Raw genomic sequence first — 57,671 nt, 5'->3', positions numbered from 1 at the left:
TTGGGCCAGCAAAGAAAAAGTGACTCGGGCGCCGGCAGGCGCACGAAATGCCCGCTGCATAAGCGGCCCATTCGCGTCACCGCGAAAACCAAGCGAGACAGTCACTGGATCCCGGCCTACGCCGGGATGACGAGCGCCCCCAGCATCGCGCCAACCCAAAAAAAAAGAGGCCCGCTCGCGCGGGCCTCAAAACCAAAACCATCAAAATAAACGTTACACCCCGTGCGCCTTCAGCCACGCATCAATCGCGGGCAACCGCTCACTCTTCACCTTGACGCGATACTCAATATTCGCCACCGCCGTATCCGCATCCCGACGCGACCCCGCCGCCACATACTTCTCGGCGTAAGCCTTCACCTTACCCACCATCGAAGGATCCAGCGACCGCGAGGCGAGCTGCGGGTAATACCGGCTGCTCGCACTCGAATCCACCTTCTTATCCACCTCAGCCTTGTGCGCCACAGCGAAATCAAAGGCCAGCTCCGGATGCTGCCCGGAAACCACGCTGATCATGCTCGCGCTGTTGGTGGCACCCGGCTCGTCGGTCAGCGCCAGATCCAGCGCCTTCTGCGCCAACGCCTTGTCGCGGCTGATCGACAGCAGCGTGTACAGCTGGTCCTTCACCAGCGGGGTCTTCTCGGCCTTGGCCATGGCGTGCAGGCGGTCCCAGGTGGCGGCGTCCGCGTTGCGGGCGACCACGGCGAGGATGGTGCGGCGCAGGGCCGCCGGCATCGCCTTGGGATCCTTGTCCTGCGCGTCGAAGCGGCGCTGCGCTTCCTTCAGCACGGCCGGATCGCCGAGGTTGCCGAGCGTGCCGATCAGCTCGGTGCGCTGGATCTTCACCGGATCGGCCTCGCCTTCCTTCGGCTCCCAGCCCACGCGCGCGAACACCGGCGCCAGCTTGGCGATGGCGAACTTGCGGAAGGCGGCCTGGCGCGCGGCGTCGCCCTGGTAGTAGCTATCGACGGCGTTGAGGTCGCCGGCGATGTCGCCCCAGATCTGCGGATCGGCGTCGGCCGGCGTGGCCTGCACTAGGTCCAGGAAATCGGACGAGGCGCGCTTGCCGGCCATGCCCAGCGCCCAGGTGTCACCCAGCGTGCCGAGCTGGTCGATCGGCTGCAGCTTGGCGAAGTTGTCCTTCAGCGCGGCGAACTGCTCGGGGCCGTACAGCGTGCGGTAGTAGCCGCTCTGGCCGGCGTTGACCACCACCGGGCCGCAACCGGGCACTTCCAGCGTGGCCTTGCCGCCGGTGACGAGCGTGCGCGCGGGTGCGCCGCCGAGAGTCTGCGCGATCACCGGCACGCGCCAGGACAGCGGCTTCTTGTCGGGGCGGTCGCGGGTGAATTCGCCCTGGCTCAGCTTCAGCGTGGTCTTGCCGCCGGCGCAGGTGGCCGAGTCGACGGTGATCATCGGGATGCCCGGCTGCAGGGTGAAGTCGTGCGCCACGTCCATGATCGGCTTCTTCGAAGCCTGCTCCACCGCGCGCCACAGGTCGTCGGACACCGTGTTGCCGTAGGCGTGCTGCTTCATGTACAGGCGCACGCCGTCGCGCCAGGCGTCGGAACCGACATAACCCTCCAGCATGCCGATCACCGCCTGGCCCTTGGAATAGGTGATGGCGTCGAAGGCCTGGCTGGCCTGCTCCACCGTCTCCACGTGCTGGATGATCGGATGCGTGGTGGCGATGGCGTCGCGGCCCATGGCGCCCTCGCGCACGTTCACCTGTTCCAGCTTGGTGTTCCATTCCGGATGCAGCTTCTCGGTGGTGCGCGCTTCCATCCACGAGGCGAAGCCTTCGTTGAGCCACAGGTCGTCCCACCAGCGCATGGTGACCAGGTCGCCGAACCACTGGTGCGCCATCTCGTGCGCCTGCACCGAGAACACGTTCTGCTTGTCGGCCTGGGTGGAGATGGTGGGATCGAGCAGCAGCACGTACTCGAAGGTGTAGATCGCGCCCCAGTTTTCCATCGCGCCGAAGAACTGGCTGCGGCCCGGCGAGGCGATGTTGTCCAGCTTGGGCAGCGGATACGGCGTGCCGAAGTAGTCGTTGTACTCGGCCAGGATGGTCTTGGCCGAATCCAGCGCGAAGTTGGCCTGCGACAGCATGCCCTTCTGCGTGACCACGCCGACCTCGGTCTTGCCGGCCATCGCGGTGGCGCGCTCGAACTCGCCCACGCCGAAGAACAGCAGGTAGGTGGACATCTTCGGCGAGGGCTGGAACTGGATCGTCACCAGGCCGTTGCCGGCGTCGCTCTTCTTCGCCACCGGCATGTTGCTCACCGCCATGTCATCCGCCGGAACCGTGGCGGTGAGATTGAAGGTGGCCTTGTAGTTCGGCTCGTCCCAGGACGGGATGAAGCGGCGGGCGTCGGAGTTCTCGAACTGCGTGTACAGCGCGCGCTTCTTGCCGGCCTTGGTGTCGTAGTCGATGGCGAACAGGCCGTTGGCCTGGGTGCCGATCTTGCCGGTGTAGGTCATCGCCAGCGTGTAGCTGCCCTTGGGCAGCGGCTTGTCGAAGCTGAAGGTGGCGGTCTGCTTGTCTTCGTCCACGGCCACCTTGGCCGCTTGCGCCTTGCCGCCGGCCGCGGCCAGGGTGACTTCGGAGAAGCTCATGCCCATCGCGTTGAGGGTGATGCTGCTGGTCGGCTCCAGCACGTCGACCTTGATGGCGACCTTGCCGTCGAAGCTCAGCTTGTCCGCATGCGGCGTCACCGCCACGTCGTAATGCGTGGGGCGCACGTTGCGCGGCAGCTGGGTGGTGGTCTGCTCGGCAGTGTGCTTGGCCGCGGGGACGGCGGCGACGGCGCTCATGGAAGCGCTCGCGAGCGCGAGGACGATCGCGGAAACCAGGGTGGAACGGCGCATGTCAGCTCCTTGGATGAAAGCGTGGTGTTGAAAGCACGGGGACCGGCGGGGGCCGGAAAATGCTTGGCAGATGGGCCGGACGAAGCTCCCCTAGGTCCGGCCAGTCCCCGCGATGGTCGCCGCCCGTGGCGGGCGGTAGCACGGCCCGGAAGTCATGGCAGGCCGCTCCTGACCAGGCTTTGGCCCCGGCTGCGGTTGCTGCGGCGCAGTATCCGCGGCCGATCGAGCCGGCCGCCCTCGGGCTACGACGCCCGCACCACCGCCAGCCCCAGCGCGGCGAACGGCGCTATCGCCGCCTCTGCGGTATCGCCCTCCACCACCAGGGTCTGCGCCGCCTGCACCGGGGCGATCACGTACGGCGAGGCCGCATGCAGTTTCTCCGCCGACGCGAGCACCACCACTTCGGCCGCGCGTTCGATCAGCGCGCGCTTCACGCTGGCCTCCTCGAAATCGCCGGTGCTCAGGCCCGCGCTCGGATGCACGCCGGTGACGCCCATGAAGTAAAGGTCGACGCGCACGCGCGCGATCGCTTCCATGGCGGCGGCACCCACCGCCACCACCGAATGCTTGAACAGGCGCCCGCCGATCAGCACCACCTCGATGCCGGCGTGATCCACCAGCTCCACCGCGATGCTGGGGCTATGCGTGACCACCGTGGCGCGCAGGCCGGGCGGCAGGCTGCGCGCAAGCTGCACGCAGGTGGTGCCACCATCGATGAAGACCACCTGGCCGGGCAGCACCATCTGCGCCGCGCGGTGCGCGATGGCGGATTTCGCCTCCGGGCCGATGTGCTGGCGATGGGCGAAGTCCGCCATCGCCGGCGAGGCCGGCAAGGCGCCGCCGTGCACCCGCTGCAGCAGGCCTTCGGCAGCCAGCTCGCGCAGGTCGCGGCGCACGGTGTCTTCCGAAACCCCGAAGGTCTCGCTCATGGTCTTGGCCACGACCTGCCCGTCCCGTTGCAGGGCGGCGAGGATGGCTTGCTTGCGCTGGCTGGTCAGCATGGCATTTGCACGAATTTAATTGACTTTGCACGAAACTGCACGATACGGTAGCCAGCGTCCCCTGTCCAGCTGGATTCCCCCATGTCCACTACCGCCGACCGGGTCCGCGTGATCGACAGCCAGGTGCTGTCGAACGACTGGTACCTGCTCAAGAAGACCATCTACGACTTCCGCCGCGCCGACGGCAGCTGGCAGCGCCAGCAGCGCGAGACCTACGACCGCGGCAACGGCGCCGCCCTGCTGCTGTACCAGCGCGAGACACGGCGCGTGGTGCTGGTGCGGCAGTTCCGCTTCCCCTGCTTCGTCAACGGCCACGACGGCATGCTGATCGAAGCGCCCGCCGGCCTGCTCGACCAGGCCACGCCCGAGCAGCGCATCCGCGCCGAAGCGGAGGAAGAGACCGGCTACCGTGTCGGCGACGTGCGCAAGGTGTTCGAGGCTTTCATGAGTCCCGGCTCGGTCACCGAGAAGCTGCATTTCTTCGTCGCCGAATACGACGCCTCGCAGAAGGTGAGCGACGGCGGCGGCCTGCCCGGCGAAGGCGAGGACATCGAAGTGCTGGAGCTGCCGTTCGACGAAGCGATGGCCATGCTCCGCCGCGGCGAGATCGTCGACGGCAAGACCATCATGCTGCTGCAGTACGCGGCGATGCATGTGTTCGCGACTTGAGCGAACGCGGGGCGAAAAAAAAGCAGGGTCGCCGTAGCGGCCCTGCTTCTGTCGGAATAGGTCCGTCGCGCGTGGGTGGCATCGCTCGGGTAACGATGCCCGCGTGACGGAGGGGAGAAACCATGCGCGAGCCAAGAGCACAGACGCACTCCGGCCCGCTGACCATCTCCGGCCGCCTGGAGCCGACCATGGCTGCGCGCAACCTTAGGTTGCGATCGATGCCTCGACTTATATCCAGCTCACAAAGCGGCCAAGAACCGGCGCACAGGCGCTTGCAATGGCTGCGTTTGTGCAGGGGCGCACATGCGCTTCACGAGCTGGATCGCATCGGTCTTCACGGCGCCTTATCGCCCGCTGCGCAGAACACGCGGGCGATAGGGATACGCGCTCATCATTTGTCGCGCCACGCCTTGGCCCGCACGCCGGACTGATAGCTGTCGCCCACGCCCGGCTCCGGCAGCTCGCCATCCGGATCGACCGCGCGGCCCAGCATTTGCCTGCCGGCGTTCTCGTCGAACGAGCGATGCGCCCTCGCCTGCCCCGTGCCGCTGCGCCGGCCGACACCGCCTTCCGGTGCGATCGCACGCTCCGGCGTCATCGTTGCGCTCGCCGTGGATCGCTCGCCGTCATCGCCGGTCGATCCCGACTCGTCTTCGTCCTCGTCTTCGCGCGGCAACGGCTTGATAGGCAATTCGCCACCCTGTATCGGCTCGTCCTCGGGTGCGGTGTCGCGGCGGGGATGCTTGTTGTCTGCGTTAGCCATGGCATGCGCTCCTGCTGCGGAGGGCTCATGGTCAGACCTGGATGATCAGCACGGCGTGGAAGCGGCGTGGTGATCGCGCAATGACGCAGTGAACGCATTGCTTGAGTCCATAAAAAAAGCCCCGCGCTGGCGGGGCTTTCTTCGTATCGGGCAACCAGGCCCGATCAGGCGAACGGATCGTCCAGTACGATCGTGTCGTCACGATCCGCGCCGGTCGCCACGATCGCCAGGCGGCAGCCCGACAGTTCTTCCACCGCGCGCAGGTAGGCACGGGCGGCAGCCGGCAGCTTGTTCCAGTCGCGGATGCCGGCGGTGGATTCTTCCCAGCCCGGGAATTCCAGGTAGACCGGCTTGCACTCCGCCCAGCCGTCGGCGTCCAGCGGGGCCAGTTCGCGGCGCTTGCCGCGGTATTCGTAGGCGATGCAGACCTTGATGCTGGGCAGGCCGTCGAGCACGTCGAGCTTGGTGATGGCCAGGCCGTTGATGCCGTTGATCTGCACGGCGCGCTTGAGCGCGACTAGGTCGATCCAGCCGCAGCGGCGCGGACGGCCGGTGCTGGCGCCGAACTCGTTGCCGACCTTGCGCAGGCGCTCGCCCATCTCGTCGTGCAGCTCGGTGGGGAACGGACCGCCGCCGACGCGCGTCGCATAGGCCTTGCAGATGCCCAGCACGTAGTCGATGTCGCCCGCGCCCACGCCCGTGCCGGCGAGTGCGCCGCCGACGGTGGTGTTGGACGAGGTGACGTAGGGATAGGTGCCGTGGTCGATATCCAGCAGCGCGCCCTGGGCGCCTTCATACAGGATGTGGCCGCCTTCCTTGCGCACGTCGTGCAGGATGGTGGCGACGTCGTCGACCATCGGGCGGATGAACTCGCCATAGGCCAGCGCATCGTCCAGCACCTGCTGGTAGTCGACCGCCTCGGCCTTCAGCCACTGGGTGAGGATGAAGTTGTGGTACTCGACCGCGGTCTTCACCTTCTCCGGCAGCTCGTGCGGATACATCAGGTCGGCCACGCGGATGGAGCGGCGGGCGACCTTGTCCTCGTAGGCCGGGCCGATGCCGCGGCCGGTGGTGCCGATCGCGCTCTTGCCGGCGGCGGCTTCGCGCGCCTTATCCACGGCGATGTGGTACGGCATGATCAGCGGGGTGGCCGGGCTGATCTTCAGGCGCGAGCGCACTTCCACGCCCTGCGCTTCCAGTTCCTCGATCTCGGTCTTCAGCGCCTGCGGCGACAGCACCACGCCGTTGCCGATCAGGCAGAGCGCGTCGTCGCGCAGGATGCCGGACGGAATCAGGTGCAGCACGGTCTTCTTGCCGCCGATGACCAGCGTATGGCCGGCGTTGTGGCCGCCCTGGAAGCGTGCGACCGCGCTCACCCGCTCGGTCAGCAGGTCGACGATCTTGCCCTTGCCTTCGTCGCCCCATTGCGCGCCGAGGATTACGACTGACTTGCCCATGATCTTTCTCGCTCGTAGGTCGTGGCCCCATCGGGGGGCCGGAGGATGTTGAATCGAAAACGTTGCAGGCAACCGCGCGTCAATGCACCAGCTGCAGGAACAGCAGCCCGGCCGCCATGACCACCGCGCCGCAGATGCGCAGGCTCCGCGGCTCCATCTTCAGCGCCTCGCGCACCATGCTCTGCCAGCCACGCGGCGAGGCGAACAGCACCAGCCCCTCGATCACCAGGACGAGGCACAGCGCGGCGGCGAGGTCGTGCGACATGCCCGGCTGCCTCAGCGCTTGCTCGCGCCGTCGTTGAAATACTTCAGGAACTCCGAATCCGGCTTCAGCACCAGCACGCCCTTGCCGTCGTCGAACGACTTACGGTACGCGCCCAGGCTGCGGTAGAACGCGAAGAATTCCGGATCCTGCCCGTAGGCCTGCGCGTAGATCGCCGCGGCCTGCGCGTCGCCTTCGCCGCGGATCTTGGCCGCGTCGCGTTCGGCTTCGGCACGGATCACCTGGCCCTGGCGGTCGGCGTCGGCCTGGATGGTTTCGGCGGCCTGGCGGCCGGTGGAGCGCAATTCGTTGGCCAGCTGCAGGCGCTCGGCGCGCATGCGCTTGTATACCGACTCGCTCACTTCGTCCGGCAGGTCGATGCGCTTGATGCGCACGTCGACCACGGCGATACCGAGGCTCTTGCGCGCGGTGGCGTCGGTCTGCTTGCGCACGCGCTCGGTGATGTCCTTGCGGCCGCCGGCGATCAGTTCCTGCAGGGTGCGGCCGTTGAACTCGAAGCGCAGGGCGTCTTTCACGATCGGCGACAGGCGGTTGGCGGCCTGCAGCTCGGCGCCGGCGGTGGCGCGGTAATAGGCGGCGTTGTCGGCGATGCGCCACTTCACGTAGAAGTCGACGTTCACGCTCTTCTTCTCGGAGGTGAAGTAGCGCTCCGGCTGCGCCTCCAGGGTGAGGATGCGGTTGTCGAACAGGATGGCCTGCTGGATCAGCGGCAGCTTGAAGTGCAGGCCGGGCGTGTCGCCCGTGCGCACGATGCGGCCGAACTGCAGCACCAGGGCGCTCTGCCCTTCGTGCACCACGTAGGCGCTGTTGAAACCGAGCAGGACGGCGATGACGACGATGATGCCGGCGAGGAATTTCATCACTGCTTCTCCTTGCCCGAGTCGGCGGCCGGCGCCACCGTGCCCACGCCCGGCAGGTCGCGCACGGCGGTGCGGTCCAGCGGCAGGTAGATCATGTTGCGGCCGCCGGTGCCGTCCAGCACCTTGGGATTGTTGGACATCACGTCCTCGACGGTTTCCAGCCACAGGCGGCGGCGGGTCACTTCGGGCGCGCCGCGGTATTCCTTGAGGATGAGGTTGAAGCGGTCGGCGTCGCCGGTGGCGCGGGCCACGCGCTCGGCGGAGTAGCCCTGCGCCTGGGCGGCGATGCGCGAGGCTTCGCCGCGCGCTTCGGGCACCACCTTGCTGGCGTAGGCGCGGGCGTTGTTCTCGGTGCCCTGCTTGTCTTCGCGCGCGGCGTTGACGTCGTCGAAGGCGTCCTTCACTTCCTGCGGCGGCGACACGTTCTGGAAGCTCACGTCGGTGACGGCGAGGCCGGCGTCGTAGCTGTCCAGGGTGGCCTGGAGAATCTCGCGGGTCTGCTGCTGCAGCGTGTCGCGCGTCTGCGCGGCGGCGGCGGCCTGGGTCACCGCGGCCTGCGCGGCAGCGACCGGCGCGGCCGCGGTGGACGACGCGGCGGGCACGGCGGCCTGCTCGGGCGCGGAGCTGGTGAGGATGTTGTCCATCACATTGGCGCCGACCACGGAGCGCACCGCGGCCTCGGCGGCCTGGCGCAGCGTGTCTTCCGGCTGGCCGCTCAGCGAGAACAGGAATTTGCGCGCGTCCGACACCTGGTACTGCACGTTGAAGTCGACCGAGATGATGTTCTCGTCGCTGGTCAGCATGCGCACCTTGTCGGACACCGAGCGCACCTCGGTCGTGCTGACCTTGGTGACGGTCTCCAGCGGACGCGGCAGCTTGAAGTGGAAGCCCGGCTGCAGGGTGCGGGCGTACTGGCCGAAGCGCAGGACTACGCCAGCTTGGCGAGCATCGATCACCGTGCCGCTGCTAAACAGCAGCGAGGCCAGCAGCAGTGCCGTAACGATAGTGAGCAGGCCGCCAGGTCCGCCGCCGAGGCGGAAGAGCCGGTTCTTCAGCTGCTTAAAAGCATCGTCCAGACCGGATTTACCGGGGTTCTGGCGAGGCTTGCCCCAGGGGTCACGTTGCCCGTTACCGGGTTCGTTCCAGGCCATTGTCAGTCTCCTTGAGGCCGCAGGGAGGCCGGCAGCAATAGCCGGAAGCACCTTGGTCGGAAATCATCATGGTGGCGAGTCGCGTCCGGGCAAGGGTCCTGCCCGGCAGGGAAGCGGCACAAACGGCGGGCATTCTAGCAGAGGCGGACGGGCGAAGGCCCGTCCCGCCTCGCTCACAGCTCGTCGCGCGGCTCGCCCAGCAGGCCGCGCAGCAGCTCGGCCTCGGCCGGGCTGCCGCCGCTGAGCGGAGCGATCACGCTGCGCGGCGCGTCGATGCGCAGGCGCCAGCCATCCTCGTCCACGTCCTCGCCGGCAATCGCGCCGGCGGCCTTGAGCCGCGCGTGCAGGCGGCCGGCGGTGAGCGGCAGGCGCAGCTCGGACTGCACGCGCTCGCCGCCGAGCAGTTCGCCCAGGGCCTGGCGCAGCAGGTCCAGGCCCTGCCCCGTGGCGGCCGACAGCCACACGGTGGCCGGGCGGCCTTCGTCGTCGCGGTCGATGCGCGGCTCGGTGCCGGCCAGGTCGATCTTGTTCATCACGCGCAGCTGCGGCACGTCGCCGGCGTCGATTTCCTCCAGCACGCCGTCGACCACCTTGTGCAGGTATTCGCGCTCCTCGTCGGCGGCGTCGCTCACGTGCAGCAGCAGGTCGGCGTCGCGCGCCTCGGCCAGGGTGGCGCGGAAAGCGGCCACCAGGTCGTGCGGAAGATCGCGGATAAAGCCCACGGTGTCGGCCAGCACGGCCGGGCCGCAGCTGAGGTCGTCGAGCTTGCGCACGGTGGGGTCGAGCGTGGCGAACAGCAGGTCGGCGGCGAACACCTCGCCGGAAGTCAGCGCATTGAACAGCGTGGACTTGCCGGCATTGGTGTAACCCACCAGGGCCACCCGCGGCACGGTGTTGCGCAGGCGCGCGCGGCGCTGCTGGGTGCGCTGCACCTGCACCTTCTCCAGGCGCTTGCTCAGCATCTTCACGCGCTCGGCGAGCAGGCGGCGGTCGGTTTCCAGCTGGGTTTCGCCCGGACCGCGGTTGCCGATGGCACCGCCGCGCTGGGCGTCCAGATGGGTCCAGCCGCGCACCAGGCGGGTGGCGACATGCTTGAGCTGGGCCAGCTCCACTTCCAGCTTGCCTTCGTGCGAGCGGGCGCGCTGGGCGAAGATGTCCAGGATCAGGCCGGCGCGGTCGACCACGCGGGTCTTCAGGTGCTTCTCAAGGTTGCGCTCCTGCACCGGGCTGAGGGTGTGGTCCACCAGCACCAGGTCGGCTTCGAGCGCGCGCACCATCTCGGCGACCTCGTCGGCCTTGCCGGAACCGATGTAGTAGCGCGGGTTGGGGTCCTCGACGCGGGCGGCGATGCTGCCCAGCACTTCGGCGCCGGCGGATTTCACCAGCTCGGTGAATTCTTCGGCGCGGCGCACGGTGTCGCCCTCGCCACGGGAATGCGGCAGCACCAGTACGGCGCGCTCGCCTTTCTTTTGTCTATCGAACACGGATGCGGAATGACCTGTGCGGAATGGACCCGGCATCGGGCCGGACGGCCGCGACGGGGCGAATGCGAAGTGTAGCGGCGCCAGCGGCCGTGGGGTCGGAAACGACCAAGCGGCGGGACCTTAAGGCCCGCCGCCTCTTACACATGGGTCATTCCAGGCCCGTTTCAACCTTCCGTTTCGGGCGCCGTCGTAGCCTCGACGTGGCCCTCGTGGCCGGTCCCCATCCGCACGTTGCGGCTGGGCACCACGGTGGAAATGGCGTGCTTGTAGACCATCTGGCTGACCTGGTTGCGCAGCAGCACCACGAACTGGTCGAACGACTCGATCGTGCCCTGCAGCTTGATGCCGTTGACCAGGTAGATGGCAACCGGGACGCGCTCGCGGCGCAGTGCGTTCAAAAACGGATCTTGCAATGACTGCCCTTTGGACATTGTTGTTCTCCCCTCGCATCGGACGGGCCGGATAAAAGACGCTCGCGCGCCCCGGCCCAAGGCTTCGGAATATTAACCACTTTTAAATCGTTGATGAAAGGTTCTGTGCCTGCGCTGGAGAGGCTTTCCGGCGGACCGCCCGGGAAGCGCGAACCCGTTCGCCAAAACCGTGCGCAAACCCTAGCCGGAGGCGCCCAGGAACAGCTCCAGCGCGTCGACGGCCCGGGCCTCCAGGCCGGCCCGGTCGGGGTCGAAAGTCCGTGCATCCAGCTCGCCGCGCAGCCAGGTGATCTGGCGCTTCGCCAACTGGCGGGTGGCGAACACGCCGCGGTCGCGGAATTCCACGGCGTCGGTCGCGCCGTCCAGATGCTCCCAGGCCTGCCGGTAGCCGACCGCGCGCATCGAAGGCAGGTCCGGATGCAGGTCGCCGCGTGCGCGCAGGCCGCGCATCTCGTCGAGGAAACCGTCGCGCAGCATGGCGTCGAAGCGCTCGGCGATACGCGCGTGCAGCGGCGCCCGGTCCGCCGGCAGCAGGGCCAGCTTGAGTACGCGCCAGGGAAAGCGTTCGCCGCTGCCGCCGCGCTGCTGTTCGGACAGCGGACGGCCGGTGAGTTCGATCACTTCCAGCGCGCGCTGGATGCGCTGCGCATCGTTCGGCCCGATCCGCGCGGCGGCGGCGGCATCGGCCTGACGCAGCCGCTCGTGCATGGCGGGCCAGCCGATCAGTCCGGCCTCTTCGGTGAGACGCTCGCGGATCGCCGCATCCGCCTCCGGCAAATGTGACAGCCCATGTTGCAGCGCGCGGAAGTACAGACCCGTGCCGCCGACCAGCAGCGGAACCTTGCCGCGCGCCGTGATGTCTTTCATCGCCTGCAGGGCGTCGGCGCGGAAATCCGCCGCCGAATACGGCTCGGCCGGATCGCGGATATCGATCAGCGCGTGCGGATAGCGCGCCAGCGTCGCCGCATCCGGCTTGGCCGCGCCGATGTCCAGGCCGCGGTACACCAGCGCGGAATCCACGCTGACCAGCTCAACCGGAAAATTCCGACTCAACGCACAAGCCAGCGCGGTCTTGCCCGACGCCGTAGGGCCCATCAAGAAAATGCTGGGGTGACGCAAGTCGGCAGGCATGTACGCTTCCGGAGGGCTCAAGGTGACGTGCTGGGTCAGGCTGGCATGCAGCGTTTTCCCGCCCAACGGCAACGCAACGCCATTTGGACGGTATGGGCACGTGCCTTGCTTCACATTTTGGACGAGAATCACGGCGTCTTGCACGATCGCAACCGTGGTCAGCCACAGCGAACCGCCGAGATAAGTTGAACGGGGGGAAGTACGGAATGAACAAACGCAAGTACATGGTGGCCGAACCCGGCAACCGCGCCTCGGCACCCGGTGCCGCCGCCAAGCCCGCACGCGCGGGCGACGATGGCGCTCCACCGGTGTGGCACAAGGACAACCGCGGCTTCTGGTTCGTGGTCTGCGTCGCGGCCAGCCTGGTTTTCGCGCTGATCTATACCGCGCTGCGCTGAGCGCGCGGCAAGCATGGCCGGCGCCTGGCGCCGGCACGGGGCGGGTGCCGCCCTCTTACGCTCCTACCGCTGATGCGCGCCGGCTTTCCAGCCGGCGCGCTGCTTGTGGGCGCCTGCCCTACTTCGCCGGCACGCCCAGCTCCTGCAGCAGCCACGGCGCCGGATAGACCTTGTCCATCAGCCAGCGCATGTAGCGCATGTCGACGTGGATCGCGCGCTTGTAGCGCGGATCGAACATCCAGCTCGCGCTCACCGCTTCCCAGTTGCTGTCGAAGTTCAGCCCCACCAGCTGGCCGTGCGCATTGAGCACGGGCGAGCCGGAGTTGCCGCCGGTGGTGTCGAGGTTGCTGAGGAAGTCCACCGGCATCACGCCGGAACGCTGGTCCAGGTAACCGGCGTAGTCGCCCTTGGCGATGGCGTCCAGCAGCGGCTTGGGCGCGTCGAACGGTTCCACCCCGGTGTTCTTCTCGACGATGCCGGCGGTGCTGGTCAGCGGCGAATAGCTCACCGCGTCGCGCGCCTTCAGCGGCGTGACCTTGCCGTAGCTGACGCGCAAGGTGGAGTTGGCATCCGGATAGACCGCCCGCCCCTGCTGCTCGCGATAGGCGATCAACGCCTGCATATAGGCCGGGCGCAGGCGCAGCAGCTCGCCGTCGCGCTCCTTGCGCTGGTCTTCGATGCGCAGCAGCGCCGGCTGCAGCGCCGCCGCCAGCTTCAGCAGAGCGTCGTCCGACGTCGCCACTTCATCGGGCTGCGCCTTCAGCCAATGCAGGCGCTGCGCCTCGTCGCCGAGCTGGGTGGCGCCGTAGATGCGGTCCAGCGTGCTGGCCAGCTCGGCCGGCGTGCGGCCGAAGGCGGTGTCGAATTCCGGCACGCGCTGCGGATCCGGCAGTTGCTGGTAGCGCGTGAGCAGCGCCGTGAGGATGCGTTTTTCCACCGCCGCGTCGTAGCGGCGCTGCACCTGCTTGAGCATGCCGGCGGTGAGGTCCTCGTCGCGCTGCTGGTAGCCGGTTTCGCGCTCGGCGTCGGGCTTGGCGCGCTCGTGGGCATAGCGCTGCAAGGTGAGCGCCGAACGCAGCAGCTGCGTTTGCGATGGCAGGATGGCGAACAGCAGGTCGCGCTCGCGATTGGCATTGCCGCCGGCGATCAGCTTGGCCACCGTGTCGATGTCCGGACGCAGCGTTTTTGCCTGCGGCTGCTTGTCCAGCCACGCCAGCATGGCGTCCTCGTCCTTGCGGCGGATGTCCACTGCGTCGCTGCGCTTGAGGCCGTCGAGTTCGCCGCTGAAACGCTTGATGCCGTTCTTCAGCGACTGCAGCTGCGAGGCGTAGCGGATCGCCGCCTGCTTGTCGGCGCGGCCGGCGTCTTCGATCACGCCCTGCACCTGCTTCATCACCTCCACCGACTTGGGCAAGCGCCATTGCACCTGGTCGGCGAACTCGGCCGCCGTGCGGTGGCGATAGGTCGTGCCGGGATAGCCGGCGAGCATCACGAAGTCGCCCTCGTTCACGCCTTCGCTGGCGACCTGCAGATGCGCCGGCGGGTGATACGGCTGGTTTTCCTTGGCGTAGGCGGCCGGCTTGCCGTCGGGGCCGACATAGGCGCGCAGCACGGTGAAGTCGCCGCTGTGGCGCGGCCAGACGAAGTTGTCCACCTCGTCGCCGTAGTTGCCGATGGCGCGCGGCGGTGCGTAGACCAGGCGCAGGTCGCGGATCTCCAGCTGCTTCACCAGGTAGAAATCGCGCCCGTAGAACATGTTGACCACGCTGCAGCGATAACCCGCCTCGCGTTCGCACTCGGCCACCAGCGCCTTGCCGGCGGCGTCCACCGCGTCGTAGTAGGCGCGGCCGGTCTTGCCCCGGGCCTGGGCCAGCACCTGGTCGGTGACCTTGTCGAAGCCGGTGGTCACGCGCAGGCGGAAGTCCGGATTGGCCGGCAGCTCCTGCGCGCGGTCGCCGGCGACGAAACCGTGCTGGATCAGGTCGCGCTGCGGGTTGCTGTTGTACTGGATGACGCCGAAGGCCACGTGGTGGTTGGTCAGCACCAGTCCGTCGCCGCTGACGAAGGCGCCGGTGGCGCCGCCCACCTTGACCACCGCGCTGAGCGGCGGCTTGGTCAGGTCCGCCAGGTCGGCGGGGTTGCCCTGGTAGCCGGCGGCGCGCAGCTGCTTGCCGATCGAGGGCAGCTGCGAGGGCATCCACATGCCCTCGTCCGCCTGCGCGCCCGGGGCCAGGCCCATCGCCATGGCCGCCGCCAGGCCCATCGTCTTCTTACGCATCCGCCGTCCCCTGTGGGTGATCGCACAAACTTGCGACCTTAGACCGAAGCTGCCGGGCGGGCAACGCTGCACTGCACGAAGACGGCCTGCCATGCCCGCACTTTATAATCGCCGCTTTCCCCGCCCGCCTTGCGGGCCAGCCGATGGATTCCCCATGCAGCAGACGATGAAAGCCCTGGTCAAGCGCTTGCCCGAACAGGGCATCTGGATGGAAGAAGTGCCCGTGCCCGAGGTCGGCCCCAACGAGGTGCTGATCAAGATGGAGAAAACCGCCATCTGTGGCACCGACCTGCATATCTACAAGTGGGACGAGTGGAGCCAGCGCACCATCAAGCCCGGCCTCACCATCGGCCACGAATTCGTCGGCCGCATCGTCGAGATCGGCCCGGGCGTCACCGGCTACAAGATCGGCGACCGCGTCTCGGCCGAGGGCCACATCGTGTGCGGCCACTGCCGCAACTGCCGCGCCGGCCGCCAGCACCTGTGCCCGAACACGGTGGGCATCGGCGTGAACCGCAACGGCGCCTTCGCCGAATACATGGCCATGCCGGCCTCCAACCTGTGGCCGATCCCGGACCAGATCCCCTCGGAGCTGGCCGCCTTCTTCGACCCCTACGGCAACGCCGCGCACTGCGCGCTGGAGTTCGACCTGATCGGCGAGGACGTGCTGATCACCGGCGCCGGCCCGATCGGCATCATTGCCGCCGGCATCGCCAAGCACGTGGGCGCGCGCAACGTGGTGGTCACCGACGTCAACGACTACCGCCTGAAGCTGGCCGCCGACATGGGCGCCACCCGCGTGGTGAACGTGGCCAACCAGTCGCTGCGCGACGTGGTGAAGGACCTGCACATCGAGGGCTTCGACGTGGGCCTGGAGATGAGCGGCAACCCGCGCGCCTTCAACGACATGCTCGACTGCATGTACCACGGCGGCAAGATCGCCATGCTCGGCATCATGCCGCGCGGCGCCGGCATCGACTGGGACAAGGTGATCTTCAAGGGCCTCACCCTGCAGGGCATCTACGGCCGCCGCATGTACGAGACCTGGTACAAGATGACCCAGATGGTGCTCACCGGCTTCCCGCTGCAGAAGGTGCTCACCCACCAGATCCATATCGACGATTTCCAGAAGGGCTTCGACCTGATGGATGCCGGCCATTGCGGCAAGGTCGTCTGTTCCTGGCTCTGATGCAGAGCCGGCTCTGATCGGGGCCTGAAGGCTCCCGCGCCGGGCGTGCGCGGGAGCCCACCGAAACGTCTCACGCACGGGTAAACTCCCCCCGCGACCGGCGCACATGGGACTGGGTTTGTAAGTGCGCGGCCGGGGTAGGGCCGCACGCCGTCGGGTCGCTTAACTGACGGAGCATCGCCCATATGGCAGATCAGATTTCTTCCGGCAGCTCCCGGCTGGCGGCGGCGCGCGCACGTGCGCTCACCGTCTACCGCTCGCGGCGCACGCGCAAGACCGCGCTGATCGCCGCCATCGTGCTGGTGCTGTTCGGCCTGTTCGGCTTTTTCGCCGCGCCGTCGATCATCCGCGGCCAGATCGAAAAGCACGCCAGCGCCGCGCTGGACCGCCCGGTCACCCTGGGCAAGGTGCACCTCAATCCCTACACCTTGCGGCTGCAGCTGGACCAGTTGCATATCGGCGAGCGCGACGGCAAGACCAGCTTCGTCGACGTCGACCAGATCGTCGCCAACACCTCGTGGACCTCGCTGTTCCGCCTGGCGCCGGTACTGGACGAACTCTCGCTGCAGCGCCCGCGCATCCACATCGCGCGCACGGCCGACCAGCGCTTCAATTTCTCCGACATCATCGACCGCTACGCCGCGCAGCCGGCGGATCCGAATGCCAAGCCGGCGCGCTTCGCGCTGTCCAATATCAGCGTGCACGGCGGCGACATCGTGTTCGACGACCAGGCGGCGAAAGCCAGCCATCACGTCGAGCAGCTGGAACTGGGCATTCCCTTCCTCGCCAACCTGTCCAGCAGCACCGACGTGTTCGTCAAGCCGCTGCTGGCGCTGAAGGTGGACGGCAGCCCGCTGCGCATCGAAGGCCAGACCAAGCCGTTTGCCAGCAACCGCGAATCGGCGATCGGCTTCGAGCTCGACCACCTCGACCTGCCCCGCTATCTCGGCTACGTGCCCAAGCCGCTGCCGATCACGATTCCGAAAGGCCTGCTCAGCGGCAAGCTGGAACTCAACTTCGTGCAGACGCCGGATGCACCGCAAGTGCGCCTCACCGGCAACCTGCAGCTGGACGACTTCGCGCTGGACAGCAGCAAGGGCGAGCCGATCGCGCGCCTCGGCCATGGCACGGCGGAATTGGCGGACGTGCAGCCGCTGGTGTCGCGCTACCAGCTCGGCGCGCTGAAGCTGGAGCAGGCCCAGGTCTACTACACCGCCGGCGAAGGCGGGCACAGCAACTACGACACGCTGACGGCACCATCGGCGCCGGCCGATCCGGCGAAGAAGGCCACGCCCACCGATCTGCGCATCGCCTCGATCGCGCTCACCGGCAGCGCCATCCACTACACCGACGCCACGCAGAACAAGCTCGATCTGGCCAACCTGCACGGCAGCCTGCTTGGCCTGAGCATGCTCGCCGCGCCGCCGGCGAAACTCGATCTGGCCGGCCAGCTGTTCGGCGGCGACATCGGCGCCAAGGGCACGCTCGACCTGGCCGCGGCCACGTTGAAGGCGGCGCTGGCGCTCAAGCAGGTGGACATGGTGCCGCTGCAGGCAATGGCCGGCTCCGCCATGGCCGCGCGCGCCGCCAAGGGCAAGCTCGATGCCAACGGCCAGTTGCAGCTGGACTGGGGCAAGACCGTCAATGTGCACCTGGCGCCGGCGCAGGCGACGGTGAGCGATTTCGCGCTGGAAGCCGGCGGCAAGGGCCAGGCCGCACCGGTGGCCTGGGGCAAGCTGCAGGCGGATATCGAACAGATCGACCTGGCGTCGCGCCAGGCGCGCCTGAAGAGCCTGGTCGGCACGGGCCTTAGCCTGGACGTGCAGCGCGCGGCCAACGGCACTATCTCGCTCACCGAATTGTTCGCGCCGCCCAAGACCACCGCCAAAACAGCGGCGCCGCGCGGCAAGGCCAAGCCGGCGGATGCCGAACCGGCGTGGCAATGGAGCATCGCCCACCTCGGCGTGGACAACGGCGCCGTGCGTTTCGCCGACCATGCCGTAGGCAACGGCAAGCCCGCGGTGGTGGAAGTGACGGCGCTCAAGGGTGGCATCGACGAGCTCAGCGACAAGTTCAACCAGCAGCGCGCGATGAAGCTGGACGGCAATATCGGCAAGGGCACGTTCTCGCTCGCCGGCAAGGTGCAGCCCTCCCCTGCCCTGGCCGACCTGGACGTCACCACCCGCGGCCTGGACATCGCCACCTTCGCGCCATACATCAGCGTGCCACTGAACGTGACCATCTCCAGCGCGCGCCTGAGCGGCAAGGGCAAGCTGCATTACGACGGACGCACCGCGGAACCGAAGTTCGGCTTCAAGGGCAATGCCGCGCTGGAACGCGTGCGCGTGCAGGACAAGGTCACCGGCGACGACTTCCTGCGCTGGAGCGCACTCAACGCCGGTAACCTCGACGTGGCCTACGGCAGCGGCACGCCGCGCATGCATGTGGGCAGCCTGGTGCTGAGCGCGTTCTACGCGCGCATGATCGTCAATGCAAATGGACGGCTGAATCTGGCGGACGTGGTGGCGAAGCCGGAGCAGGAAGAACCGGTCTCGGTGACGCGCGCCGAAACCAATGCGCCGGCGGCGCCGAAAGTTTCCAAGACCACCACCGAAACGGAAAAGCCCGCCGAATCCATCGCGCCCGCGGCGGATATCCAGCTCGGCCAGATCACCCTGCTCAACGGCCAGCTCAACTACACCGACAACTTCATCAAGCCCAACTACACCGCCAACCTCACCAAGGTCACCGGCAAGATCGGCGCCTTCGGCACCGCGGGTGGCCCGCCGGCCGACGTAGCCGTGCAGGCGCAGCTGGACGACAACTCGCCGGTGGACATCAGCGGCACCATCAATCCGCTGGCGCCGGTGGCCTTCCTGGATATCCAGGGCAAGGCCAACGAAGTGGAGCTGACGCGCCTCAGCGCCTATTCCAGCAAGTACACCGGCTATCCGATCACCGCGGGCAAGCTCACGGTCGACGTGAAGTACAACCTCGACCAGCGCAAGCTCAAGGCCGACAACCACATCTACATCACCCAGCTCACCTTCGGCGACCGCATCGAGGCGCCCGGCATTTCGCACCTGCCGGTGAAGCTGGCGGTGGCGCTGCTGAAGGACACGCAGGGCAATATCGACGTCAACGTGCCGGTGTCCGGCTCGCTGGACGATCCGCAGTTCAGCATGGGCGGCCTGATCTGGCGCGCCATCGGCAACCTGATCGTCAAGGCGGTGACCTCGCCGTTCCGCCTGCTTGGCTCGGCCTTCGGCGGCGGCGACCACGAAGACCTCGGCTATGTGGAATTCGATCCCGGCTCGGCCGTGCTCAACGGCGCCGCGCAGGAGCGCCTGGGCAAGGTGGTGGCGATGCTCAACCAGAAGACCTCGCTGACCCTGGACCTGGTCGGCCGCGCCGATCCGGCGCAGGACCAGAACGGGCTGCGCAAGGTGACCGTGCAGGACATGATCCGCAAGGAGAAGGTGCTGGACGACGGCGGCAAGAACGCCGACACCTCGCCCGCCGCGCTCGCCGCGGTGGCGATCACGCCGGACCAGGAAGAGCGCTATCTGGCCCGCGCCTACAAGCACGCGGACAACATCGACAAGCCGCGCAATGCGCTGGGCCTGAAGAAGTCGCTGGAGCCGGACGAGATGCGCGCGCTGCTGGAGACCAACGTCAAGACCGACGATGCGGCGATGCGCGACCTGGCCGAACGGCGCGCCAACGCGGTGCGCGACTGGCTGAAGGGCAAGCTGCCGGACAACCGGTATGGGCTGAAGGATCCCAAGCTCACGCCGGAGGGGATCGACGACAAGGGCAAGACGACGCGGGTGGATTTCGGCTTGCATTGACGCTTGCCGGCCTGCGCAGGTTGGGGTGAGCCGCAGGCGAACCCCAACAGCGCAACGTCCAGACGCACCGCATCGTTGGGGTTCGCCTATGGCTCACCCCAACCTACGCGGGCTTTCCGGTAAGGCTCGGGTTTTCCGGCGGGCCGCAAAGGCTCACAATCGGCATCTTTCCCCCCAAGGGCCGATCCCGATGAGCTACTCCGATACCACCCGGGCGCGCTACGCCGCCGAACTGGATTCCATCCGCGAGCAGGGCCTGTTCAAGGGCGAGCGCGTGATCGTCTCGCCGCAGTCGGCGCAGATCGAGCTGGAGGGCGGGCGCAAGGTGCTGAACTTCTGCGCCAACAACTACCTGGGCCTGGCCGACCATCCGGACGTGATCCAGGCCGCCAAGGAGGCGCTGGACAGCCACGGCTTCGGCATGGCCTCGGTGCGCTTCATCTGCGGCACGCAGGACCTGCACAAGCAGCTGGAAAAGAAGATCGCCGAGTTCTTCGGCACCGAGGACACCATCCTCTACGCCGCCTGCTTCGACGCCAACGGCGGCCTGTACGAGCCGCTGCTGGGCGAAGAGGACGCGATCATTTCCGATGCGCTCAACCACGCCTCGATCATCGACGGCATCCGCCTGTGCAAGGCCAAGCGCTTCCGCTACGCCAACTGCGACATGGCCGATCTGGAAAAGCAGCTGCAGGCGGCCGACGCCGCCGGCGCGCGCACCAAGCTGATCACCACCGACGGAGCGTTCTCGATGGACGGCTTTATCGCGCCGCTGGACAAGATCGCCGCGCTGGCCGCCAAGTACGACGCCATGGTGCATATCGACGAATGCCACTGCACCGGCTTCCTCGGCGACAGCGGCCGCGGCTCGGCCGAAGTCAACGGCGTGATGGACAAGATCGACATCTTCACCGGCACCCTGGGCAAGGCGCTCGGCGGCGCGCTGGGCGGCTTCACCACCGGCAGCGCCGAAGTGATCGAACTGCTGCGCCAGCGCTCGCGTCCCTATCTGTTCTCCAACTCGCTGCCGCCGCACGTGGTGGCCGCGGCGCTGAAGGTGTTCGACATGCTGTCCAGCGCGGGCGAGCTGCGCCAGCGCGTGCAGGAGAACACCCGCTACTTCCGCGAGCAGATGAGCCAGGCCGGCTTCGACATCAAGCCGGGCGTGCACCCGATCGTGCCGGTGATGATCTACGACGCCAAGAAGGCGCAGGCCATGGCGGCCAAGCTGCTGGACGAAGGCATCTACGTCACCGGCTTCTTCTACCCGGTGGTGCCGCAGGGCCAGGCGCGCATCCGCACGCAGATGAGCGCGGCGCATACGCGCGAGCATCTGGACCGCGCGATCGCGGCGTTCACCAAGGTAGGGCGCGAGCTTGGCGTGATCGGCTGAGCATTGACGGGGGAGCGGTTGCGCTCCCCCGCTTTCGTTATTGCAGTGCGCTGAGTTCGGCGCGGTAGCGCCAGGTTTCCGTGGTGGCCGATTGCACGGCATCGGCGATGTCGCGCTGTGCGGCCTCGTCGTTCGCCAGCAGCGAACCGAGGCTGCGTTCGAAACCGTCATAGCTGGCCCAGCGATCGCGGGCCACCAGCAGCATGTATTGCGCCGAGTCGCCGCCGGTGACCAGGCGATACCAGGTATGAGCCGGTGCGCCGGGTTCCTTCTGCAGAACCTGGTGTGCAACGGCCAGCGCGCGTTCGAAACGCGCTTCCATGCCAAGCCGCACGTGCACGTGTGTCACCTGCATGGTGGCACTGGGCTTGCGGTTCTCCAGCGGCGTGCCGGTGCTGGCTTCGCGCAGCAGCACATAGGTGGGCTGTCCCATCGGAATAGCGTACGGCGACACGTTGGCGCGGAAATCCGCGCCGTCGCCGGCCACGTCCACCCGGTGGTCGAACGCGGCGAACGGCTCGCCCACGCTCGCGTCGACGAACCAGCCGCTGCGCTCGCCGTCCTCGATGGTCCAGCCGTACCAGGACAGCGGATCGCGGTGGGCGCGATGCCATGCGAGGTGCTGGCGGTAGCCCTGCTCGAACTTATCGGCAGCGCCGGTCTGCATGCGGTAGAGGTAGAAATGCGCGGCGTTGCCCGGGGCGGCATGGGCGGGCAAGGCCAGCCACAGGGCGAACAGAAACGCGTAGCAACGGCTCATGGGGATTCCTGGCGGGAGGGCGGCTGCGATTCTCGGCTTGCCGCTGCCTTCGCGGCCATGCGAATCTTTTTGGGCTCACGGCGAAAATTTTTCGCCCCTCCTCCCCCCGCCCAGGGTTTCGCGCATGAATGTGGAGTTGCGTTACCTGCACGCGTTCCGCGCCGTCTGTGAAGGCGGCAGCCTGCGCGCGGCCGCCGCCTCGCTGCACCGCACCGAGCAGGCGGTGAGCTACCAGTTGCGCAAGCTGGAGGAAGCGCTGGGCATGCCGCTGTTCCGCCGCGGACAGGGGCCGCTGGTGCCCAATGCCGCCGGCGAGCGGCTGCTGGCGTTCTGCCGCGACATGGGGCGCGACCTGGCCAAGGTGCACGAGGCGATGCGCGACGAGCCGGCGCAGCCGCTGCGCATCGCCGCGGTGAGCGGCTTCGGGCGCTATGAACTGCTGCCGCTGTTTCGCGAAGGGCCGCTGGCGGACGTGCCGATCCGCATGAGCTTTCCCACCGCGGAGGACGTGGTGCGACAGGTGGAAACCGGTGCGAGCGATCTGGGCTTCGTGCATCTGATGCTGCCGCACGGCGCTCTGCGTCTGGTGGCGGTGGGTATGGAGCAGGCGGCGTTGATCGCACCTGCGCGATTGACCTTGCCAGCGCTGGATATCGCCATCCTCGCCCAGGCCGACTACGTCACCTACGACGAGAGCGACTACGTGTTCGCCACCTGGTTCACCCAGGTGCTGGGCGAGAAGCCCGCGCGCCTGCGCAGCGTGGCGCATTTCGAGGAGCTGGAAGAGGTGCTGGACTGGGTGGCGGCCGGGCGCGGGTTGTCGATCGTGCCGTATGCGTGTGCGCGGGAGGCCGAGGCACGCGGCGACGTCGTCGCCGTGGGGCGCGAGAGCAAGCCTTGCCTCAATACGATCTATGCGGTGATGGATCCGGCGCGCATGCATCCGCTGCAGGAGCGCACGCTGGATGTGGTGCGGGAGCAGTTGCGCGGCTGATCAGCGCGACAGCGCGGCGACTTCCTCGGGGCGCAGGTGGCGCCATTGGCCCTTGGCGAGTTCGCCTAAAGGCAGCGTGCCGATGGCCACGCGGATCAGCCGAAGCACGCCGATGCCATGCGCTTCGAGCAGGCGGCGGATATGGCGGTTGCGGCCTTCGTCCAGGACGATCTCCAGCCAGGCGTTCTTTTCGCCCGTGCGCAGCAGCGTGGCCTGCTTCGCGGCCAGGCGCTCGCCTTCGTCCACTACGCCTAGTGCGAGTTGCTCCAGCAGCGCGGCGTCCGGCACGGCGTCGATCTGCACGTGGTAGGTCTTGTCGACGTGGTGGCGCGGCTCGGTGAGGCGCGCGGCCCAGGCGCTGTCGTTGCTCAGCAGCAGCAGGCCTTCGCTGGCCTTGTCCAGGCGGCCGACCGGGCCGAGCCAGGGCAGGCCGGCATCCTTCAGCAGGTCGTAGACGGTGTCGCGGCCGCGCTCGTCGGCGGCGCTCACCACGATGCCGCGGGGTTTGTTGAGGACGATATAGACGCGCTGTGCTTCGCTGACCGGGGCGCCGTCGAGCAGGATGCGCTGACGGGCGGCGTCGGCGGGGCGTTCCGGGTCGAGCACCACGCGGCCGTCCACGCTGACCCGGCCTTCGCGTACGGCCTTCTCGGCCTGGCTGCGCGAGCACACGCCCAGCTTGCTCAGCACGCGGGCCAGGCCGTGCTTCGGCGCGGCTGCATTACCGCGGCCCGGCGTGGTTCGCCTGCCCTGCCCTTGCTTTCGGTCCATGCCGGTCATCGTGCCCCAGTCCGCCCAAAAGAAAAGCCCGGCTTGCGCCGGGCTTTTCCACGCGACCTTGCGGTCGAGATTACTGCTGGACCTGCAGCTCGGTGCGACGGTTACGGGCGCGGCCCGAATCCGTGTCGTTGCTGTCGATCGGGTCGTTCTTGCCGTGACCGATCGGGCCCTGCAGGCGGCTGGCGTCGACGCCGTGGCCGGTCAGGTAGTCGAACACGATCTGCGCGCGACGCTCCGACAGGCTCTGGTTGTAGGCGTCCTTACCGACCGAGTCGGTGTAGCCGGCAACCGCCACCTTCACCTGCGGGTAACGCTGCAGGGTGTCGATGGCCTGGTCGAGGATGGCGATCGAGTCGGCGCTGGGCTCAGCCAGGGCCTTCTTGATGTCCTTCTCGCCCTTCTTCGGACGGTCGAACTTGAAGTTCACGCCGCGCAGGTCGATGACGACCTGCTTCGGGCAGCCGTCCGGACCGACGATGGTACCGGCGGGCGTACCCGGGCACTTGTCGTCGCAGTCGTTCACGCCATCACCGTCGCTGTCCAGCTTGGAGCAGTCCGGAGCCGGCGGCGGCGGCGGGGTGGCGGCCACCGGGGCAGCCGGCGGAGCGCCGAAGCGCGACACCACGCTGAAGCCCAGGAACCAGTCGCCGTAGCCGTTCTTCTCCGGCTGGCTCTTGTCGTCCCAGTCGTAGCGGTAGCCGGCTTCCGCACGGATGTCGCTGCTGTCAGTGATCGACTTGGAGATACCGACGCCGAGCTCGGCGGCCGGCGACCAGGCCTTGTCGAAACGGTTGTGGTGGTAGCTGCCCATCACGCCGGCGAGCAGGTACGGACGCCATGCGTCGGCCGCGCCGAAGTAGTAGCGAGCGGTCACGCCATAGTTGTTGTTGGACCAGTTGCCGCCACCGATCTTGGAATCGATGTCGCGCTTGGTGCGATCGACGAACAGATCGATCGAGGTGTTCGGCGCGATGAACTTGCCGACGGCCAGGCCGTAGTAAACCTGACGGCTGTTGGTGTTGCGGTCGGTGTCGTTGTAGTAGCCGCCGACGGTCGGGGCAATGTACCAACGGTCATCGAAACCGGCGGGTGCGCTGGAGCTGCTGTCCTGCGCGTGAACGGCACCCACGCCGCCCAGGGCCAGGGCAATCAGAAAATACAAGCCCTTACGATTCATCAGGTGTCTCCTCGTTTATTGGTTTTCGCGTCCGTTCCACCCCAGACGGAAATCGCGCGTCAGAACTTCAGGGTTCGACATTCGGGGGCCTCATGGCCCCCTGCTTGGCGTTCCTAACAGCAAGCGGCGCAGAGTGTAGCAAAACCGTTAAGAGATACACACGTCACTTAACAGGTAAACGTGACAGCTTAAGCTTTTGGTGGGTTCTCGTTCAGGCAAATTCGCGTGAAAACGCGCTCACCGAAAGTTCTTCGCGCATGACTGCGGGGCAAAAGAAAAGCCCGGCTTGCGCCGGGCTTTTCTGACGGCCTTGCGGTCGCTTACTGCTGGACCTGCAGCTCGGTACGACGGTTGCGGGCGCGGCCGGCATCCGTGTCGTTGCTGTCGATCGGGTCGTTCTTGCCGTGACCGATCGGACCCTGCAGGCGGCTGGCGTCGATGCCGTGCGTGGTCAGGTAGTCGAACACGATCTGGGCGCGACGCTCCGACAGGCTCTGGTTGTAGTCGTCCTTGCCGACCGAGTCGGTATAGCCGGCGACCGTCACCTTCACGTTCGGATAGCGGCCCAGGGTGTCCACGGCCTGGTCCAGGATCGCGATCGAGTCGGCGGTCGGGGTGGCCAGGGCCTTGCCGATCTCGCCAGCCTTCACGTGGCCCTTCTTCGGATAGTCGAACTTGAAGTTCACGCCGCGCAGGTCAATCACGACCTTCTGCGGGCAACCATCCGGACCGACGATGGTGCCGGCCGGCGTACCCGGGCACTTGTCGTCGCAATCGTTCACGCCATCGCCGTCGCTGTCGAGCTTGGAGCAATCCGGCGGCGGCGGCGGGGGCGGCGTGGTGGTCGGGGCAGCCGGCGGAGCGCCGAAGCGCGACACCACGCTGAAGCCCAGGAACCAGTCGCCGTAGCCGTTCTTCTCCGGCTGGGTCTTGTCGTCCCAGTCGTAGCGATAGCCGGCTTCCGCGCGGATGTCGCTGCTGTCGGTGATGGTCTTGGAGATACCGACGCCCAGCTCAGCGGCGGGCGACCAGGCGTTGTCGAAGCGGCTGTGGTGGTAGCTGCCCATTACACCGGCCAGCAGGTACGGACGCCATGCGTCCCACGCGCCGAAGTAGAAGCGTGCCGCGGCGCCGAAATTGTTGTTGGACCAGTTGCCGCCACCGATCTTCGAATCGATGTCGCGCTTGGTGCGGTCGACGAACAGATCGATCGAGGTGTTCGGCGCGATGAACTTGCCGACGCCCAGGCCGTAATAGACCTGGCGGCTGTTCGTGTTGCGGTCGGTATCGTTGTAGTAGCCGCCCACGGTGGGGGCGATGTACCAGCGGCCGTCGTAGGTGGGAGTGGCGCTGGCAGTGTCCTGCGCATGAGCGGCACCTACGCCGCCCAGGGCAAGCGCGATCACGAAGTACAAGCCCTTACGTTTCATCAGGTGTCTCCTCGTTTATTGGTTTTCGCGTCCGTTCCACCCCCAGGCGAACGACCCCGCGGGCCGTGCCGCCATGAGTCCCGGCCGATGCCGGCCTTGAAGCCAAACCACCCGAAACGGGCGCAGAGAGCTTAGCAAAAAACAAACAATTCTCCGAACGCCCGTTCAGTTTTTAGCTCACACCGTCTTTACAACGTGAAGAGTTCCAGGAATTCCTGAACAGGCATGGCGTCCAGCCTGCTCGGGTCTGCTATCGCATGGAGGATCGCCCCGACCTTGTGCCCGGGCAAGTGCCCGCGCATGGCCGCCTCGAATTTGCCGAGCAGCACCGGGATGCCTTCCGCCCGGCGCCGGCGATGGCCGATCGGATAATCGACAGTGACCTTTTCCGTGCTGCTGCCATCTTTAAAGAACACCTGCACCGAGTTGCCGATAAAGCGCTTGTCGGGGTCGTAGTAGTCGCGGGTGAAGCGCGGGTTCTCGCTCACCGCCATGCGGGCGCGCAAGGCGTCGATGCGCGGGTCGGCGGCCACCTCGTCGCTGTAGTCCTCGGCGGTCAGGCGGCCGAAGATCAGCGGCACCGCCACCATGTACTGGATGCAGTGGTCGCGGTCGGCGTAATTGGCCAGCGGGCCGGTCTTGTCGATGATGCGCGCGCCCGCTTCCTGGGTCTCGATCGCCACCTGGTCGATCTCGTCGATGCGGCCAGCCACCTGAGGATGCAGCTGCATGGCGCACTCCACCGCGGTCTGCGCGTGGAACTCGGCCGGGTAGCTGAGCTTGAACAGCACGTTCTCCATGACATAGCTGCCGAACGGGCGCTCGAAGCGGAAGGGATTCCCCTTGAACGCCACGTCGTAATAGCCCCAGGTCGCCGCGCTCAGCGCGGATGGATAGCCCACCACGCCGCGGTAGACCGCATTGATCGCATGGATCACCGCGCGCCGGCAGGCGTCGCCCGCCGCCCAGCTCTTGCGCGGGCCGGTGTTCGGGGCGTGGCGGTAGGTGCGCAGGGCGCCGTTGTCGATCCAGCTGTGCGAGACGGCGGTGACGATCTGCTCCCTGCTGCCGCCCAGCATGGCGGCGGCCACCGCGGTGGAGGCCAGGCGCACCAGGATCACGTGGTCCTGCCCCACTCTATTAAAACTGTTGAGCAGGGCGTAGCAGCCCTGGATCTCGTGCGCCTTGATCGCCCAGCCCAGCACCTCGCGCACGGTCGGCGCCGTGCCGCCCTCGCGCTGGGCCTTGCGGCCGAGATAGTCGGCCACGGCCAGGATGGCGCCGAGGTTGTCGGAAGGGTGGCCCCACTCCGCCGCCAGCCAGGTGTCGTTGAAGTCCAGCCAGCGGATCTGCGTGCCGATGGCGAATGCCGCCTGCACCGGGTCCAGCTCGTAGCTGGTGCCCGGCACGCGCGCGCCGCCCGGCAGCACGGCGCCCGGCACCACCGGCCCCAGATGCTTGACGCATTCGGGAAACTTCATCGCCAGCATCGCCGTGGCCAGCGAATCCAGCAGCATGTAGCGCGCCGTGTCGTAGGCTTCGGCGGATTCGATGCGGTAGTCGAGGACGTAGTCGGCGATGTCGACCATCGCCTGATCGGGCGATGGCCGCTGGGCGGAGCGGATGTCATGCGAACTCATGAAGCCCCTCTCCTGGCAAAGCCTGATCGAGACTACTTAACCATGTCGCTCTAACCATGTCGCCGCATCTTGCGGGAGTCAACGCCCGCCCCCGCCGAATCAGACTGCAGGCAGGCGCACCCAGCCTTCCATCAGCACGCGCGCGCTGCGGCTCATCACCGCCTTGGTCACCGTCCACGTACCGTCGACCTGCGCCGCTTCGGCACCGACCCGCAGCGTTCCCGAGGGATGGCCGAAACGCACCGCATGGCGCTCGCCGCCGCCGGCCGCCACGTTGACCAGGGTGCCGGGAATCGCCGCCGCCGTGCCGATCGCCACCGCCGCCGTACCCATCATGGCGTGGTGCAGCTTGCCCATCGACATGGCGCGCACCAGCAGATCGATGTCGCCCGCCTTCACCGCCTTGCCGCTGGAAGCGACGTAGTCCGCCGGCGCGGCGACGAACGCCACCTTCGGCGTGTGCTGGCGCGTGGCGATTTCTTCCAGCGAACCGATCAGCCCCATGCGCAACGCACCGTGCGCGCGGATGGTCTCGAACATGGCCAGCGCCTTCGGATCGCTGTTGATCGCGTCCTGCAGCTCGGTGCCGGTGTAGCCGATCGCCGCGGCCTCGACGAAGATGGTCGGAATGCCGGCATTGATCATGGTCGCCTTGAGCGTGCCGACGCCCGGCACTTCCAGGTCGTCCACCACGTGGCCGGTGGGGAACATTGCCCCGCCCGCGCCCTCTTCGTCCGCGGCCGGATCCATGAATTCCAGCTGCACTTCCGCCGCCGGGAACGTCACGCCGTCGAGTTCGAAATCGCCGGTTTCCTGCACCGCTCCGCCGGTCATCGGCACGTGGGCAATGATGGTCTTGCCGATATTGGCCTGCCAGATGCGCACCACGGCGACGCCGTCGCGCGGCACGCGCGCGGGGTCGACCAGGCCGCCCGCGATGGCGAACGGACCGACCGCCGCCGACAGGTTGCCGCAGTTGCCGCTCCAGTCGACGAAGGCCTGGTCGATCGCCACCTGGCCGAACAGGTAGTCCACGTCATGGTCGGCGCGCGTGCTGCGCGACACGATCACCGTCTTGCTGGTGCTCGAAGTGGCGCCGCCCATGCCGTCGATCTGCTTGCCGTACGGGTCGGGGCTGCCGATCACCCGCTGCAGCAGCGCATCGCGCGCGGCGCCGGGCACCTGTGCGGCCTCGGGCAGGTCCTGCAGGCGGAAGAACACGCCTTTGCTGGTGCCTCCGCGCAAGTAAGTGGCGGGAATGCGGAGCTGGGGAGCGTGTGCCATGGTCATGCCGCCTGCGATGCTTCGAGGAAATCCTGCGCGAAACGCTGCAGCACGCCGCCCGCTTCGTAGATCGACACTTCTTCGGCGGTGTCGAGGCGGCAGGTCACCGGCACCTCGACGCGTTCGCCGTTGCCGCGGTGGATCACCAGAGTGAGTTCCGCGCGCGGCGTGCGCGCGCCGATCACGTCGAAGGTTTCGCTGCCGTCGATGCCCAGGGTCTTGCGGTCGGTGCCGGGCTTGAACTCCAGCGGCAGCACGCCCATGCCGATCAGGTTGGTGCGATGGATGCGCTCGAAGCCTTCCGCCGCGATCGCTTCCACACCCGCCAGGCGCACGCCCTTGGCCGCCCAGTCGCGCGACGAACCCTGGCCGTAGTCGGCGCCGGCGATCACGATCAGCGGCTGCTTGCGTTCCATATACGTCTCGATCGCTTCCCACATGCGCATGACCTTGCCTTCCGGCTCCACGCGCGCGAGCGAGCCCTTCTTCACCGCGCCGTCGACCACCGCCATCTCGTTGAGCAAGGTGGGGTTGGCGAAGGTGGCGCGCTGCGCGGTGAGGTGGTCGCCGCGGTGGGTGGCGTAGGAATTGAAGTCCTCTTCCGGCAGGCCCATCTTCGCGAGGTATTCGCCCGCGGCGCTGTCCAGCAGGATCGCATTGGACGGCGACAGATGGTCGGTAGTGATGTTGTCGCCCAGCACCGCCAGCGCGCGCATGCCCTTGAGCGTGCGCTCGCCGGCCAGGGCGCCCTCCCAGTACGGCGGACGGCGGATATACGTGCTCTGCGCGCGCCAGTCGTACAGCGGCGCAGCCGTGGTGCCGCCCTGGCCGCTGCGCGCGAACATCGGCTCGTAGACCTTGCGGAACTGCTCCGGCTTCACGCTGGAGGACACGATCGCGTCGATCTCCTCGTCGCTGGGCCAGATGTCCTTGAGCAGCACCGGCTGACCGTTGGCGTCGACGCCGAGCACATCCTTCTCGATATCGAAGCGGATGGTGCCGGCAATCGCATACGCCACCACCAGCGGCGGCGAAGCGAGGAAAGCCTGCTTGGCGTACGGATGGATGCGGCCGTCGAAGTTGCGGTTGCCCGACAGCACCGCGGTGGCGTACAGGTCGCGCTCGATGATTTCCTGCTGGATCTTGGGATCCAACGCACCGGACATGCCGTTGCAGGTAGTGCAGGCGAACGCCACGATGCCGAAGCCGAGCTGCTCCAGTTCCGGCAGCAGGTTCGCTTCCTTCAGGTACAGCTCCACCGCCTTGGAACCGGGCGCCAGCGAACTCTTCACCCACGGCTTGCGGGTGAGGCCGCGCGCATTGGCATTGCGCGCAAGCAGCGCCGCTGCGATCACGTTGCGCGGATTGCTGGTGTTGGTGCAGCTGGTGATGGCCGCGATGATCACCGCACCATCGGGCATCTGGCCCGGCTGTTCCTGCCACTCGCCCGCAATGCCGCGCGCGGCGAGATCGGCCGTCGGCAGGCGCTTGTGCGGATTCGACGGACCCGCCATGTTGCGCACCACCGAGGACAGGTCGAACGTCAAGGTGCGCTCGTACTGCGCGGCGGCCAGCGTATCGGCCCACAGGCCGGCGGCCTTGGCGTAGGTTTCCACCAGCTTGACCTGCTCGTCGCTGCGGCCGGTCAGGCGCAGGTAGTCGAGGGTCTGGCCGTCGATAAAGAACATCGCGGCGGTGGCGCCGTATTCGGGTGCCATGTTGGAGATGGTGGCGCGATCGCCCAGCGTCAGGCTGGCCGCGCCTTCGCCGCGGAATTCCAGGTAGGCACCGACCACTTTCTCCTTGCGCAGGTATTCGGTCAGCGCCAGCACGATGTCGGTGGCGGTGATGCCCGGCTGGCGCTTGCCGGTCAGCTCCACGCCGACGATATCCGGCAGGCGCATCCACGAAGCGCGGCCCAGCATCACGTTCTCCGCTTCCAGGCCGCCCACGCCGATGGCGATCACGCCCAGTGCGTCCACGTGCGGCGTGTGGCTGTCGGTGCCGACGCAGGTGTCCGGGTAAGCCACACCTTCCTGCACCTGGATCACCGGCGACATCTTCTCCAGATTGATCTGGTGCATGATGCCGTTGCCCGGCGGAATCACGTCGACGTTCTCGAACGCTTTCTTGGTCCACTCGATGAAGTGGAAGCGGTCTTCGTTGCGGCGATCCTCGATCGCGCGGTTCTTCGCAAAGGCCTGCGGATCGAAGCCGCCGCACTCCACCGCCAGCGAGTGATCGACGATCAGCTGCACCGGCACCACCGGATTGACCTTGGCCGGGTCGCCGCCGCGCTCGGCGATCGCATCGCGCAGGCCGGCGAGGTCCACCAGGGCGGTCTGGCCGAGGATGTCGTGGCAGACCACGCGTGCCGGGAACCACGGGAAGTCGCGCTCGCGCTTGCGCTCGATCAGCTGCCGCAGCGAATCGGCCAGGATCGCCGGATCGCAGCGGCGCACCAGGTTCTCGGCCAGCACGCGCGAGGTGTACGGCAGCGCGTCGTAGGCGCCCGGCTGCAGCGCCTCCACGGCGGCGCGCGCATCGAAGTAGTCCAGCGAGGTGCCGGGAAGGGAGGTGCGGTAGTCGCTATTCATATGTGTCGAGAACCCAGGAAGAGATTGCCCGGCCCGCGTCCGCCAGGCGGCGGCCGCTCGCGTCGATGCAAAACCGCCACATTGTAGCGAGGGAAAGCCTTTTGCTTAAGGGTGTTGGCTTGACTGGTATGCATGGCGCCGCCGACAATGGCGGGCACTAATCCCAAAGGGGAGTAGTTCCGGACGCGCCGCAGCGTGCGTCCGTGCAGTGGTCGTCATCACGGGTGGAGCACCGCCCCGGTCACTGCAGCGGTTCTGCCGGGAACGAGACTTTTGCGGTAATCACGAGGCTGCGTGCGCTCGTGGTTGCTGCATTCGTCCCGCGCGCAGGAACATGAACCGCCATGGATTTCCTCACCCCCGAATTCTTCTCCGGCCTGCTGGCCATCGTCCTGCTCGACCTGGTGCTGGCGGGCGACAACGCCATCGTCATCGCCATGGCCGCGCGCAACCTGCCCAAGCAGCTGCAGAAGAAGGCGGTGTTCTGGGGCAGCTTCGGCGCGGTGGCGGTGCGCGTGGCGCTGACCGCCGTGGTGGTCTACCTGCTGAAGCTGCCCGGCCTGATGCTGGTGGGCGGACTGCTGTTGCTGCCGATCGCCTGGAAGCTGCTGCGCTCGGACGAGGGCGACGGGCACCAGGTGGGCGCCGCGGCGGGATTCTGGGCGGCGATCCGCACCATCGTGGTGGCCGATGCGCTGATGGGCCTGGACAACGTGCTGGCGATCGCCGGCGCCTCCGGCGGCCACATGACCCTGGTGATCATCGGCCTGGCCATCAGCGTGCCGCTGGTGGTGTGGGGTTCCACCCTGATCCTGAAGCTGATCGAACGCTTCCCGGTCATCGTCTACATCGGCGCAGGCGCGATCGCCTGGACCGCCGCGCGCATGATCGCGCACGACCATCTGCTGCATGACTGGTTCGATGCGCACGGCTGGGCGCGCTACGCGCTGGACGTGCTGCTGGTGGCCGCGGTGTGCGGCGGCGGGTGGTATGTGCAGAAGCGGCGCGCCGCCGCGAAAAGCGCAAACGGCTGAGCACGAACCTGCGGCGCGCGGGCCTGCCCGCGCGCTGCAGCATGTGTGGCGCCCTTCCCTCTTCGCTCAATACATCATCGGCACCCGCACCGTCACCGTCGCATCCGGCGTATCGCGCGTCACGCCCACGCCCAGGGTGAAGTTGAGCGTGCGCTTGTCGCTGAAGCGGTACGAGCCGCCGATCAGCAAGGTGCCCAGCACCGTCTTCACCGAACCGGCCACGCGGCGGTTGTTCTGCTTGGTCACGCCTACCCAGCTCTGGTCGTAGCCGATGCTGAAGGAGGCCTTCTCGTTGAGCGCCAGGCCCATGCCCACGCTGACGTCGGCCACGTCGCCGACCTGGATCTTGCCGAGGTTCTCCTTGCCCGCCAGCACCAGGGTGCGGCTGACGTTGTTGCGCGCGAAGTTGTGCAGATAGCTGACGTTGCCGAAGAACACCACCGGGTCGGACGGATACAGCCAGGTCACGCCCGGCTGCAGCGAGTAGAAGCCGCTGCCGGTGGGCAGCTGCAGCGGCAGGCCGGTGCCGGTGGCGTTCTGCACGCAGCGCTGCACGCAGTCGGTGGTGACTTCGAACGGGTCGCGGCCGGTGCGCGATTTCGCACGCAGCCAGGCCACGTAATAAGCCTTGTCGGCGCCGCCGTCGTTGAGCTGGTAGCGCAGCGTCGCCTCGATGTCGCCCAGGCCGCTGCCGCTGGCGCCGAAGGCGCGGTCGGTGGCGGTGCCGGTGAAGATCTCGCGGCTGATGGTGTCGGTGTGCCCATGCACGAAGGGAATGCGTACCTCCGCTTCCATCCGGTTGGTGATGCCGTAGCGCAGCGCGATCGCACCGGTCTGCGTGGTGGTCTTCACCTGGCGCACGTCGACCAGGCCGATCAGGATCGCCGGAATGATGGTGTAGCCCACCAGGGCCACGCGGTCCGCCGACGAATAGCCGAACTGGTACGAGGGTTCGACGATCAGCTTGCCGGGCGGCGTCAGCACGCCGGGCTGATCGAAGATCGGCGCCACTTCGGGCGGGCGCGAATCGCGCTGCGGCGCCTGCCCGACCGGTTGCGTGTCTTCCGGGCCTGCTGCGACCACCGCATCGGCCGGCATCGGCAAGGCCGTGGCCGAACTGCCGGCCGCGCGGATATTGCCGGCGCGCTGCCGGTCCAGCACGTCCAGGCCCACCGCCTGCCGCAGCTCGCGGTACTGCGCTTCCTGCGCGGCCAGCGTGCGCTTCATGGTTTCCAGCTGTTCCATCTGCGCGGCGATCTGGCTGCGCATGGCATCCAGGCGCTCGCCTTGCGCTTTCACCTGCTGGTGCAGTTCGTCCGGTTCCGCCGCGGGCGCCTGCGTGCCTGGCGTGCTTACCGCAGGAGGCGCCTGCTGCGCGGCGCCCGTGCCGGCAAGCAGCACGAAGCCCGCGGCCGCAGCCGCGTGCCGCCACGTCCAGCTGCCGCGCGCTGCGTTGCCCCCTGCCCGATCATGCCGTGTTCCATGGACCCTGATCATCGCCTCTCCCCTTCTCTGGATGCCCGCGCCTCCGTCAGCGGCCGAGCGGATTGGCCAGCGCCGATTGCAGGCTCTGGCCCAGGTTCAAGTTGCGGAACGCGCTGAGCGTGTTCACCGAAACATTGAGCGTGGTCATCGCCGCGATGCGCTGGTTGTCGAGCGTGTTCTGCACCACGGTGGTCGCGGCGTTCTGGCCGAGCGCCGCCGGATCGACCGCGTTGCCGGGTCCTACCTGCACCACTGCGGCCGTATGGATGGCTGCCGATAAGGCGCTGGCCTGCGCCGGCGTGAGATGCGCGACATCGGGGATCTGGATATGCGTGGACGCGACCAGGTTGCCGTCGACGTACACCACGCGGTCCAGCCCCAGCGACGCCACCAATCCGGAGCCCAGATCGAAGCCGCCGCGCGCGGCATCCAGGCGCGCCTCGCTTACCGGCGTCCACTGCGCGACCACCTGTTCGTCCGCGTAGGCGCGCGGCGCGGCCAGCGCCGTCGCGATCAGCAGCGCCAGGCCCAGGCCGGCGCGATGCGTGCGCATGCTCATATGTCCCCCGGCCCCCGCTTGGGGAGGGTGATGCCGTCCAGGCCACGGCGGTCGATGCTGGTGCCGAGCGGCGCCAGCGGCGCGGCGCGCCAGTCGGATGGGCTGTTGAAGACCGCCAGCGTGCGGCGGTTGTGGATGACGAAGACCAGGCGGTTCTTCCACATCGCCTCGAAGCGCGCGCGCGGCAGCGAGCGCGTGCCTAGCGCGGGATCGCCGATCAGCACGCGGTCGTAGAGCAGGCCTTTCACCACCACGAAATGGTGATAGCCGTGCTCGTCGATCAGCACGATCGCCGGCAGGCGTTCCTGCCGCAGCTTGTCCAGCGGCACTTCGAAACCATCGGCGTCGAAGCCGTTGGCGGCCAGATAGCGCTTGATGTCCAGCAGCGAGAAGCCTTCCCGGCCGATCTTGGCGCGGTCGCCGTGCGCGTACATCTGCGCGAACGCGGCTTGCTCGTCGACCGGATAGCCGTACTGATAGGTAAGCAGCGTCGCCACCGCCGCCGAGCCGCAGCTGAAGTCGTACTTCTGCCGGATGGTGTTGCGGAAGCGCGCTTCCTTCAGGCTGGTGAGCCTGAGGCTGAGGCTCTGCCCCTGCGCGCCCGGCACCGTGATCGACGCAGCCGGCGCCGCGCCGTGCCAGCACAGCGCGGACAGCAGCAGCACCGGCAGCCATGGCCTCATGGCGCTACTGCCGGAACTGCACGTTGATGATGGTGGCGTTCTGGATCAGCACATTGTTGCCGGTGTTCTGGATCACCATCGGCACGCCGGCGGCACCCTGGAAGGAGCCTGCGCTGATCGAGTTGGTGCCGGTGACGACGTCGTCGGCCTGGTTGTTGCTCACCGTGCCGTCGAGGGTCATTTTCGCGCTGACGTCGGCGCCGCCGCTCAAGCTGGCGAGCACCTTGGGGTCGACGCGCGCGCCGAAGCCGTTCACTTCATCGGGATGCGCGGCCGCTGCGGCGCGATAGGCCGATGCGGGCGAGGCGGACAGATACGTGGGCGCCGCTTGCGCCTGCGCCAGCCCCCATGCCCCCAGCGACAGGCACGCCATGCCGACGCCGCATGCAGCTGTGATCTTCCTCATGGCGGTTCTCCCTTGCGCGAACGTGGCGGGGCGCAAGCCCCGCCACGCGGTTGCACATCAATGGCCGACGTTGAGGTTGGCCTGCACGTTCACGCTCTGCTGCGTGAGCGCGGCCACGCCGCTGTTCTGCGCCATCACGGTCACGCCTGCCGCCGCTGCCGCGGCGCCTTCCATGTGGTTGGACATGTCGAAGGTGCCTGCGCTGGCCCACGACGCACCGCCCGCCGCGCCTGCGCCGCCGGCGCCGCCGGCCGCACCGCCGCCCGTGCCCGCGCCGCCTTCGCCGCCCATGCCGCCCGCGCCCGCAGTGGCATCGGCCGCGCCGCTCGCGCCGCCGGTGGCGGTAGCGCTGCCGCTGGTCGAAGTCGACGTGCCGCCCGTCGCCGAACCGCCGGCCCATGCGCCGCTGCCGCCGGTGGAGGTGCCGCCGGTGCTGTTGCGGCGCGCATCGGCGCTGGCGTTGCCGTAGTTGTCGCCGTCGCTGCCGCCGCCCCACGCGCCCGCGCCTGCCGCTGCGCCGCCGCTGGTGCCCGAGCTGTCGCCGACGCGGCCACTGCGCGCATGCGCATTGCCGCCGCTGCCGCCGGAGCCGCCGCCACCGCCCGTGCCGTAACCGCCATAGGCATCGCCGCCGGAACCGCCGCGTGCGCCATTGGCATTGCCCCAGTTCTGCGCGACGTTGCCGATGCCGCTGACCTGGATATCGGTCACCGTGCCGTCGAGCCGGCTGACCGCCACCGCCTTGCTGTTATTGAACGAGTTGGTGACCGCCGAAGTGGCCGTGCCGCCGTTGTTGGCGGACGCCGCGCCCACCGCCGATGCATTGGCATCGCCCATGTTGTTGCGGTCGTTGCCCTGGCTCGAATTGGTCCGGGTATGAGTGGAGCTGTTGTTGTGGGAATTGTTGGAGTTGGTCGAGTTGTCGTCTGCCATGGCGGGTAGCGTCAAGCCGATGCCAAGCAGAATTGCTGTGGCGATAAGTGTCTTGCGCATGGACTCTCTCCTGCGGAACAGTGGCCCCCTGGTACGCCGAGCTACGCGGCCTCCAGACGTGGCAACTTGCATGCCACTCGCTTCCACCATTTCGCATCGCGCGAAATCTTCGCGCGCAGTCAAGCACTTGCATGGCGCGAAACCGATCGCGCCGCTGAACGCCGGGAATGGCAGCGGGCCCGAGTGCATCAATCGTGTTACGCCGCGCAGGCGTGCGCAGGCCCAAAAGGCTGAAAACAAGGGCGGATACAGCCTGCCACGGCTTGGCGCAGGCCACGCTTCGCTACGCTGTAACAGCGGCGTTACGCCCTGTGCCTGCCGGTCAGCAACAAAGCATCTACGCGCCGCGAAGGAAACGGCGCTTATCGCACTGTCGGATAAAAACATCCGCGGGCGCCGCAACCGGCGCGCCCGCGGACGGGGACGGCATGCCGGCTCAGTACACCAGCGTGGTGTTGGACGCCGTGGCGGTGATGCCGTAGTTGCACTGCGGGCTGGTCGAACCCACCGGGAAGTCCTTGGTCCACGGCGGATTGGCGATCTGCACCTGGTTCAGGTTATAGACCGCGATATTGGTGAAGGCGATCGAGCCATTGCTCGGGTAATGGTTGCAGCTGCTGACGCCATAGGCCTCCAGCACGCCGCCGAAGACCCAGTTGAGCGTGGCATAGGGATTGGTGGTGAGCGTGGTGCTGGTGCCCTTGGTCACGTCCTTGGACACGATCTTCCAGGTCGAGCAGGTCACGCCGGGCGCGCAATTGGAAAAGGTGTCGCCGGTGATGCTGTCGCCCACCGACACGTTGATCGGCGAGCTGTGGTACGTGGTGCCGCTGACGCAGCAGTTCCAGCTGGCCATGGTCCACTTATGGTCGTTGTAGCCGTTCCAGCCCAGCACCGGCTGCAGGATCGACTGCACGTTCGGCAGCTGTTCGAGACCCGGGAAGAAATAGATCACCTGGCTGGCCGAGGTGGTCGGGTTGCTCGGCACCTTCCAGCTGGCCACGATGCGGCCGATCGCCACGCTGCTGGAATAATTGGTGTCGATCACCCAGCCGTTGATGGTCGGGTTGTGCGCGGCCGGGAAGCTCACCATCCCGTTCGGCTCGATCCGCGTGCCGTTGAGCGCGAAGTGCGGCTGCGAGCACAGCGCGGGCTTGCGCAGCGAACCGTCGACGCGGCGGATGTTGCCGTCCTTGTGCAGCTCTTCGCCTTCATGCACTTCCTGCACGCAGGCAGGATCGAAATAACCATTGGGTGTCACCACGAAATTGCTTGGCACGCCCTGCGGGCGCAGCTGCAGTTCCATCGCGCTCACCGAGGTGAGGGCCGCGTCGGGCTTCAACGCGGCCTGCTCGGCGGCTTGCGCGCCGCCGGCGACGGCCAGCAAGGACAAGACGGCGATCAACGATGCGCCGAACCAACTCCGGCGCGTTCTTCCGATGAATCTATTCATGGGTCGCACACTCCTGATGACGGTTGGGATAACGCCGTCCTGGCGTGGTGCGCAACCTCTTCGCACGCGGCGTGCGGGTGCGAAGACAGGCCGCGCGTATGGCCGTCCAGATGGCCGGGGAAGTTGACACCGAAAGCGGATTCCTTGCTGCGAAGCGCGCGTACAACCGGTGTGAATGGAAGGCCGCAAGTTCTTCACCGGTCGCAGACGATGCTGACGCGAACGCAAGAACGTGCGAAATGCCATGCCACGGAAACAAAAAAAGGGAGCCCTCAGGCTCCCTTCTTTCATTGCCGGGCGGCTTGCGCTCAGCGCTTTTCGATCGGCACGTAGGCCTGGTCTTCCGGACCGGTGTAGTTCGCGCTGGGGCGGATGATCTTGCCGTCCTGGCGCTGCTCGATCACGTGCGCGCTCCAGCCGGAGGTGCGCGCGATGACGAACAGCGGCGTGAACATCGCGGTGGGCACGCCCATCATGTGGTACGCGCTGGCCGAGAACCAGTCGAGGTTGGGGAACATCTTCTTCAGTTCCCACATCAGCTTCTCGATGCGCTCGGACACCTCGAACAGGGTCGGGTTGCCGCCTTCCGTGCACAGCTTGCGCGAGACTTCCTTGATGATCTCGTTGCGCGGATCGGACACGGTGTACACCGGATGGCCGAAGCCGATGATGATCTCCTTGCGCTCGACGCGGGCGCGGATGTCGGCTTCCGCCTCGGCCGCGTTGCGGTAGCGCGCGATGATCTCCATCGCCACTTCGTTGGCACCGCCGTGCTTGGGACCGCGCAGCGCGCCGATCGCGCCGGTGATGGCCGAGTACATGTCCGAACCGGTGCCGGCGATGACGCGCGCGGTGAAGGTGGACGCGTTGAACTCGTGCTCGGCGTACAGCACCAGCGACTTGTCCAGCGCGTGCGCGTGCAGCTCGCTGGGCTTCTTGTTGTGCAGCAGGTGCAGGAAGTGCGCGGCGATCGACTCGTCGTCGGTCTCGGTCTCGATGCGCTTGCCGTTGTGGCTGAAGTGGTACCAGTACAGCAGCATCGAGCCGAAGCTCGCCATCAGGCGGTCGGCGATGTCGCGCGCGCCGGTGAGGTTGTGGTCGTCCTTCTCCGGCAGCACGGTGCCGAGCACCGAGCAGCCGGTACGCATCACGTCCATCGGATGGGTGGCGGCCGGCAGCAGCTCCAGCGCGCTCTTCACCGGCGCGGGCAGGCCGCGCAGGCGCTTGAGCTTGGCGCGGTAGGCGTTGAGCTCGGCCCAGTTCGGCAGCACGCCGTGCACCAGCAGGTAGGCGACCTCCTCGAAGCAGCCCTTGGCGGCCAGGTCGTGGATGTCATAGCCGCGGTAATGCAGGTCGTTGCCGCTGCGGCCGACCGTGCACAGCGCGGTATTGCCCGCGGCCACGCCCGACAGGGCGACGGATTTCTTGGCCTTGGGAAGAACTTGCTCGCTCATCGGATACCTCTCCTCAATGCATGCAACTTGGCCGTCGCGGGCGGAACGCCGCACGGCGGCCGGGGAAAATCCAGGCCTGAATCAGCCCTTCTGGTTGGCGAACAGCGCGTCCAGCTTGTCCTCGTAGGCGTGGTAGCCGAGGAAGTCGTACAGCTGGTCGCGCGTCTGCAGCGTGTCGATAATGTTCTTCTGCGTGCCTTCGCGGCGCACCGTCTCGTAGAAGTTCAGCGCCGCCTTGTTCATGGCGCGGTAGGCGCCGCAGCAGTACAGCGCGATGTCCACGTTGGCGCCGCGCAGCTCGTCGGTGGTGAAGAACGGGGTGGAGCCGAACTCGGTGAGGTTGGCCAGGATCGGCACCTTCACCGCGGCCTTGAAGCGGCGATAGTCGTCCAGCGTCTTCATGGCTTCCGGGAAGATCATGTCGGCGCCCGCCTCGACATAGGCGCAGGCACGGTCGATCGCGGCGTCCAGGCCTTCGGAACCGGCGGCGTCGGTACGCGCCATGATCACGAAGCCGGCATCGGTGCGCGCGTCCACTGCGGCCTTCACGCGGTCGACCATTTCTTCCTTCGGCACCACTTCCTTGCCGGGGCGGTGGCCGCAGCGCTTCTGGCCGACCTGGTCCTCGATATGCACCGCGGCCACGCCGATATTGATGAAGGAGCGGATGGTGCGCGCGATGTTGAAGGCGCCGCCCCAGCCGGTGTCGATGTCCACCAGCAGCGGCATCTGGGTGGCGTCGACGATGCGGCGGGCGTCGGTGAGCACGTCTTCCATGGTGGAGATGCCCAGGTCCGGCATGCCCAGCGAGTTGGCGGCGACGCCGCCACCGGACAGGTACAGCGCCTTGTAGCCCACGCGCTTGGCCATCAGGCCGGCATAGGCGGTGATCGCGCCCATCACTTGCAGCGGCTGTTCCTGGGCGACGGCGGCGCGGAAGCGTGCGCCGGGGGATGCGTTGTGGGTCATGGAACCTCCGCGTAAAGCGGCGATTTTAGCGCGCGGACCCGTCCCGACCCGTGCTGCAGCGCGTCAAAGATCGCGCCAATCGCGTACCACAAGCGTCGAGATGCGCATCGCGGGGCGCCGTATCGCTACCTACATTCGCTTGCATGAGCACACCTACCCGACTTGCCACACGCATTCTCCAGGGCCTGCTGATCGGCATCGCCGCCGCAGTACTCACCCTGGCCATCGGCCGCTTTTATCCGGGTGTGCTCAAGGCCATGCAGGCCTTCGCCGCCACGGTGCTCGATCCGCTCGGGCAGGTGTTCCTGCGCATGCTGTTCTTCGTGGTGATCCCGCTGGTGTTCGCCTCGCTCGCTTCCGGCGTGGCGCAGCTGGGCCGGCTCGGCCGCCTCGGGCCGCTGGCCGGGCGCACCTTTGCGCTGTTCGCGGCCAACATGCTGATCGCCGTGGCGCTGGGCCTGCTGATGATGAACCTGCTGCAGCCGGGCCATCAGCTGGAGCCGGGTTCGCGCGAACGCCTGATGCAGGAATACGGCGGCAGCGCGCACCAGGCGGTGGAGCGACAGCAGCAGCGGCCCGCGCTGACACCGGCCGCGGTGGTGGACATGTTCATGCCGCGCAATCTGTTCGGCGCCTTCGTCGGCCACGACCGCGGCATGCTCGGCGACGTGCTGCCGCTGATCCTGTTCGCCATCCTGGTCGGCGCGGCGGCCACCCTGCTGGACGATGAAAAACGCCGCCGGCTGCAGGCGGGGCTGGATCTGGTGAGCGAGCTGATGACCGGCATCGTCGGCTTCGCGCTGCGGCTGGCGCCGGTGGCGGTGCCGGCGATGATCTACAGCGTGATCGTGAAGATCGGCACCGATGCGCTACTTACCCTGGGCGTGTTCGCCGCCGGCTGCGCGTTCGCGCTGGCGCTGCACCTGTTCGGCACCATGTCGCTGTGGCTGCGCCTGCTGGCCGGGCGCTCGCCGATGGCCTGGTTCCGCCAGGTGCGGCCGGTGCTGATCACCGCCTTCTCCACCAGTTCCAGCAGCGCCACCCTGCCCGCCTCGCTCGCACTGGCCCGCGACCAGCTGAAGCTCTCGCCCAGCACCGCCGGCTTCGTGCTGCCGCTGGGCGCCACCATGAACATGAGCGGCACCGCCCTGTTCGAAGGCTGCGTGGTGCTGTTCGTGGCCCAGGCCTTCGGCGTGGAGCTGGCGCTGGGCCAGCAGTTCGTGCTGATGCTGCTGGCCGTGCTCAGCGCAGTGGCGGTGGCCGGCATTCCCGGCGGCTCCATGCCATTGATCGCCGGCCTGCTTGCCACCTTCGGCGTGCCGCCGGACGGCATCGGCCTGGTGCTGGGCGTGGACCGCATCCTGGACATGCTGCGCACCACGGTGAACGTGGGCGGCGACCTGGTGGCCGCCACCGTGGTGGACGCCCAGGCCAGTCGCGCGGACAGCTGACCAGGCTCGCGTTCCTGTCACGATGGCCGGCGCAGACTTCGCCTCTTGCGCCGGGGCCGGCCATCGATAGTCGCCATCTATCACCCTCATCCCGACAATCGATTAGATAAATCCCGTTGCCGGCGCTAATCTTTCATGCTTCCAACCACCACAACACGGGAAAACAACCGATGTCGTTGATCAACACCGCAATCAAACCGTTCAAGGCGCAGGCTTACAAGGACGGCAAGTTCATCGAAGTGACGGACGCCAGCCTCAAGGGCAAGTGGTCGGTGGTGGTGTTCTACCCGGCAGACTTCACCTTCGTCTGCCCGACCGAGCTCGAGGACCTGGCCGACCATTACGCCGAATTCCAGAAGCTGGGCGTGGAGATCTACGGCGTGTCGACCGACACCCACTTCGCGCACAAGGCGTGGCACGACACGTCCGACGCGATCAAGAAGGTGAAGTACACCCTGATCGGCGATCCGACCGGCACCATTACCCGCAACTTCGACGTGATGATCGAAGAGGAAGGCCTGGCGCTGCGCGGCACCTTCGTGATCAATCCGGAAGGCCAGATCAAGCTGTGCGAGATCCATGACAACGGCATCGGCCGCGACGCTTCCGAGCTGCTGCGCAAGGTGAAGGCCGCGCAGTACGTCGCCTCCCACCCGGGCGAGGTGTGCCCGGCCAAGTGGAAGGAAGGCGAGAAGACCCTGAAGCCCTCGCTCGACCTGGTTGGCAAGATCTAAGCCACGCTTTTGCGCGATACGCGGCCCGCTGCATCGGGCCGCTCCGGACCCGGCGTCCTGCCGGGTCCGCTTTCCGAAGACGCAAGCTGCCCGCGACGCCTGGCTCTGGCCAGGTGCTCGCGGCGCTCAGCCCGAATTCCCTGAAACAACGGAGCAACCACCATGTTGGACGCCGATCTGAAGACCCAGTTGCAGGCCTACCTCGAAAAGGTCACGCACCCGATCGAGCTGGTGGCCTCCCTCGACGACAGCGCCGCCTCGCAGGAACTGGCCGGGCTGCTGGAAGACATCGCCTCGCTGTCCGACAAGGTCAGCCTGAGCCGCACCGGCAAGGATGCGCGCAAGCCTTCGTTCGCGATCAGCCGCGTGGGCACCGACGTGGAAGTGCGCTTCGCCGGCATCCCGCTCGGCCACGAGTTCACCTCGCTGGTGCTGGCCCTGCTGCAGGTCGGCGGCCATCCGTCCAAGGCCGCGCCGGAGCTGCTGGAGCAGGTGCGCAACCTCGAAGGCGAGTACCGCTTCGAGACCTTCATGTCGCTCTCCTGCCACAGCTGCCCGGACACCGTGCAGGCGCTGAACCTGATGAGCGTGGTCAATCCCAATATCAAGCACGTGTCCATCGACGGCGCGCTGTTCCAGGACGAGGTGAACGAGCGCCAGGTGATGGCCGTGCCCACCGTGTTCCTCAACGGCGAAGCCTTCGACCAGGGCCGCATGACGATCGAGCAGATCGTCGCCCGCCTCGACACAGGTGCCGCCCAGCGCGACGCCAAGAAGATCGACGCCAAGAAGCCATTCGACGTGCTGGTGGTCGGCGGCGGCCCGGCTGGCGCCGCGGCGGCGATCTATGCCGCGCGCAAGGGCATCCGCACCGGCGTGGCGGCAGAGCGTTTCGGCGGCCAGGTGCTGGACACCATGGCGATCGAGAACTTCATCTCGGTCACCTATACCGAAGGCCCCAAGCTGGCCGCGTCGCTGGAGCAGCACGTGCACGAGTACGACGTGGACGTGATGAACATGCAGCGCGCCGAGAAGCTGGTCGCGCCAGCCGACCCGAACGGCCTGTTCGAAGTGAAGCTGGCCAACGGCGCCACGCTGAAGTCCAAGACGGTGATCCTTTCCACCGGCGCGCGCTGGCGCAACATGAACGTGCCGGGCGAGCAGGAATACCGCAACAAGGGCGTGACCTATTGCCCGCATTGCGACGGCCCGCTGTTCAAGGGCAAGCGCGTGGCGGTGATCGGCGGCGGCAACTCGGGCGTGGAAGCGGCGATCGACCTGGCCGGCATCGTCGGCCACGTCACCCTGCTGGAATTCGACGGCAAGCTGCGCGCGGATGACGTCCTGCAGCGCAAGCTGCGCAGCCTGCCGAACGTCAGGATCATCGTGAACGCGCAGACCACCGAGGTGCTGGGCGACGGGCAGAAGGTCACCGGCCTGGCGTACACGGATCGCCACAGCGGCGCCAGCGAGCGCGTGGAACTGGAAGGCGTGTTCGTGCAGATCGGCCTGCTGCCGAACACCGAATGGCTGAAGGGCACGCTGAAGCTGTCGCCGCGCGGCGAGATCGAAGTGGATGCGCGCGGCGAGACGTCGATCCCCGGCGTGTTCGCCGCGGGCGACGTCACCACGGTGCCGTACAAGCAGATCGTGATCGCCATGGGCGAAGGCGCCAAGGCCTCGCTCAGCGCCTTCGATCATCTGATCCGCATGCCGGTGATCGAAGCGGAAGCTGTCGCGGCCTGATCGTTTTTCAGAACTCGCCCGCCCGCAGCCCCCGGTACGCCAACAGGCGGGGGTTTGTCGGGCGGGCGATTTTTTTCCTGCCTGTCAGCCCTGATCCGGCCCACGCTCCAGCGCACGCCGGATCTCGTCCAGCGCGCCCGGATCGTCCAGCGTCGACAGATCCCCCGGATCGCGCTGCTCCGCCAGTGCCTGCAGCGAACGCCGCAGCAATTTCCCCGAGCGCGTCTTCGGCAGCGCATTCACCACGTACACGCGCGACGGCTTGGCGATGCCGCCGAGCTGGTCGACCACGCGCTGCTGCATGGCATGCGCCACCTGCCCTGCCTGCGCACCGGCATCTTGCTTCAGCGTGGCGAACACCACCGGCACCTGCCCTTTCAATTCATCGCGCACGCCGATCACCGCCGCCTCGGCGACCGCCGGATGAGTGGCCACGGATTCCTCGATCTCGCGCGTGCCCAGGCGATGACCCGCCACGTTGATCACGTCGTCGGTGCGGCCGAGGATGGTGGTGTAGCCGTCGGCGTCGCGGATCGCCCAGTCCAGCGAGCTGTACAGCAGCTCGTTGAAGTGGCCGAAGTAGCTGTTCAAATAACGCTCGTCGTCGCCCCATACCGTGGTGAGGCAGCCCGGCGGCAGCGGCGGCTCGAACACCAGCACGCCCTTGCTGCCCGGCGCGGCTTCCGCGCCGCTGGCTTCGTCGATCACCTTCATGCGGTAGCCCGGCGCGGGCAGGCCCGGCGAGCCGAACTTCACCGGCTTCAGCTCCAGGCCCGGCATCAGCGTGATCGCCGGCCAGCCGGTTTCGGTCTGCCAGTAGTTGTCGATCACCGGCACGCCCAGGCCGTCGGTGATCCAGTGCGCGGTCGGTTCGTCCAGCGGCTCGCCGGCGAGGAACAGCCACTTGAGCGCGGAGAGGTCGTACTTGCGCAGCCACTCCGGATCCTGCTTCTTCAATACGCGGATGCCGGTGGGCGAGGAAAACATGGTGCGCACCGCATAACGCTCGCACAGATACCACCAGATGCCCGGGTCCGGCCGCGTCGGCAGCCCTTCGTACAGCAGCGAAGTGGCGCCGCCGATCAGCGGACCGTAGACGTTGTACGAATGCCCCACCGCCCAGCCCACGTCGGAGGTGGAGAACATCACCTGCCCCGGCGCGATATCGAAGATGCAGCGCACCGACATCGCCATGGCCACCGCATAGCCGCCGACGTCGCGCTGGATGCCTTTAGGCTTGCCGGTAGTGCCCGAGGTGTAGAGCAGATAGCTCGGCTCGTTCGATTCCAGCCAGGCCACCGGCACCTCGGCCTGCTCGTGCGCCTTGCGCAGTTCGGCGTAGTCCAGATCGCGGCCGGCCACGCGGGTCATCTGCGGGTCGAGTCCGCGGTCGACGATCAGCACGTGCGGCGGCGGCGACGCCGCCTCTTCCAGCGCGGCATCCACCAGCGGCTTGTACGGAATCACCTTGCCGCCGCGCATGCCGGCATCGGCGGCGATCAGCAAGCGGGGCTGCGCATCATCGATGCGCAGCGCGAGGTTGTGCGCGGCAAAGCCGCCGAACACCACCGAGTGGATCGCGCCCAGGCGCGCACAGGCCAGCATCGCGAAGACCGCCTCGGCCATGTTCGGCAGGTAGATCACCACGCGGTCGCCGCGCTGCACGCCCAGCGCGGCCAGCACCGCGGCGAAGACATTCACTTCGCGATGGAGCTGGCGGTAGGTCAGTTCGCGCGTGATGCCGGTCTCGGTGGAAATCGCCACCAGCGCCAGCTGTTCGCCGCGCTCGGCCAGATGCCGGTCGACCGCGTTGTAGCAGAGGTTGGTGGTGCCGCCGACGAACCAGCGGCGGAACGGCGGGCGCGAATAATCGAGCACCTGCTGCGGCGGGGTCTGCCAATGGATCAGCCGCGCCTGCTCGGCCCAGAAGATCTCCGGCTCGTCGATCGAGCGCCGGTAAAAAGCCTCGTAATCCATGTCCGCATCCGCCCGCCGGGTATGGACGGCAAGACTCGCCCAAGCCGCGCGAAGGATTGCACTAGACCTTGGTCGTACCGAATGAAAGGAGTTAATGGCCTTTATCGGCATTAGGCCAAAAGGCTTATTAGAACGATGCAATAAGCATAGGCATTAAAATCTATGAAGCATGGAAAATGCCAAATACCCATCCTTCACAAATGTGTTTCCGGCACTGAGAAACAAATCATGTGAATATCAAAAATAATCCGGAATTAACACGTTATTTTCACATTTCTTCACTGAGTATCGGCCTCGCCCAGCAACGCGCGTTAATAAGGTGCTCGGACGGGCATGGGGAAAGACGCGCACATGCCACTGGGACAGGGGAGTGGCTAATCCGAAAACGACACACGCGGCATTAATCATCTGCCTGGATCCAGGATGGAATCGGGCGGCGCGCGTGTCCTTCCGGTAGCCCTATTACCAGCGACTCGATTGCGTTTCTCGGAGGAAATAGCGATGAGTAATCGACATGTGAGCACCGTGTTGAAGCAGACCGTATTGATTACCTGCATGCTGGCCGCCGGCATTTCGCTGACGGCCTGCTCGGGTCACAGTTCCTATAAATCCGGCGGTGGCGGCAGCGTCGTGAATCCCGGTGGCGCCGGTGGCGGCGACGGCGGTGGTTCGGGCGGTGGCGGCGATGGCTCAGGCGGTGGCGGCACCGGCGGTGGTGGTGGCGGCACCGGTGGCGGTGGCACGGGTGGTGGCGGCACCGGCGGCGGTGGTGGCGGCACGGGCGGCGGCGGTGGTGGCGGCACGGGCGGCGGCGGTGGTGGCACCGGCGGCGGCGGTGGCACCGGAGGCGGTGGTGGAGATGGCGGCGGCGGCACCGGAGGCGGTGGCGGCGGTACCGGCACACCCGCGCCCACGGGCGTGGTCGGCGCGGTGGGCACCGGCGGTGGCGGCATCGTCACGGCGGTCGGCAATACCGTGGTCGGCATCGGCCAGCAGATCCCCAACACCACCATCCTCGGCAATACGCCGGTGACGCAGGGCCTGGCGGGCGTGGTGACCAACACCGGCGACGCCGTGGTCGACGTCGGCAACGGCCTGAAGAACGGCCTCGGCCAGATCGGCAACACCAGCGACCCGGTCGGCACCACGGTGCTCGGCACCAGCAGCGCCGTCGGCGATCTCGGCCAGGCGGTGACCAGCCTCGGCGGCACCGTGAAGGCGGCCGGCGCATTCCAGGGTTCGCCGATCACGCCGATCACTTCGCTCGTCGGCAACCTGGTCTCCAATGTCGGCACCGACGTCAGCAAGCTCGACACCGGCCTCAACGGCCAGCTCGCCGGCGGCCTGCCGAAACAGCTGACGCAGACGCTGAGCAATACGGTGACGCCGCTCGCGCTCACCGGCCAGAACGGCAGCGCCAGCGGTAATCCGACCAACCTCGTCGCGGCCGTATCGACCGCTGGCGGCGGCGCGGCTACCGGCCTGGGCAACGGCCTGAGCGGGATCGGTGCGTCCCTGGGCAGCTCCCTGCCCGGCGGCCTCAGCAATCCCACCACGGTCGCGCTGGGCAATACCGTCAGCGGCGTGGGCAGCACCGTCAGCGCACTGGGCGGCGGCCTCACCAATGGCCTCGGCCAGGCCGGCAGCATCAACAACCCGGTGGGGGTGACCTTGGCCAGCACCGGCGGCGTGATCTCCGGCGTGGGCGCCACCACCAATGGCGTGAGCAATACCGTCGCCAGCCTGGGCACGGGCCAGTTGTCAGGGCTCAGCCCGCTGACCGGTACGCTCGCCTCGGCGGTGAATCAGGTCGGCACCGGTGTGACCAATCTGGGCGGTGCGGTGACCAACACCGCCAGCGGTCCGCTGCGGCCGGTCACCGGCGCGCTCAACGGCGTGGTCAACACCCTGGCCAGCGCCACCACCGTGCCGATCGGCACCAATGCCACGGCTGGCACCGGCGGCAGCCTGGGCGGACTGGGCAGCCTGGTGAATACGGTGACGGCGCCGATCACCGGAGCCGTATCCGGCGGCACGTCAGGCACTGGCAGCAACCCGGTCGGCGGTCTGGTCGGCTCGCTCACCAGCACGGTGGGCAGTGTGACCTCCGGCGTCGGCAGCACCAGCGGCAGCACCTCGACCAACAGTGGCGGCCTGCTGGGCGGATTGCTCAAGAAGTAAGCGGCAACGGAGAGGCGGCCGCAGGGCCGCCTCTTCGCATGAGGCATCGCTTCGCTGCACACTGGCCGTGTGCAGCGAAGATCCAGCGACACGAAGGAGCGTCATCGCATGAGGAGATGGTTGGTGTTCGCCACCGCCGCCGCAGCCTCGACCACGGGCTGGGCGCAGAGTCGTCCTCCGGTTCCCAATCCCCTGCAGACCCTGCCGCGCGTGGAAGCGCCCACGCGGCAACCGAGCGTCACGCTCAACGTGGAGCAGCAGCGCAACGACCAGCTCGCCGCGCTGATGGCGCTCACCCTCGCGCCGACGCGCATCGATATCGACGGCGTGCATTCCGTGCCGTTCAACCAGGTGGCCGCGCTGTTCAAGCCGCTCACCGGCAAGACCGTGCGCATCGCCGATCTGGTCGCCGCGGCCAATGCCTGCACCAAGCTGTATCAGGATCACGACTACGCGCTGTCGTTCTGCTTCATTCCCGCGCAGGGCTTCCAGGACGGCGTGGTCAAGGTCAGCGTGGTGGAAGGCTATGTGGCCGAAGTGGACGTCGGCGGCGCGCCCGGCAACATGGAGCGGAAGATCCGCGCCATCGCCGGCCACATCACCGCCGACCGCCCCCTGCGCCGCAGCACCTTCGAGCGCTATATCCAGACACTGGGCATGCTGCCCGGCGCCAAGATCGATGCCGACATCGCCGCGCCTACCACCACCGACGGCGCCACGCGCCTGAAGCTCAAGGTGAAGCGCCAGCGCTACGACATGAGCACCGGCATCGACACCAACCACCCCGGCGTGCAGGGCATCTTCGCCGGCACGCTCAACGGCATGACGCCGCTGGCCGAACAGCTCACCGGCTCGGTGCTCTACCCGCCCGGCCGCGGCAAGCAGCAGTTCTACAGCGCCGGCTATGCGCAGATGCTCGGCTCCAGCGGCCTGATGGGCCGGCTCAATGCCTCGAACTACTACGGCAACCCGGACATCGACAACCAGCTGCCGTCGTATCTGCGCCATCGCCTTTCACAGAACCGCCTCGATTTCAGCCTCAGCTATCCGCTGCTGCTAAGCAATACGCGCAGCCTGATGCTGGGCGGCGGCCTGTACGCCTCCAACCAGAACGACAAGTACCGCAACCTGATCAACGGCGCGCAGCTTGAATTGAAAAACGACGTGCGCGTGCTGCACAGCGAACTGGACTTCACCCAGGCCGGCGAAAAGCGCACGCGCAAGCTTGGCATCGGCATCGCGCAAGGTCTCGACATGCTCGGCGCCGGCAGCCGCGGCCTTACCAATATCCCCGGCGCCCTGGTGGCCAATCCCACCGACGTGCGCTTCACCCGCTACAACCTCAACGCGATGCAGAGCGATACCTGGCCGGCGCACCTGGTCACGGTGGCCAGCGTGGTGGGCCAGTACAGCCACTATCGCCTGCCGTCGACCGAGCAGATCAGCTTCGGCGGACCGCGCTTCGCGCTCGGCTACGATCCGGGCTCGGTGTCGGGCGACAGCGGCTGGGGCGCTTCGCTGGAACTCAACCGGCCGTTCAAGGTGAACGCCAAGTGGGTGAAGGTGCTCACTCCCTATGTGCTGGGCCAGATGGCGCGCGTGTATCTCAACGGTACGCGCCCGGCCGCCGACAAGCTGCAGACCGCCGCGCTGGGTCTGCGCCTGACCGACGGCAAGCACTACACGGTGGACGTCTCCGCCGCGCAGCCGGTGGGCGACAAGACGCAGGACAATCTGGCGCGGCATACGCGGTATGACCTGACGTTCTCGTACCAGCTGTTCCCGTAGGTTGGGGTGACAACCCCAACATCGCCATGCCCGGCGCCTCGCGGCGTTGGGGTTGCCACCCCAACCTACGCTGGCGTAGCGGCCGTCTAGTAGGTATGTGTTATTTGCCCCCCGCCCCCCGCCTGACAAGCTCCCGGACACCCTCCACCGGGATGCCGTCATGCCTGCGTTTTTCCGCCACTTCTACTTCTGGGTGCTGGCCGCGATCGTCGCGGGCGGGCTGATCGGCCATTACGCGCCGGAGACCGGCGTGGCGATGAAACCGCTCGGCGACGGCTTTATCTCGCTGGTGAAGATGCTGATCGGGCCGATCATCTTCCTCACCGTGGTGCTGGGCATCGCCGGCGTGTCCGACGTGAAGAAGGTCGGCCGTGTGGGTGCCAAGGCCATCCTGTATTTCGAAGTGGTGTCGAGCTTCGCGCTGGTGATCGGCCTGGTGGTGGTCAACACGCTCAAGCCCGGCGCCGGCTTCAACGCCACGCCCGCTTCGCTCGATGCCGCCGCGGTGGCCAAGTACGCCAACGCCGCGCACGAGCAAGGCACGGTCGCCTTCCTGCTGCACCTGATCCCCAAGACCTTCACCGACGCCTTCAGCGGCGACGGCGACCTGCTGCAGGTGCTGCTGCTCGCGCTGCTGTTCGGCTTCGCCATGATCCACCTGGGCGAGCGCGCCAAGCCGGTAATGAACCTGCTCGAAGCGCTGTCGAAGGTGTTCTTCCGCATCATGGGCATGATCATGCGCCTGGCGCCGCTGGGTGCGATGGGCGCGATGGCCTTCACCATCGGCAAGTACGGCGTGCATAGCCTGGGGCCGCTGCTGAAGCTGATGGGCAGCTTCTACCTGGCCTGCATCCTGTTCGTGGTGGTGGTGCTTGGCGCCATCGCGCGCGCCACCGGCTTCAGCATCTTCAAATTCCTGCGCTATATCCGCGACGAGTTGCTGCTGGTGCTGGGCACGTCCTCGTCGGAGTCGGCGCTGGTGCCGCTGATGCAGAAGCTGGAGCGCCTGGGCTGTTCCAAATCGGTGGTCGGCCTGGTGGTGCCGAGCGGTTATTCGTTCAACCTGGACGGCACCAATATCTACCTGACCATGGCCGCGATCTTCGTGGCGCAGGCGCTGGGCGTGGAGCTCACGCTGACGCAGGAATTGACCCTGCTCGCGGTCGCCATGCTCACTTCCAAGGGCGCCTCCGGCGTCACCGGCGCGGGCTTCATCACGCTGGCCGCTACCTTGGCGGTCGTACCGTCGGTACCCGTGGCCGGTCTCTCGCTGATCCTCGGCATCGACCGCTTCATGAGCGAAGCGCGCGCGATCACCAACATCATCGGCAACGGCGTGGCCACCGTGGTGGTCTCGCACTGGGAGAAGGAACTCGACCACGCCAGCCTGCAGGCCGCGCTCGATGGCCGCCCGCCCTCGCCCGCCGCGGACGAGGCCACCCTGCTCACCGACGCCGGCTGAGCCGGTCCACCGCCATCATTCACGAGGCTGCGATGAAGACCTTCCCGAGCAAGACCCTGAGTGCCGTCATGCTGTGCGCGCTGGGCCTGGTGCCGGCGGCGCGCGCGGCCGACATCAACAACTGGCCGATCAAGTACACCACCGGCGACGGCACCGAATGGGCGCTGTACGGCAACTACCAGTACGACTGGATGGATGTGCGCCACAGCGACACCATCGAGGACTCGCACACCAACCGCCGCAAGGAATTCGGCTTCACCGCCAAAAAAAAAGGCGAGTGGGACGCGATGGTCTACTTCGACTTCCAGGCCAAGACCTGGCTGGACGTGTACTGGCGCATGGAAACCAAATGGCTGTTCGGCCAGGACTACGGCAAGCTGCGCTTCGGCTACAGCAAGCTGCCGGTGGGCTTCGAAGGCGTGACCAGCTCGCGCAACGACAGCTTCGTGGAAATGGCGCTGCCGCTGCAGGCCATCTACGAGACGCGCCGCACCGGCGTCGACTGGGCGTATGAGCGGCCCACCTACCTGGTCAATGTCGGCTACTACTTCGGCGAGGATCTGCAAGGCGACAACGACGGCACCACCGTCGCCGCGCGCGCCGCGTGGACGCCGATCAAGCAGGAAGGCGAGGTGGTGCACCTTGGCCTGTCCGCATCGATCGAAAATCCCGACGGCACCACCGACGGGCGCGGCGTCTATCACTCGCCCTCCGCGCGCTGGCGTTCGCGTCCCGAAGTGGGCCTCACCACCGTGCGCCTGATCGACTCCGGCTCGCTCACCCACGTCGACAGCAATCGCCGTCTCGGCTTCGAAGGCCTGTGGATCCACGGCCCGCTGTCGTTCCAGGGCGAGTACCTGCAGGCGCAGACCAAGCGCACCGACGGCCTGGCCGACTACACCGCCGACGGCTACTACGTATTCGGCAGCTACGTGCTCACCGGCGAATCGCGTCCATACAGCGCCGGCAACGTCGCCAACCTCAAGCCGCGCAGCCCCTGGGGCGCGGTGGAGCTGCTGGTGCGCTACAGCGCGCTGGACCTGGACGACGGCAAGGTGCGCGGCGGCCGCGAACACGACCTCACCTTCGGCGCCAACTGGTATCTGACCCAGCATTTCAAGTTCCAGGCGAACTACGTCAAGGCGCATTCCACGCACCTGGGCAAGCGCCAGGATCCGGACGTGTTCGAGCTGCGCGCCCAGGTGTATTTCTAAGCCACGGGAGCCGGAACATGAGCAGCACCACCGCCGAACTCATCACGCGCGCGCCCGCCATGACGACGGGGCAGCGCCTGCGCTCGATCTTCAGCGGCTCGATCGGCAACCTGGTCGAGTGGTACGACTGGTACGTGTACTCCGCGTTCTCGCTGTACTTCGCCCAGGTGTTCTTTCCGGCCAGCGACCAGACCACGCAATTGCTCAATACGTCGGGCATCTTCGCAGTCGGTTTCCTGATGCGCCCGCTCGGCGGCTGGCTGCTCGGCACCTTCGCCGACCGCCGCGGGCGCAAGGCGGCGCTGCTGCTGTCGGTATTCATGATGAGCCTGGGCTCGCTGATCATCGGCCTCTCGCCCGGCTATGCGCAGATCGGCGTGGCCGCGCCGATCCTGCTGGTGCTGGCGCGCCTGCTGCAGGGCCTGTCGATCGGCGGCGAATACGGCACCTCGGCCACCTACCTCAGCGAAATGGCGCCGCGCGAAAGCCGGGGCTTCTGGTCCAGCATCCAGTACGTGACCCTGGTGGCGGGACAGCTGATCGCGCTGGCGCTGCTGGTGGTGCTGCAGCAGTTTGTGCTGTCCACCCAGCAGCTGCACGACTGGGGCTGGCGCATTCCCTTCCTGATCGGCGCGCTGCTGGCGGTGATCGCGGTGATCATCCGCCGCAACATGGACGAGACGGCCTCGTTCAAGAAGGCCAGGCACACGGAAAGCCCGCTGCGCACCTTGATGCGCCATCCGCGCGAAGTGCTGACGGTGATCGGCCTGACCATGGGCGGCACGCTGGCCTTCTATACCTACACCACCTACATGCAGAAATTCCTGGTGAATTCGGCCGGGATGAGCAAGGCCGACGCCACCTCGATCTCCACCGCGGCGCTGTTCGTCTACGCGCTGCTGCAGCCGGCCTTCGGCGCGCTGTCGGACCGCATCGGCCGGCGCCCGCTGCTGATCGGCTTCGGCGTGCTGGGCGCGCTGCTCACCTACCCCATCCTGTCCACGCTGAAGGAAACGCACGACTGGTGGCAGGCGTTCGGCCTGATCATGGCCGCGCTGATCATCGTCAGCGGCTATACCTCGATCAACGCGGTGGTGAAGGCCGAGCTGTTCCCCACCGAGATCCGCGCCATCGGCGTGGGCCTGCCCTATGCGCTGGCGCTGTCGGTGTTCGGCGGCACCGCGGAATACGTGGCGCTGTGGTTCAAGAAGATCGGCCACGAAGATTATTTCTACTGGTACGTCACCGCCTGCATCGCCTGTTCCCTGCTGGTATACATAGGCATGCGCGACACCCGGCGGCATTCGCGCATTGTCGAGGACTGACCCGCAGCGCAGCCAGGAAGGCCGCCGCGACCGAGGCGTTCCCTTTCCTTTCATGGCCATCCGCTTCCGCCACGGCAAGACCCTCGCCATCGCCGCGCTGCTGGCCGCCGGCATGGCGCTGTCCGCCCTGCTCACCTACCGCATCGCGCTGCGCCAGAGCCTGGGCCGCATGGCCGAGGACAGCGCGCAGCAGCTGCAGCTGCAATCGCTGGCCCTGCAGCGCCTGATCGACCGCTACCGCGTGCTGCCCGGCACCCTGGCGCTGGACCCGGAACTGCGCGCCGCCCTGCTGGCGCCGCCCGACGCCACCATGCAGCACTACCTCAACCTCAAGCTGGAACACGCCAACGGCGTGACCCATGCGTCCACGCTCACCCTGCTCGACCGCGACGGCCTGGCGCTGGCCGCCAACAACTGGCGCGAGCCCAGCAGCAACGTCGGCCACCGCTACGATTTCCGGCCGTATTTCCAGGGCGCGGTAGCCAACGGCGTCGGCACCTTCTACGCGGTGGGCATCTCGACGCACGTGCCCGGCTACTTCATCGCCGAAGCGGTGAAAGGCAACCGCGGCGAAGTGATCGGCGTGATCTCGGTGAAGGTGCCGCTGGGCGAACTGGAACGCGAATGGCTGCACGGCGAAGGCACCCTGCTGCTGAGCGACAAGGCCGGCGTGGTGTTTCTCACCAACCAGCGCGAATGGGAATTCCGCGAGCTGGCTGTGCTGAAGCCCGACGAAGCGGCGCGCATGGAAGCCACCCGCCAGTACGAAAACCAGCCGCTGCGTCCGGCCGTCTATCGGGTGCTGGACGAACTGGGCGACGGCAGCCGCCTGGTGCGCATCGTCGAACCGGAAGGCCGCGGCACGCGGCTGTGGACGTCGCTGAACCTGCCGCTGGAAGGCTGGACCCTGCACCTGCTGCGCAACGCCGCGCCCAGCTTGGCCACCGCGCGCCTGGCCGCCGCGGTGGCGGCGGGCGCGTGGGCGCCGCTGATCCTGCTGGGCCTGTTCCTGCAGCAGCGCCGCCGCCTGATCCAGCACCGCCTGCAGAGCCGCGCCGAACTGGAACGCCTGGTCACCCACTACACCGGCGAGCTGCGCTCGGCACAGGACAGCGTGGTGCAGGCGGCGGAAGCGGCGGCCAGCCGCAACGCCAGCCTGGAACACCTGCCGCAGGGCGTCAGCGTGGTGGACAAGGAACTGCGCCTGGTGGCGTGGAACACGCGCTACCAGGAGATCTTCAAGTTCCCGCCCGGCCTGCTGCGCACCGGCATGCCGATCGAAGAGGTGCTGCGCCACAACGCGCGGCTGGGGCGGCTCGGCCCCGGCTCGGTGGAAGAGGCCATCCAGCGCCGCCTCGACCACATGCGCAGCGGCTCGGCGCATATGTTCGAGCGCGAGCGGCCCGACGGCAGCGTGCTGGAAATCCGCGGCAATCCCCTGCCCGGCGGCGGCTTCGTCACCAGCTTCGCCGACATCACCGCGTACAAGGCGGCGGCGCGGGACCTGCGCAACCTCGCCACCACGCTGGAGCAGCGCATCGAGGAGCGCACGCACGACCTCGAGGCGGCCAAGGCCGAAGCCGAACACGCGAACCGCAGCAAGACGCGCTTCGTAGCCGCTGCCGTGCACGATCTGCTGCAGCCGCTGAATGCGGCGCGCATGTATGTCGGCGTGCTGCGCGGACGCCTGCCCGGCGGCGACGATCGCGGTCTGGCCGACCGCGTGGAAAGCGCGCTGGAAGCGCAGGACGAACTGCTGGCCAGCCTGCTCGACATCGCGCGCCTGGAAGCCGGCGCGCTGACCGCGAAGCCGGTGGACCTGCCGCTGGAACCGCTGCTGACCGGGCTGGCGCGCCAGTTCGGCATCCTGGCGCAGTCGCGCGGCCTGGTGCTGCACTACGTGCCCTGCCATGCCACGGTGCACAGCGATCCGCTGCTGCTGCGGCGCGTGCTGCAGAACTTCCTGTCGAACGCGATCCATTACACGCCGCGCGGGCGGGTGCTGCTCGGTTGCCGGCGCGCACATGACGGCTTGCGCATCGAGGTGTGGGATACCGGCGTGGGTATTCCCGAGGCGAAACGCCAGGCGATTTTCGAGGAGTTCCGCCGGCTCGATACCGGCATCGATCGCGATGGGCGCAGCGCGGGGCTCGGCTTGTCGATCGTGGATCGCATCGCACGCTTGCTCGATCACCGTATCGGGTTGCGCTCGTGGCCGGAGCGCGGCAGCGTGTTTTCGGTAACGGTGCCGTATGGCGATCCTGCCGGGGTGGTTGCGGTTCCCGCCGCGGCGGCGGTCGCCGGCGATGAGGATTCGCCGCTGCGCGGTTGCCGGGTGTGGTGCGTGGATGACGCGCCACGCGTGCGCGAGGCTACGGGTGCGCTGTTGCGGCACTGGGGGTGCGAGGCGACGCTGATCGATAGCGCGGAGGGCGCGGTGGCGCTGGCGCGTGCTGGCGGGGCGCCGGATTTGCTGTTGCTGGACTATCAGCTGGGTGACGGTGTCACTGGGTTGGATTTGCTGCCGCGGTTGGTTGAGGTGTGGGGCGGGCGGCCGCCGACGATTGTGCTGTCGGCGCAGAAGGATGCGGAGACGCGCATGCGCGTGCAGGAGGCGGGGTTGCGCTTTCTGCCTAAGCCGGCGGCGCCGGCGGCGTTGCGGGCGCTCATATCGCAAGTGTTGCTTGCTGGCGGCGCTTTTTAGCTCGTCATCCCAGTTGGGATCCAGTTTCTGTATCGCTTGGTTTTCGCGGTGCCGCGATTTGGCCGCTTATGCAGCGGGCATTTCGTGCGCCTGCCGGCGCCCGAGTCACTTTTTCTTTGCTGGCCCAAAGAAAAAGTAACCCAAAAGAAATGGCCTGAGAGCCAAGGCTCGCGACGCGACTAGAAGG

At 67.3% G+C, this 57,671-nt stretch carries 43 protein-coding genes; 16 read left to right on the top strand and 27 right to left on the bottom strand.

The window, feature by feature from the left end:
• Positions 1-213: 213 nt before the first annotated feature.
• Positions 214-2,865, bottom strand: a complete 2,652-nt coding sequence (locus tag KK141_RS04045) for a M1 family metallopeptidase (protein ID WP_214571680.1) — start codon at positions 2,863-2,865, stop codon at positions 214-216.
• Positions 2,866-3,107: 242 nt separating this feature from the next.
• The gene (locus tag KK141_RS04040) at positions 3,108-3,866 is read right to left on the bottom strand and encodes a DeoR/GlpR family DNA-binding transcription regulator (protein ID WP_214571681.1); all 759 of its coding nucleotides are present in this window, start codon (positions 3,864-3,866) and stop codon (positions 3,108-3,110) included.
• A gap of 81 nt (positions 3,867-3,947) precedes the next feature.
• On the opposite strand from KK141_RS04040, the gene KK141_RS04035 reads away from it, so the two are divergent.
• Positions 3,948-4,535: an NUDIX domain-containing protein gene (locus tag KK141_RS04035; protein WP_214571682.1), complete on the top strand. Its 588-nt coding sequence runs from the start codon at positions 3,948-3,950 to the stop codon at positions 4,533-4,535.
• A gap of 391 nt (positions 4,536-4,926) precedes the next feature.
• On the opposite strand, the gene KK141_RS04030 is transcribed toward KK141_RS04035, so the two are convergent.
• The 8 genes from KK141_RS04030 to miaA all read right to left on the bottom strand — a co-directional run bounded on the left by KK141_RS04030 (position 4,927) and on the right by miaA (position 12,095).
• Positions 4,927-5,298, bottom strand: a complete 372-nt coding sequence (locus tag KK141_RS04030; RefSeq protein ID WP_214571683.1) for a hypothetical protein — start codon at positions 5,296-5,298, stop codon at positions 4,927-4,929.
• 164 nt (positions 5,299-5,462) lie between these two features.
• Positions 5,463-6,755: an adenylosuccinate synthase gene (locus KK141_RS04025; RefSeq protein ID WP_214571684.1), complete on the bottom strand. Its 1,293-nt coding sequence runs from the start codon at positions 6,753-6,755 to the stop codon at positions 5,463-5,465.
• Between the two features lie 79 nt (positions 6,756-6,834).
• Complete coding sequence (locus KK141_RS04020; protein WP_167258412.1) at positions 6,835-7,020, bottom strand: DUF2065 domain-containing protein; 186 nt, start codon at positions 7,018-7,020, stop codon at positions 6,835-6,837.
• Positions 7,021-7,031: 11 nt separating this feature from the next.
• The gene (gene hflC, locus KK141_RS04015) at positions 7,032-7,898 is read right to left on the bottom strand and encodes a protease modulator HflC (RefSeq protein WP_167258414.1); all 867 of its coding nucleotides are present in this window, start codon (positions 7,896-7,898) and stop codon (positions 7,032-7,034) included.
• Complete coding sequence (hflK, locus tag KK141_RS04010) at positions 7,898-9,049, bottom strand: FtsH protease activity modulator HflK (protein WP_214571685.1); 1,152 nt, start codon at positions 9,047-9,049, stop codon at positions 7,898-7,900. The genes hflC and hflK overlap by 1 nt, the downstream gene beginning before the upstream one ends.
• Before the next feature lie 173 nt (positions 9,050-9,222).
• A complete protein-coding gene (gene hflX, locus KK141_RS04005; protein WP_214571686.1) occupies positions 9,223-10,533 on the bottom strand; it encodes a ribosome rescue GTPase HflX in 1,311 nt (436 codons plus the stop codon).
• Between the two features lie 164 nt (positions 10,534-10,697).
• A complete protein-coding gene (gene hfq, locus KK141_RS04000; protein WP_167258420.1) occupies positions 10,698-10,964 on the bottom strand; it encodes an RNA chaperone Hfq in 267 nt (88 codons plus the stop codon).
• Positions 10,965-11,144: 180 nt separating this feature from the next.
• Positions 11,145-12,095 (bottom strand): tRNA (adenosine(37)-N6)-dimethylallyltransferase MiaA, encoded by a 951-nt coding sequence (miaA, locus tag KK141_RS03995; protein WP_214571687.1) that lies wholly within the window; start codon positions 12,093-12,095, stop codon positions 11,145-11,147.
• A gap of 206 nt (positions 12,096-12,301) precedes the next feature.
• Between miaA and KK141_RS03990 the strand changes: the two genes are divergently transcribed.
• Entirely contained in the window at positions 12,302-12,493 is a 192-nt protein-coding gene (locus KK141_RS03990) for a hypothetical protein (RefSeq protein WP_214571688.1), read from the top strand.
• A 118-nt stretch (positions 12,494-12,611) separates the two neighbouring features.
• On the opposite strand, the gene KK141_RS03985 is transcribed toward KK141_RS03990, so the two are convergent.
• Positions 12,612-14,771, bottom strand: a complete 2,160-nt coding sequence (locus KK141_RS03985; protein ID WP_214571689.1) for a S46 family peptidase — start codon at positions 14,769-14,771, stop codon at positions 12,612-12,614.
• Positions 14,772-14,925: 154 nt separating this feature from the next.
• Between KK141_RS03985 and tdh the strand changes: the two genes are divergently transcribed.
• The 3 genes from tdh to kbl all read left to right on the top strand — a co-directional run bounded on the left by tdh (position 14,926) and on the right by kbl (position 21,204).
• Positions 14,926-15,960 (top strand): L-threonine 3-dehydrogenase, encoded by a 1,035-nt coding sequence (gene tdh, locus KK141_RS03980; protein ID WP_210427788.1) that lies wholly within the window; start codon positions 14,926-14,928, stop codon positions 15,958-15,960.
• A 185-nt stretch (positions 15,961-16,145) separates the two neighbouring features.
• Positions 16,146-19,811, top strand: coding sequence for a DUF748 domain-containing protein (locus KK141_RS03975; protein WP_214571690.1), 3,666 nt, complete (start codon positions 16,146-16,148; stop codon positions 19,809-19,811).
• Between the two features lie 190 nt (positions 19,812-20,001).
• Positions 20,002-21,204 carry a glycine C-acetyltransferase gene (gene kbl / locus KK141_RS03970; RefSeq protein WP_214571691.1) on the top strand — a complete coding sequence of 401 codons (1,203 nt, stop codon included), beginning with the start codon at positions 20,002-20,004 and terminating at the stop codon, positions 21,202-21,204.
• Between the two features lie 37 nt (positions 21,205-21,241).
• Here the strand turns inward: kbl and KK141_RS03965 are convergent, their stop codons facing one another.
• Positions 21,242-21,964, bottom strand: coding sequence for a hypothetical protein (locus KK141_RS03965; RefSeq protein WP_214571692.1), 723 nt, complete (start codon positions 21,962-21,964; stop codon positions 21,242-21,244).
• A gap of 124 nt (positions 21,965-22,088) precedes the next feature.
• Here KK141_RS03965 and KK141_RS03960 point away from each other — a divergent pair, with 124 nt between their 5' ends.
• A complete protein-coding gene (locus KK141_RS03960) occupies positions 22,089-22,958 on the top strand; it encodes a LysR family transcriptional regulator (protein ID WP_214571693.1) in 870 nt (289 codons plus the stop codon).
• Here the strand turns inward: KK141_RS03960 and KK141_RS03955 are convergent, their stop codons facing one another.
• From KK141_RS03955 to acnD, 6 genes are all read right to left on the bottom strand, one after another.
• Positions 22,959-23,729 carry a pseudouridine synthase gene (locus tag KK141_RS03955; protein WP_250901558.1) on the bottom strand — a complete coding sequence of 257 codons (771 nt, stop codon included), beginning with the start codon at positions 23,727-23,729 and terminating at the stop codon, positions 22,959-22,961.
• A gap of 79 nt (positions 23,730-23,808) precedes the next feature.
• Positions 23,809-24,915 (bottom strand): OmpA family protein, encoded by a 1,107-nt coding sequence (locus KK141_RS03950; protein WP_214571695.1) that lies wholly within the window; start codon positions 24,913-24,915, stop codon positions 23,809-23,811.
• Between the two features lie 320 nt (positions 24,916-25,235).
• A complete protein-coding gene (locus KK141_RS03945) occupies positions 25,236-26,345 on the bottom strand; it encodes an OmpA family protein (protein WP_214571696.1) in 1,110 nt (369 codons plus the stop codon).
• Between the two features lie 188 nt (positions 26,346-26,533).
• A complete protein-coding gene (locus KK141_RS03940; protein WP_214571697.1) occupies positions 26,534-27,985 on the bottom strand; it encodes a bifunctional 2-methylcitrate dehydratase/aconitate hydratase in 1,452 nt (483 codons plus the stop codon).
• 99 nt (positions 27,986-28,084) lie between these two features.
• Positions 28,085-29,269 carry a 2-methylaconitate cis-trans isomerase PrpF gene (prpF, locus tag KK141_RS03935; RefSeq protein ID WP_214571698.1) on the bottom strand — a complete coding sequence of 395 codons (1,185 nt, stop codon included), beginning with the start codon at positions 29,267-29,269 and terminating at the stop codon, positions 28,085-28,087.
• A gap of 2 nt (positions 29,270-29,271) precedes the next feature.
• On the bottom strand, positions 29,272-31,866 hold the full coding sequence (gene acnD, locus KK141_RS03930) for a Fe/S-dependent 2-methylisocitrate dehydratase AcnD (RefSeq protein WP_214571699.1): 2,595 nt from the start codon (positions 31,864-31,866) through the stop codon (positions 29,272-29,274).
• 344 nt (positions 31,867-32,210) lie between these two features.
• Here acnD and KK141_RS03925 point away from each other — a divergent pair, with 344 nt between their 5' ends.
• Positions 32,211-32,900, top strand: coding sequence for a TerC family protein (locus KK141_RS03925; RefSeq protein ID WP_214571700.1), 690 nt, complete (start codon positions 32,211-32,213; stop codon positions 32,898-32,900).
• Between the two features lie 66 nt (positions 32,901-32,966).
• Here the strand turns inward: KK141_RS03925 and KK141_RS03920 are convergent, their stop codons facing one another.
• From KK141_RS03920 to prpB, 8 genes are all read right to left on the bottom strand, one after another.
• Positions 32,967-34,301, bottom strand: coding sequence for an acetate kinase (locus tag KK141_RS03920; RefSeq protein ID WP_214571701.1), 1,335 nt, complete (start codon positions 34,299-34,301; stop codon positions 32,967-32,969).
• A 130-nt stretch (positions 34,302-34,431) separates the two neighbouring features.
• Positions 34,432-34,938: a hypothetical protein gene (locus tag KK141_RS03915; protein WP_214571702.1), complete on the bottom strand. Its 507-nt coding sequence runs from the start codon at positions 34,936-34,938 to the stop codon at positions 34,432-34,434.
• A gap of 2 nt (positions 34,939-34,940) precedes the next feature.
• Entirely contained in the window at positions 34,941-35,627 is a 687-nt protein-coding gene (locus tag KK141_RS03910; RefSeq protein WP_214571703.1) for a C39 family peptidase, read from the bottom strand.
• A 4-nt stretch (positions 35,628-35,631) separates the two neighbouring features.
• A complete protein-coding gene (locus tag KK141_RS22895) occupies positions 35,632-36,033 on the bottom strand; it encodes a hypothetical protein (RefSeq protein WP_250901557.1) in 402 nt (133 codons plus the stop codon).
• A 57-nt stretch (positions 36,034-36,090) separates the two neighbouring features.
• On the bottom strand, positions 36,091-37,026 hold the full coding sequence (locus KK141_RS03900) for a hypothetical protein (protein WP_214587336.1): 936 nt from the start codon (positions 37,024-37,026) through the stop codon (positions 36,091-36,093).
• 436 nt (positions 37,027-37,462) lie between these two features.
• On the bottom strand, positions 37,463-38,479 hold the full coding sequence (locus KK141_RS03895) for a hypothetical protein (protein WP_214572380.1): 1,017 nt from the start codon (positions 38,477-38,479) through the stop codon (positions 37,463-37,465).
• A 308-nt stretch (positions 38,480-38,787) separates the two neighbouring features.
• On the bottom strand, positions 38,788-39,933 hold the full coding sequence (gene prpC, locus KK141_RS03890) for a 2-methylcitrate synthase (protein ID WP_214572381.1): 1,146 nt from the start codon (positions 39,931-39,933) through the stop codon (positions 38,788-38,790).
• Positions 39,934-40,014: 81 nt separating this feature from the next.
• Complete coding sequence (prpB, locus tag KK141_RS03885) at positions 40,015-40,902, bottom strand: methylisocitrate lyase (RefSeq protein ID WP_214572382.1); 888 nt, start codon at positions 40,900-40,902, stop codon at positions 40,015-40,017.
• A gap of 143 nt (positions 40,903-41,045) precedes the next feature.
• Here prpB and KK141_RS03880 point away from each other — a divergent pair, with 143 nt between their 5' ends.
• The 3 genes from KK141_RS03880 (at position 41,046) to ahpF (ending at position 44,833) form a co-directional block, all read left to right on the top strand.
• Positions 41,046-42,353 carry a dicarboxylate/amino acid:cation symporter gene (locus KK141_RS03880; protein ID WP_214572383.1) on the top strand — a complete coding sequence of 436 codons (1,308 nt, stop codon included), beginning with the start codon at positions 41,046-41,048 and terminating at the stop codon, positions 42,351-42,353.
• 170 nt (positions 42,354-42,523) lie between these two features.
• On the top strand, positions 42,524-43,087 hold the full coding sequence (gene ahpC / locus KK141_RS03875) for an alkyl hydroperoxide reductase subunit C (RefSeq protein ID WP_214572384.1): 564 nt from the start codon (positions 42,524-42,526) through the stop codon (positions 43,085-43,087).
• A 162-nt stretch (positions 43,088-43,249) separates the two neighbouring features.
• Positions 43,250-44,833: an alkyl hydroperoxide reductase subunit F gene (gene ahpF, locus KK141_RS03870; protein WP_214572385.1), complete on the top strand. Its 1,584-nt coding sequence runs from the start codon at positions 43,250-43,252 to the stop codon at positions 44,831-44,833.
• Positions 44,834-44,917: 84 nt separating this feature from the next.
• Here the strand turns inward: ahpF and prpE are convergent, their stop codons facing one another.
• On the bottom strand, positions 44,918-46,810 hold the full coding sequence (gene prpE / locus KK141_RS03865) for a propionate--CoA ligase (protein WP_214572386.1): 1,893 nt from the start codon (positions 46,808-46,810) through the stop codon (positions 44,918-44,920).
• A gap of 501 nt (positions 46,811-47,311) precedes the next feature.
• Here prpE and KK141_RS03860 point away from each other — a divergent pair.
• The 6 genes from KK141_RS03860 to KK141_RS03835 all read left to right on the top strand — a co-directional run bounded on the left by KK141_RS03860 (position 47,312) and on the right by KK141_RS03835 (position 57,484).
• A complete protein-coding gene (locus tag KK141_RS03860) occupies positions 47,312-48,991 on the top strand; it encodes a collagen-like triple helix repeat-containing protein (RefSeq protein ID WP_214572387.1) in 1,680 nt (559 codons plus the stop codon).
• Between the two features lie 108 nt (positions 48,992-49,099).
• Positions 49,100-50,779, top strand: coding sequence for a POTRA domain-containing protein (locus KK141_RS03855; protein WP_214572388.1), 1,680 nt, complete (start codon positions 49,100-49,102; stop codon positions 50,777-50,779).
• 160 nt (positions 50,780-50,939) lie between these two features.
• Positions 50,940-52,241 carry a dicarboxylate/amino acid:cation symporter gene (locus KK141_RS03850; protein WP_214572389.1) on the top strand — a complete coding sequence of 434 codons (1,302 nt, stop codon included), beginning with the start codon at positions 50,940-50,942 and terminating at the stop codon, positions 52,239-52,241.
• A 32-nt stretch (positions 52,242-52,273) separates the two neighbouring features.
• Complete coding sequence (locus KK141_RS03845; protein ID WP_214572390.1) at positions 52,274-53,455, top strand: porin; 1,182 nt, start codon at positions 52,274-52,276, stop codon at positions 53,453-53,455.
• Positions 53,456-53,472: 17 nt separating this feature from the next.
• Positions 53,473-54,780, top strand: a complete 1,308-nt coding sequence (locus KK141_RS03840; RefSeq protein WP_214572391.1) for an MFS transporter — start codon at positions 53,473-53,475, stop codon at positions 54,778-54,780.
• 52 nt (positions 54,781-54,832) lie between these two features.
• A complete protein-coding gene (locus KK141_RS03835; RefSeq protein WP_214572392.1) occupies positions 54,833-57,484 on the top strand; it encodes a PAS-domain containing protein in 2,652 nt (883 codons plus the stop codon).
• Positions 57,485-57,671 lie beyond the last annotated feature (187 nt).

It is taken from the genome of Dyella sp. LX-66, assembly GCF_018599165.1.
Lineage (GTDB): Bacteria > Pseudomonadota > Gammaproteobacteria > Xanthomonadales > Rhodanobacteraceae > Dyella_D > Dyella_D marensis.
Note: the sequence above shows the minus strand (reverse complement) of the source record. Positions and strands in the feature narration are given on the sequence as shown.

Excerpts from the sequence above, each read along its gene's own strand:
- hflC (WP_167258414.1), bottom strand. The coding sequence starts at position 7,898 with ATGAAATTCCTCGCCGGCATCATCGTCGTCATCGCCGTCCTGCTCGGT.
- KK141_RS03880 (WP_214572383.1), top strand. The coding sequence starts at position 41,046 with ATGAGCACACCTACCCGACTTGCCACACGCATTCTCCAGGGCCTGCTG.
- KK141_RS03910 (WP_214571703.1), bottom strand. The coding sequence starts at position 35,627 with ATGAGGCCATGGCTGCCGGTGCTGCTGCTGTCCGCGCTGTGCTGGCAC.
- KK141_RS03840 (WP_214572391.1), top strand. The coding sequence starts at position 53,473 with ATGAGCAGCACCACCGCCGAACTCATCACGCGCGCGCCCGCCATGACG.
- KK141_RS04035 (WP_214571682.1), top strand. The coding sequence starts at position 3,948 with ATGTCCACTACCGCCGACCGGGTCCGCGTGATCGACAGCCAGGTGCTG.
- ahpC (WP_214572384.1), top strand. The coding sequence starts at position 42,524 with ATGTCGTTGATCAACACCGCAATCAAACCGTTCAAGGCGCAGGCTTAC.
- KK141_RS04045 (WP_214571680.1), bottom strand. The coding sequence starts at position 2,865 with ATGCGCCGTTCCACCCTGGTTTCCGCGATCGTCCTCGCGCTCGCGAGC.
- KK141_RS03975 (WP_214571690.1), top strand. The coding sequence starts at position 16,146 with ATGGCAGATCAGATTTCTTCCGGCAGCTCCCGGCTGGCGGCGGCGCGC.
- KK141_RS03850 (WP_214572389.1), top strand. The coding sequence starts at position 50,940 with ATGCCTGCGTTTTTCCGCCACTTCTACTTCTGGGTGCTGGCCGCGATC.
- tdh (WP_210427788.1), top strand. The coding sequence starts at position 14,926 with ATGCAGCAGACGATGAAAGCCCTGGTCAAGCGCTTGCCCGAACAGGGC.
- KK141_RS04030 (WP_214571683.1), bottom strand. The coding sequence starts at position 5,298 with ATGGCTAACGCAGACAACAAGCATCCCCGCCGCGACACCGCACCCGAG.
- hflK (WP_214571685.1), bottom strand. The coding sequence starts at position 9,049 with ATGGCCTGGAACGAACCCGGTAACGGGCAACGTGACCCCTGGGGCAAG.
- KK141_RS03940 (WP_214571697.1), bottom strand. The coding sequence starts at position 27,985 with ATGAGTTCGCATGACATCCGCTCCGCCCAGCGGCCATCGCCCGATCAG.
- KK141_RS22895 (WP_250901557.1), bottom strand. The coding sequence starts at position 36,033 with ATGAGGAAGATCACAGCTGCATGCGGCGTCGGCATGGCGTGCCTGTCG.
- KK141_RS03915 (WP_214571702.1), bottom strand. The coding sequence starts at position 34,938 with ATGCGCACGCATCGCGCCGGCCTGGGCCTGGCGCTGCTGATCGCGACG.
- KK141_RS03925 (WP_214571700.1), top strand. The coding sequence starts at position 32,211 with ATGGATTTCCTCACCCCCGAATTCTTCTCCGGCCTGCTGGCCATCGTC.
- KK141_RS03860 (WP_214572387.1), top strand. The coding sequence starts at position 47,312 with ATGAGTAATCGACATGTGAGCACCGTGTTGAAGCAGACCGTATTGATT.
- KK141_RS03855 (WP_214572388.1), top strand. The coding sequence starts at position 49,100 with ATGAGGAGATGGTTGGTGTTCGCCACCGCCGCCGCAGCCTCGACCACG.
- KK141_RS04025 (WP_214571684.1), bottom strand. The coding sequence starts at position 6,755 with ATGGGCAAGTCAGTCGTAATCCTCGGCGCGCAATGGGGCGACGAAGGC.
- KK141_RS03950 (WP_214571695.1), bottom strand. The coding sequence starts at position 24,915 with ATGAATCGTAAGGGCTTGTATTTTCTGATTGCCCTGGCCCTGGGCGGC.
- KK141_RS03960 (WP_214571693.1), top strand. The coding sequence starts at position 22,089 with ATGAATGTGGAGTTGCGTTACCTGCACGCGTTCCGCGCCGTCTGTGAA.
- KK141_RS03845 (WP_214572390.1), top strand. The coding sequence starts at position 52,274 with ATGAAGACCTTCCCGAGCAAGACCCTGAGTGCCGTCATGCTGTGCGCG.
- KK141_RS03835 (WP_214572392.1), top strand. The coding sequence starts at position 54,833 with ATGGCCATCCGCTTCCGCCACGGCAAGACCCTCGCCATCGCCGCGCTG.
- prpF (WP_214571698.1), bottom strand. The coding sequence starts at position 29,269 with ATGGCACACGCTCCCCAGCTCCGCATTCCCGCCACTTACTTGCGCGGA.
- prpB (WP_214572382.1), bottom strand. The coding sequence starts at position 40,902 with ATGACCCACAACGCATCCCCCGGCGCACGCTTCCGCGCCGCCGTCGCC.
- ahpF (WP_214572385.1), top strand. The coding sequence starts at position 43,250 with ATGTTGGACGCCGATCTGAAGACCCAGTTGCAGGCCTACCTCGAAAAG.
- KK141_RS04040 (WP_214571681.1), bottom strand. The coding sequence starts at position 3,866 with ATGCTGACCAGCCAGCGCAAGCAAGCCATCCTCGCCGCCCTGCAACGG.
- hfq (WP_167258420.1), bottom strand. The coding sequence starts at position 10,964 with ATGTCCAAAGGGCAGTCATTGCAAGATCCGTTTTTGAACGCACTGCGC.
- KK141_RS03945 (WP_214571696.1), bottom strand. The coding sequence starts at position 26,345 with ATGAAACGTAAGGGCTTGTACTTCGTGATCGCGCTTGCCCTGGGCGGC.
- prpC (WP_214572381.1), bottom strand. The coding sequence starts at position 39,933 with ATGAGCGAGCAAGTTCTTCCCAAGGCCAAGAAATCCGTCGCCCTGTCG.
- KK141_RS03895 (WP_214572380.1), bottom strand. The coding sequence starts at position 38,479 with ATGAATAGATTCATCGGAAGAACGCGCCGGAGTTGGTTCGGCGCATCG.
- KK141_RS03955 (WP_250901558.1), bottom strand. The coding sequence starts at position 23,729 with ATGGACCGAAAGCAAGGGCAGGGCAGGCGAACCACGCCGGGCCGCGGT.
- acnD (WP_214571699.1), bottom strand. The coding sequence starts at position 31,866 with ATGAATAGCGACTACCGCACCTCCCTTCCCGGCACCTCGCTGGACTAC.
- miaA (WP_214571687.1), bottom strand. The coding sequence starts at position 12,095 with ATGCCTGCCGACTTGCGTCACCCCAGCATTTTCTTGATGGGCCCTACG.
- KK141_RS03965 (WP_214571692.1), bottom strand. The coding sequence starts at position 21,964 with ATGAGCCGTTGCTACGCGTTTCTGTTCGCCCTGTGGCTGGCCTTGCCC.
- KK141_RS04020 (WP_167258412.1), bottom strand. The coding sequence starts at position 7,020 with ATGTCGCACGACCTCGCCGCCGCGCTGTGCCTCGTCCTGGTGATCGAG.
- KK141_RS03985 (WP_214571689.1), bottom strand. The coding sequence starts at position 14,771 with ATGCGTAAGAAGACGATGGGCCTGGCGGCGGCCATGGCGATGGGCCTG.
- kbl (WP_214571691.1), top strand. The coding sequence starts at position 20,002 with ATGAGCTACTCCGATACCACCCGGGCGCGCTACGCCGCCGAACTGGAT.
- prpE (WP_214572386.1), bottom strand. The coding sequence starts at position 46,810 with ATGGATTACGAGGCTTTTTACCGGCGCTCGATCGACGAGCCGGAGATC.
- KK141_RS03900 (WP_214587336.1), bottom strand. The coding sequence starts at position 37,026 with ATGCGCAAGACACTTATCGCCACAGCAATTCTGCTTGGCATCGGCTTG.
- KK141_RS03990 (WP_214571688.1), top strand. The coding sequence starts at position 12,302 with ATGAACAAACGCAAGTACATGGTGGCCGAACCCGGCAACCGCGCCTCG.